This window comes from Agrobacterium vacciniicorymbosi, from assembly GCF_040427045.1.
In the GTDB taxonomy this organism is placed as follows: Bacteria; Pseudomonadota; Alphaproteobacteria; order Rhizobiales; family Rhizobiaceae; genus Agrobacterium.
The window spans coordinates 1-52643 of the sequence record NZ_JBETMF010000001.1 but is presented as its reverse complement, the minus strand read 5'-3'; the positions used below and the strand labels follow the sequence as shown (position 1 = coordinate 52643).

Genomic DNA, 52643 nt, shown 5'->3' with positions numbered 1-52643 from the left:
CTATGATATCGAAGCTGGTACCGATGCGGAGAAGTTCGCGGAACCGCTGAAGGCCATGGGTTTCGAGGTGAAGCCAGGCGAGATGAATTCCGGTCTGCATGCCATCGAAATCACCGGCACCGGCCTCGTCGGCAGCGCCGATCCGCGCCGCGAAGGTGTGGCCGTCGGCGAATAGAATCGCTTCCGTGCCAAGGAGGTTTGCGTTAGAGATCGGGCATGAAAAACGTGCCAGATTTCCTCCGCATCGATGCCCAAAAACGTGTCGTCTCGCTCGACGCCCGCAACCCTGCTTTCTACAGCGACCCTAACGCCGTCTATGCGGCGCTGCATGCGCATTGTCCCACCTTTTACTGGGAGGAGCAGAAGCAATGGTTCTTCACCGGCTATGACCACGTCAACGCGCTGCTGCGCGACCGCCGTTTCGGGCGGCAAATCCTGCATGTTGCGACCCGCGAGGAGTTGGGCCTGCCGCAGCCGCTTGAGCATGTCAGGCACTTCGATGCGGCAGAACGCCACTCCCTGCTGGAAATCGAACCGCCGGAGCATACGCGTCTCAGAACACTGGTGAACCGCGCCTTCGTTTCGCGCCATGTCGAAAAGATGAAGCCGGAGATCGAGGTACTCGCCCACGGGTTGATCGACCGCTTCGAAAAGGACGGCAAAACGGAGCTGCTGTCGTCCTTTGCGGACATCATTCCCGTGACGATGATTGCGCGGATGATCGGCATTCCCGAAGAGATGGGCCCGCAACTGCTGAAATGGTCACATGCCTATGTCGGCATGTATATGTTCAAGCGCACCCACGACGACGAACGGGCCGCCGACCAGGCCGCGAAGGAATTTGCCGATTACGTGCGCAGCGTGATTGCCCAGCGCCGTGCGGAACCGAACGACGATCTGCTCAGCCACATGATCCATACGGAGCATAAGGGTCAGTATCTCACCGACGACGAGCTGATTTCGACCACCATCGTCCTGCTGAATGCTGGCCACGAAGCGACCGTACACCAGATCGGCAATTCCGTGCGCGTCATTCTCGAAAGCGGCAGCGACCCTGCTCTGCTGTTTCAGGATGAAAAATCGACCGAATGCACGGTGGAGGAAACGCTACGCATCGGTGCGCCGGTGCACATCTTCCAACGCTGGGCGCTGGAGCCAGTCGAAATCGACGGCGTCACTTTCCAGCGCGGCGATAAGGTCAGCCTCATCCTCGCCGCCGCCAATCTCGACCCACAAAAATTCACTGATCCCCTCACCTTCAAGCCCGACCGCGCCGAAGCCCCCAACCTATCCTTCGGCGCCGGCATCCACTTCTGCATCGGCGCACCACTGGCACGGCTGGAGCTGAACATCGTGTTGCCACTGCTGTTCAAGCGCCTGCCGGGATTACGAATTGCGGAGCCGCCGATGGTAAAGGACGTGTATCATTTCCATGGTCTGGAGCGGCTGGATTTGGCGTGGTAGTTTAACCCCTACAACCGCACCACATAATCCTTGCGCGTCGTCTCCACCACTTCCCATGTTCCCTTGAAGCCCGGACGGATGATCTGGCGGTGGCCCGCTTTGAGGTGGATAGGCTCGCCGCCTTCTTCGGTTAGAATCGAGTGGCCTTCGAGGATGTTGAAATACTCCCACTCGTCATATTCGACCCGCCATTTGCCGGGAGTCGACTGCCATATTCCGGCGTAAATGCCGCCGGTGGCTTCTTCGAGATTCCATGTGGTGAATTTCGGGGTGCCGGAGATCAGCCTGTCTGGCGCGGGGGCGCCCTCTTCCGGCTGAACAGTGGCGAGGTCGCCCTCTGACTTGAAATTGAGACTATGTGTCATGGGCGACCTTTCCTTTTGATCAGACCTTGGCGAGCGATTGCTCGAGGTCTGCAATGATATCCTTCACATCCTCGATGCCGATAGACAGGCGTACGACATCCGGACCTGCACCGGCAGCGGTCTGCTGTTCAGGCGTCAACTGCGCATGGGTGGTCGATGCCGGATGGATGACGAGGGAGCGGGTGTCGCCGATATTGGCGAGATGAGAGAACAACTGCAACCCTTCCACCAGCGCCTTGCCCGCGGCATAGCCACCATTCACGCCGAAGGTGAAGACGGAGCCTGCGCCCTTGGGCGAATAACGCTGTTGCAGAGCGTGGTTATCGCTGTCTTCGAGGCCTGCATAATGAACCCAGCCGACTTTCGGATGCGCCTTCAGCCATTTTGCCACGGCAAGCGCATTGTCCGAATGGCGCTGGACGCGCAGCGGCAGCGTCTCGATGCCGGTAAGGATGAGGAAAGCGTTGAACGGCGCGATGGATGGGCCGAGATCACGCAGGCCAAGAACGCGTGCGGCAATGGCGAAGGCGAAATTGCCGAAGGTCTGGTGCAGAACGACGCCTGAATATTCCGGGCGCGGTTGGGAGAGCGCCGGATATTTGTCATTTGCAGACCAGTCGAACGTGCCACCATCCACGATGATACCGCCCATGGAATTGCCATGACCGCCGAGGAATTTCGTCAGCGAATGCACGACGATATCGGCACCATGTTCGATGGGTCTCAGCAGATAGGGGCTTGCCATGGTATTATCGACAATCAGCGGCAGGCCGTGCTTGTGAGCGACCTCCGCAATCGCAGTGATATCTACGAAGGTGCCGCCGGGATTGGCAAGGCTTTCGATGAAGATCGCTTTGGTGCGATCATCGATCTGGCTTTCGAAACTCGCTGGATCTGCGGCATCTGCCCAGCGCACCTGCCAATCGAAATTCTTGAACGAGTGGCCGAACTGGTTGATCGAGCCACCATAAAGCTGGCGGGCTGCGATGAAGTTATCGCCTGAGGTGAGCAGGGTGTGGAACACCAGCATCTGTGCCGCATGGCCGGATGCAACGGCCAAAGCCGCCGTTCCACCTTCAAGCGCAGCGACACGCTCTTCCAGCACCGCCTGCGTGGGGTTCATGATGCGGGTGTAGATGTTGCCGAATTCTTTTAGGCCGAACAGGGCTGCCGCATGATCCGAATCGCGAAACGCATAGGCCGTGGTCTGGTAAATCGGCGTTGCGCGCGCGCCGGTGGTCGGGTCAGGCTCGGCACCGGCGTGAATGGCCAAGGTGGAAAAACCCGGATTACTCTCTGACATGTGTCCCTCCAATATTCTTTCTATGCCCTCTTGGGGCTTTGAAGGAGCATAAGGTCTCACCGGCAAATGGTAAGTGCGGCTTATGCTAACTATCGCCTTATATTGAGACGCGGATACTCAATTGCAGGGCAGCGGTCCATAACCACTTCTATGCCATAGGCTTCCGCCTTTGCCGCCGCATCATCATGCCGTACGGAAAGCTGTCCCCAGATAAACTTCGGGCGCGGTGACAAGAGAATGACCTCCTCGACAATAGCAGGCAGATTTTCCGCCGCGCGAAACACATCGACCATATCGATGGGTTCTGGAATGTCTGCCAGCTTGGCATAGACCTGCTGCCCCAGTATCTCTTTGCCTTCCTGACCGGGATTGACCGGAAACACCGTATATCCCCTGGAAAGAAGAAACTGCATGACACCGTGGCTTGGCCGTGCCGGGTTGGGAGAAGCACCCAGCAAGGCAATGGTCTTAACCTCCGTCAAAACCCGGCGAATATAGTCTTCCTCATAGGCATCATGGTTCACGGTCATCCTCCCTTGTGGCATTCCAACAGAAATTATTGGGCCTCAGTCATGGCGCATAAAAGTGTTTTCTGAAAGTCGGATGACTTTACGAAAATCAGCACAACTATAATGTTTGCGCTAACTTAATCAGCAATCCGCAATCGTACTTTTTTTGTACCACATCTGTTCACCAGCATTTTAGAAACTACTCATAGTTACATTAGAAAAATATGTTTCATGTTGAAACTGTTTAAACTGAAATGATTGTTTTTGGGAAATACGCTATCGCGAACTTGAAATCATCTGAAACCCGATGATTTTTTCTTCGCGTTTTGATTTCAATCGATTCATTTTCGTACATCTTGCGAAAATATCTTAAAAGCTCTGCCGTTTAGCAGACTCTAAAAAACAATTACTGGTTGTTCCCGATGGCACGTCATAGCACCATCATGCCAACCAAAAGGCATCCTCACGCGGAATATCTTCATCAAACAAGTGCAACCGACGTCCGAAAAGAATAAGCAAGACATCATCGAGATCATTTGCGAGTCGCCCGTGCCAATCGACGTGCTTTTACTGGTTTTGCTGGGCGCTCTTTTGCATGCCAGCTGGAATGCTCTTGTCAAATCCGGCAAGGATAAAGCGCTGGACGCGACCTTGATCGCAGCCGGGGCTGCGGCCTGCTCCATACCCTTTCTGCCCTTCCTGCCACTGCCTGGCGCAGTCGCCCTGCCCTTTCTCATCGTTTCGGCCATCTTGCAGTTCGCCTATTTCCGGCTGGTCGCAGCGGCTTATACGGTTGGCGATATCGGCCTTGTCTATCCCATCATGCGCGGCGTGGCCCCGCTGATCGTTGCCGCCAGCAGCAATATGTTTCTGGGGGAAAGCCTGAGCCCCGCCGCACTGGCTGGCATCGCCGTCATCTCCGCTGGCATCCTGACGCTGGCCTTTGAAGCACGCCATGGCCGCAAACATGCCATCCTGCTGGCTCTTGCCAATGCCGTGGTCATTTCGGGCTACACCTTTGTCGACGGTGTTGGCGCGCGCCTTTCCACGAGCGCCATTTCCTATACGCTTTGGATGTCGCTGTTGCCGCCGGTGCTTCTGTTCTCCTGGGCGCTCTATCAGCGCGGATGGACGCCCGTCGCCAATCATGTGCGCATCAACTGGTGGCGCGGCCTGGCGGGCGGTGGCGGGTCGATCCTGTCCTATGGGCTGGCGCTGTGGGCAATGACGAAAGCACCCGTGGCCGTGGTTGCCGCCCTGCGCGAAACATCCATTCTTTTCGCCATCGTCATCTCCGTCCTCATCCTCAAGGAAAAGGCCAGTATCTGGCGTTATGTGGCAGGGGCAATCATCGCTTTGGGCGTGCTGATCATGCGTCTGGGCTGATTTCGGCACCAGTTTTATGTGGTAACATAAAACCACACAATTAAACCATTGTTTTAAAACACTATTTTTTACGCATGTTATTTTCGCTGCCGTTGACGGGCTTTCCATCACGGATTATAAGCGCGCCAGACAGAATTTCCCCGGAAATGCGGTCCTATGGCTGTTCCAGCGCGAACAGCTTCAAGCAACAAGAAACGCCTGCATGCTTTTCGAAGTGTGACAGGTCCTAGAGAAAGTTAAAAGAATGTCTACTTTCGTTCAGAAGCCTGCTGAGGTGGAGAAGAAGTGGATCATCATCGACGCCGAAGGCCTCGTTGTTGGTCGCCTTGCCACCATCGTTGCAACCCGCCTGCGCGGCAAGCACAAAGCAACTTACACACCTCACGTTGACGACGGCGACAACGTCATCATCATCAACGCTGAAAAGTGCGTTTTCACCGGCAAGAAGTACTCCGACAAGAAGTACTACTGGCACACCGGTTATCCGGGCGGCATCAAGGAACGTACGGTTCGCCAGATCATCGAAGGCCGCTTCCCGGAGCGCGTTCTTGAAAAGGCCGTCGAGCGTATGATTCCTCGTGGTCCTCTTGGCCGTCGCCAGATGAAGAACCTTCGCGTTTACGCCGGTTCCAACCATCCGCATGAAGCACAGCAGCCAGTCGTTCTCGAAGTGGCACAGCTGAACAGCAAGAACGTAAGGAGCGCCTGATAATGGCCGATCTTTCCTCCCTGAAAGACCTCGCCCCGGCATCGGAAGCTTCGGCTCCCGTGCACGTCCGCAAGGTTGATACTCTCGGCCGCTCCTACGCGACCGGCAAGCGCAAGAACGCCGTAGCCCGCGTATGGGTCAAGGCTGGTTCCGGCAAGATCATCATCAACGGCCGTGACTTCTCTGCGTATTTCGCACGTCCGGTTCTGCAGATGATCCTGCAGCAGCCGCTCGTTGCAGCTGCTCGCTCTGGTCAGTTCGACATCATCGCAACGGTTGCTGGCGGTGGTCTCTCCGGCCAGGCTGGTGCAGTTCGCCACGGCCTGTCCAAGGCCCTCACCTACTTCGAACCAGGCCTTCGTGGCGTGTTGAAGAAGGGTGGCTTCCTGACCCGCGACAGCCGTGTTGTTGAACGTAAGAAGTACGGTAAGGCCAAGGCTCGCCGTTCGTTCCAGTTCTCCAAGCGCTAATCGCTTCCGGAATACAGAACTCGAAAAGGCGGAGCTTCGGCTCCGCCTTTTTTCGTTTGTGCTGTGTGATGATAAATGAGCGGTGCCGAGTATCAGTTGGTCTCGACCGCCATAGCAGAAGCCTTCTCAGCCTCTCCCATCTCGCTCATAAGCTGATCGACAACCATCGTCGCGCCAGCCTTGGTGTAATGGCCCCGGTCTGCGATATAGGCGACGCCATTGCGACCAAAGAAGCACATTTGGGCTGCCTGCTGTCCGCAAAACACCATTTCCGGCAGGACTTTCGCGACATCACTTGGCACTGCGGCATCCAGTATCGAATATGACCTGGCGGTAACCGTTTTGAAATCCGCGGTGGAATACTCAAAGCTTGGTACTGCCTCGCCTTTTATTATTTGAGCTGCCATGACGTCCTTTATGGACTTGTCAAAAAGAGGACTTGGATAAATAACCAGAACACGCTTGCCACCGGCTTTCAGCGTCTCAATGGTCTCCCTGAAATGTCTTTCTATGTCAGGGATAACGGTATCGCGGGTCGGATATTCGGCGTTGTCTATCCGGACATAGGGTGCATTGAAAAAATTCACCCAGAATGCCGTCAGCACAACTGTATCCACATTGCTTTGCAACAGATAGGCCATCGCACGCCGGTTGAAGTCGTCGCAGTTGACTGCCCCCTCCGCGCGGCCGGTGGACACACCGATGATGGGGGCACAATAGCCATGTGTCAGCTGTACCAGGCCGGCACCGCGCTTCAGCAACGCATCCTGCAAGGCTGGCGCTAGAGATGCCCCGATCGAATCGCCCCAGATTGCATAGGTTTCGGCTGTGCCAGCATTGAATATGCATTCTTTATCCGGCACATCGGGAGAATCGTCCTTAACCTGAAAAAGGCATTTTTCGCTCCATGACGTGTTTTCTACGAAGGTTCTGACGTCGGGAGCAAGCCGAAACGGCAGGCCTTCTTTGAAAACACCCCAACTTGCAAAACCTGTGAGCCCGGCAACACAGGCCACGACAACACCAGCAACGCGGGGCAGACTGGCTTTGCCATGGCGAAAAGGTTGTTCAATAAACCGCCAACTTAACGCAGCAAGAATAAAGACGACGAGGATCAGTCCAGCCATGGTCCATTGAGACGGCGGTTCGAGACTTCTTATCCGCCAAAAGGCAAAAACAGGCTGATGCCAGAGATAAGCACTGAAACTGATCTTGCCGATCCAGACCAGCGGGCTGAGCGATAGAACCTGTCCTGCAATTGTGTCGCGGGACGCAAACAGCAGAAACAAGCAGGCCCCTGCAACCGGCAGCAACGCCGCTAAAGATGGAACCCGTGTTGTGGGGTCAAAAAGGAAAACGGCCACCAACACCATGCCAAGCCCGGCAAGCGACAATGTACCATTTACGGGGCGCGTTCGCCCATGTGCGAAAAAGGCGCAAAGCGACCCGCAGAGAATTTGCCACGCGCGGGTAGGCAGAAGATAGTAATTGGCGGAAGGATAGTAGCGGGCACCGAACTCGCTGGCGATGAGGCTGGCAACTGCCACGACCAGCACGATCCTGAAAATCGTTTTGGTTTTCAACCGAAACAAAAAGAGCAATGGAAACAGCACATAGAATTGCTCCTCTACGCCAAGGCTCCAGGTGTGAAGCAGCGGCACCTCGGCGGCTTCGGGCGCAAAATAATCTGCCTTTCTCAGGAAATAAATGTTCGAGACCGAAAGCGTCGCCATGATGAAGCTTTTGGAAAATGACTGATACGCATCAGGCAAGAGCCACATCCAGGCGAATGGGATCGTACACAGCAGAACGAAAAACAAGGCGGGCAGAATTCGGCGCGCCCGACGCTGATAGAAGCTGGCAAGCGAAAAGTTACCTTGCGCATACTCTCCCAGGATAATGGTGGTGATCAGATATCCGCTGATGACAAAGAAGACATCGACGCCGATGAAGCCGCCCCCAAAGGTCGCAAAATTGGCATGTGCAAAGATGACGCTCAGAACAGCGATGGCACGCAGTCCGTCAATTTCAGATCTGTACTTCATAAGTGTCCATGGATCATACGAGTGCAAATATACGTTCTGGGCACCGCCTGATGCCGCAAATAATATGCAATGAACTTACCGGGAACAACTTAATGCGGTATTGAGAGAGGCGCGGTCTACCGCAATTGGAGTTGTCCATGCCATCAAAATCAATCGATCACGCATTCACCGGCTCCTCGCTGACATCAGCCGCAACAGACCCCACCCATGCCGGAGCGCTTTCTTTCATGCGCCGGAGATACACCAAGAATCTGGAGGGTGCTTCCACCGCGATCTGGGGCATCCCCTTCGATGCGGCTACCTCCAACCGGCCCGGCGCCCGCTTCGGGCCGCAGGCGATACGGCGCGCATCGGCTATTTTCGACAATGATCCACAGTACCCTTTCGGACACGATCTGTTCGAGGCAATGCCGACAATAGATTACGGCGATTGCCTGCTGGACTACGGCAACCACTGGCAAACGCCTGAAACCATAGAGACCGAGGCGAGCGCGATACTGGCGAAGGTGGATTATCTGCTGACATTGGGCGGTGATCATTTCATCACATGGCCGCTGCTGAAAGCGCATGTTGCCAAGCACGGGCCGCTGGCGCTGGTGCAGTTCGATGCGCATCAGGACACATGGTTCGATGATGGCAAGCGCATCGACCACGGCTCTTTCGTGGCACGGGCGGCGCGTGAGGGGTTGATCGACCCGGATCGCTCGATCCAGATCGGCATTCGCACCCACGCGCCTGAAGATTGCGGCATCAGGATCGTTTACGGATATGAGGTTGAGGATATGCGCGCGGGTGACATTTCCTCGCTCATCATCAAGCATACCGGCGGCCTGCCCGCCTATCTGACCTTCGATATCGATTGCCTCGACCCGGCCTTCGCGCCCGGCACCGGCACGCCCGTCGCCGGTGGGCCGACGAGTGCCAAAGTGCTGTCGATCCTGCGCGGCCTTGGTCAGCTGGATATTCGAGGCTCCGACGTGGTGGAGGTAGCGCCAGCTTACGACCATGCGGATATTACCGCCATTGCCGGGGCAACGGTTGCAATGTATATGCTTGGCCTGCGCGCTGAGCGGCTTGCGAAAGCGGGCCGTCACATTGAATCAGGCGCTTAGCAAAATGATTCCGCATATTCCCGTAAACACTTGAAAATTCAGGACAAGGACATGACAGCGAAAATCTTCATCGACGGCGAACACGGCACCACAGGCTTGCAGATCCGCACCCGCCTTGCCGACCGCCGCGATATCGAACTGCTGTCCATTCCCGAGGCAGAGCGCCGCAATGCGGCCATGCGGGAAGATATGCTCAACAATGCAGACATCTCCATTCTGTGCCTGCCGGATGATGCCTCCAAGGAAGCCGTGACCATGGTGTCCGGCAACAACAAGGTGCGCATCATCGATACCTCGACGGCATACCGCATCCATCAGGACTGGGCCTATGGCTTTGCCGAAATGGACAAGGCGCAGGCTGAAAAGGTGCGTTCCGCCCGTTTCGTCGCCAATCCCGGATGCTACCCCACAGGCGCCATCGGCCTCATCCGCCCGTTGCGCGTCGCTGGCATTCTGCCGGACGGTTATCCGGTCAGCGTAAACGCGGTGTCGGGCTATACGGGCGGCGGCAAGCAGATGATTGCGCAGATGGAAGACCAGACCCGCGACGACGCGATCAGCGCCAATAATTTTCTCTATGGCCTGACGCTGAAGCACAAGCATGTGCCGGAAATGAAAATCCACGGCCAGCTCGACCGCTCGCCGCTGTTTTCCCCCTCCGTCGGACGCTTCCCGCAGGGCATGATCGTCCAGGTGCCGCTGTTCCTCGCCGACCTCAAGGAAGGCACGACCATCGAGACGATTCACGCTGCACTGATCGAGCATTATGCAGGACAGGACATCGTGCAGGTCGTGTCGCTTGAAGACAGCAAGGCTCTCTCGCGCATCGACGCCGAGGAGCTGGCCAATCAGGACACGATGAAGCTCTTCGTCTTCGGCAGCGGCGAACACATCAATCTCGTCGCCGTGCTGGATAATCTCGGCAAGGGCGCATCCGGCGCTGCCGTCCAGAACATGGAACTCATGCTTTCGGCATGAGCGGAAATCTGGCCGAGAACAACCATTTCAGATGAACTTGTAAGGCGGTGGAGCATATCCTCCGCCTTTCTCATTGCCGATACAGCCAGCAGCCTCGTTTATCGCGTGAGGCTGGAGAGTGGTGCTGCCGCGATCCTGAAATGGCTCAAACCGCGCGGCATAGGCGAACTGCTTGGTATGGTGTTTCTGGAATGGCGAAACGGCACTAGAGTCGTGCGCATGCTGGAGCGTGAAGGCCCGATCTGCTTGGTCGAAGACGCGGGCGACCTCACGCTCCGGGACTACCGCCTCACGCATGGCGAAGCGGCATCGAACGCAATCGTCGCCGATATCTCATACAAAGGCTGCAGTCGCCGCGGCCAGACATGCCTCGAGGCCCGCGCATGCAGGCCTTTCTATCTGCTGGTCTCTGGAAGATGTAGTTCAACTTGAAGATAGCGAGAACGCTGGTGAGCGCCTTGCTTTCATCAATGTCGCTAGATCACTGCGTTAGGTCTCTGGACGCGATGTTTATCGCTTGAAGTCTCAGCCCTTCGCGCTTGCTTCGACGGACAGAGGATACTCCCCCACAAACCCGCGCCAATTCGCAATCGCAAATGCCAGCACCAGCAGTGCCATACCTTGGTGCGCCAAAGCGACATGGATATCGACGTGCATCAGCAGCGTGGTAATGCCGAGCCCGGCCTGAATGCAGACCAGCACGAAGAACAGCACGGAGCGGCGTGCGTGGGGAGTGTTGGGCAGGGTGCGGGAAAGGTTGACCATGTTCCACAGCGTTGCGGCAAACAATACGTAAGCGCCGAGGCGGTGGATGAACTGGACGGTTTTCGGGTTTTCGAAAATGTTGATCCACCAGGGGTTCTGGATGAAAAGGTCGCCCGGCACGAGCGAACCGTCCATCAGCGGCCAAGTGTTGTAGGAAAGACCGGCATTGAGGCCCGCCACTAGCGCGCCGAGATAAATCTGGAAAAGACAGAGGCAGGCCAGCAGGGCGGCAAAGCCCCTGCCCCGTTGCTCGTTCGCAGCTTGCGGTGAATGGAGCGACAGGCCGCGCAATATCCACATGCAGCCCGCAAAGATCAGGCAGGCGATGGTCAGGTGGGTGGCGAGGCGGTATTGCGAGACATCCGTGCGGTTGACGAGGCCGGACGACACCATCCACCAGCCGACGAAGCCCTGAAAGCCGCCGAGCGCGAGCAGGCCGACCAGCGGCAGTTTCAGCCGTTTTTCGATACGTCCCGTCAGCCAGAAATAGGCAAGCGGCAGCGCGAAGATCAGGCCGATGGCGCGTGCCAGCAGGCGGTGCGCCCATTCCCACCAGAAGATGGTCTTGAACTCATCGAGCGACATGCCCTTGTTGATTTCCTGATATTGCGGAATGCGCTTGTAGAGCTGGAATTCCTCTTCCCATTCGGCAACGGAAAGCGGCGGAATGGCACCGTGGATCGGCTTCCATTCGGTGATGGACAGGCCGGACTCGGTAAGGCGCGTTGCGCCACCCACCAGCACCAGACAGAAAAGCGTAAACAGCACGACGCGCAGCCAGATGCGCAGCAGACGGCGGTTCTTTTCCTGTGCTCTCAACGCCGCCACGCGGCGCTGCTCGACAGAGGTTTCAGCCGTAGCCACCGTGTTCGCCTGCATTCTTGACACTCCACAAGTCTTTTAGATGGTTTGCAACAACGCATCGTGCAAAACAAGCCCTCAGACCCCTTCCCTTCGGCATAAAGCTTTGCGGCATTGGGTCGCGCCTGTATAGTGCGCCGACAGATTCAGCAGACGGAACACGGCATGCCCACGCGCCTCAAATCATTCATCGGCACCATCATCATCATATGTCTGGTGGTTGTTTATGCGGTGCTGGCTACAAGCTTCGCCTCTGCCACGCTGGCCACGCAGCCATGGTGGGTGCATCTGGCCTATTTCGTGTTTTCCGGTCTGCTGTGGATTTTGCCAGCCATGCTCATCATCAAATGGATGGCAGGGCCGAAGCGCCAGAAATAATCGTCAGGCAGCGCTGCGGTCGCCCGGCAGCGGCTCGCTCATCGTCATGACAGCCGGATACCCCAACGCGCGCAGTTGGGCGAGCGCGTGGTCAGCCAGCGCATCATCCGCATCCGGCAAGGATAGAACGATCTCGGCATCGAGATATTTCAGCAAGCGCGTAACGCCTTCTATGTCTGCCGCGCCGAATTCCAGAAGCACCGTATCGTAAGTATCCGCAAGCGCGCTGAGCACCATGGTTAGCCGCTCTATGATTCGAACCGCGTGCAGCGCCTGCGAGGTTCCCTGCGGCACGATGTGGGCATTCGACAGACGGTCGTGATGGATCGTTTCGCCGAAAGCCGTTTCCCCGAACAGAAGATCGGCAACGCCCGGAAGGCCGGGCTCCGGCGACATCAGCCGCGTGGGGCAGCCGGAAACCGTCATGTCCACCAGCACGATGGAACGCCCAAGTTCGGCCATGGAACGCGCCAGCATGACGCTTGCGGTCGATCCATCGTCGCCGCTGGGCGAGAGCAAGGCAATGGTTGGCTTTGCGCCGCGCATGGAGAGAAAATCCGCAACGCCATTCACAGAAAGAACAAAGCGCTCTTCTGTCGCTTCATCGAAATCATCTGCATGAGGTGCGTTTTTGGTCACGTCAGTTCTCGATTTTTCTGGTTCACGGCATATCCGTATTTCACCCGACTGTATGATCTTCCGGTAACGCAAGCGTTAAGCTTAAAGTGCTGCCAGTTCGAAAACGTACGAAAGCGACAGGTAAAATTCTTTTCTTTACTGAGCATTAACCATAAGGGGCCGATAACTGCCTGAAGAAATGTTTTGGAGCATGATTGCGGATGACGTTCGCTGCCCCACGCTTGATATCCGTACTGATCGTTGCACTCGCGGCAACGCTCGCGGGCTGTTCTGCGTATAAGCCGGCACCGCGCGCCTTTAACGAGGCAGCGCTGCAACCTTACCGCCTCGATAGCGGCGACCGCCTGCGCGTCAACGTCTTCGATCAGACGGGGCTAACAAATACCTATACCATCGATCAGGCTGGCTATGTTGCCTTCCCGCTCGTAGGACAGGTGGCAGCACGCGGCAAAACTGTCTCGCAGCTGGAATCGGGCATTGCCCAAAAGCTGCGGCAAGGCTTCCTCAAGAACCCGGATGTCACGATCGAGATCGATCGTTACCGACCCGTCTTCGTCATGGGCGAAGTCGGCAGACCCGGCCAATATTCCTACGTGCCCGGCATGACGGCCCAAAACGCCATCGCCATTGCCGGCGGCTTTACGGCCCGCGCCAACCAGCGCGACGTGGATGTCACCCGAAAAATCAACGCCAATGTGCTGACCGGCAGAATCATCATTTCCGGCCCGATCATCGCAGGCGACACAATCTATGTCCGTGAACGTTTCTTCTAAGCGGCCTCATCCCTTCATGGACATGTCTCATCTAAAAGGATCTGACGTTTAAAGTTTGCAGCCTGGAAATGGCGCCACTGTAAAGGCGCTTTCCATCGGCTCACAGCTGCGGGTAAACTGGTATTGCGTATCCCGCCCCCCTTCTTTCACCGCCGACGTCCGGCGGTGAAAATCAACAAATCCGAATATATAAGAATTCTTGCAAATTAAGGATGTATATTCGCCATATGCTGGTGTAAACTGGCGTGGGAGAGGCTTGGAACCCTAAGCGTTTATTAGCATGTTGTTCGTATTCTCCCACTGCACTAGAGGCTGCGGAAAGACAGAATGAGCAACGCTGGAGGCGACACCAATCCGATCGATCTGAATGCTTTGCGCAAAAAGCTGGCTCGCAACAATGAGGATGGCAGCGCAAAGAAGAACGAGCCGGCAACGCTCAACCCTCTCGCGCTCCAGGTCGCCAACCAGCTTCGTGCAACGAGCCATTCACCCAATATCGTCATCGGACAATTGCGGCTGCTTGAATTCGTGGTGCTGACGGTGGTCGGCATTCTCATCAATGCGCTCGAAGTGCCGGATGCCTTCGGCTCCCGCGTCACCCTCATTGCCATCTGCGTCTGGAATGGCATCTTTTGCTCGATTCTGCTGCAGGCAGCCGATGCCTATCAGTTGCCCAATCTGCGCCGCGCCTTCGATACCATGCCGTGGGTGCAGGGTGCGTTGATTGCGTCTTTCGCACTCACCGTCCTCCTCGCTTTGGCATTCCTGCCGACTGACGATCTCTCGTGGAAAAATCTTGGCCTTTGGTATGCGGGCAGCGTCGTCTTCCTGCTGATCGAGCGCATCATCGTTGGCCTGATGATCCGCCATTGGGGCCGAAACGGCGTCATGGAACGGCGCGCGGTCATCGTTGGCGGTGGACAGGCAGCCAAGGATCTGATCCGCTCGCTCGAACACCACGATAATGACATCCGCATCTGCGGCATTTTCGATGATCGCAAAAGTGCGCGCTCTCCAGAGGTCGTCGCTGGTTATCCCAAGCTTGGCACCTTCGCAGAACTGGTGGAATTCGCACGCCTGACCAAGCTGGACATGTTGATCATCTCCATTCCCATGAGTGCGGAAGCGCGCATACTGGAACTCATCCGCCAGCTATGGGTGCTGCCGGTGGATATCCGTATTGCCGCCCATGCCAACAAGCTGCGCTTCCGCCCCCGCTCCTACTCCCACATCGGCAGCGTGCCCATGCTGGATGTGATGGACAAACCGCTGCGTGACTGGGACTCAGTTGCCAAGCGGGCCTTCGATGTCGTCTTCAGCATCATTTGCATTGCGCTTCTGTGGCCCATCATGCTGGGCGCGGCGATTGCCGTGAAAAGCACGTCCAAAGGCCCCATTCTGTTCAAACAGAAACGGCATGGCTTCAATAACGAGACAATCAATGTGTGGAAGTTCCGCTCCATGTATACGGAGATGAGCGACCCGACGGCCAAGAAAGCCGTGACGAAAAACGATCCGCGCGTAACGCAGGTGGGCCGATTCCTGCGCAAATCCTCCATCGATGAGCTGCCGCAGCTCTTCAACGTTCTGGCTGGCGATCTTTCCCTTGTCGGGCCGCGCCCGCATGCCGTGCATGCGCAGACGGGTGACTTGAAATATACCGAGGTCGTCGAGCATTATTTTGCACGCCATAAGGTCAAACCCGGCGTGACGGGCTGGGCGCAGATCAATGGCTGGCGCGGCGAAATCGACCACGGCGACAAGATCAAGAACCGCACGGCCCACGATCTTTATTATATCGAGAACTGGTCGCTGATGCTGGATCTGAAAATTCTGATTCTGACGCCCATCCGGCTGCTGAAATCTGAAAACGCTTACTGATAAGCACGGAACTTCTTGCGATTTCATGCGTTTGGCTCCCGCAGATTTACCGATCAGGGGAAACACATGACTCAGACCAACAATCTTTACCTCATCATTGGCGCGCTCATGATCGCCGTCGTAGGCCTTGGCGTCTATGTATGGCACGAGGAAAGCAAGCCCAAGGGCATCGAAATGAACATCGGTCCCAACGGCGTTTCCGTCCAGGAAAATTGATCTCTCCAGTTTCGCGCAGGTTGAGAAAACTAGACCGGTTTATGCCAGTTTTTTAACACGACAGAAACCGGTCTTTTCATGAGAAAAGATCAGAAAATGCCCGCTTTCGCGTGAAGCGATGGTTACGGCGCCGATGATTGGCGACGAACCGAAAATCAGGATGTGTTCGGCAATGGTCTCTGGACTTGGTTCGCATGTGCAGCTTCTGTCTACCAAACTCGCGTTGAAAGCTATCGAGGAGCAACAAGCGGTTACGCAAGATCTGCCCGCCCTCGCTCATGCCGACACTATGCCGAGTGACGAATCGTCCGCAAAAGATCTCCCGCAGGCGGAACAGCCTTCCACGAAGCCACAGCCGGCCCTGTCGATCATCGCAACGACAGCAGAACCTGAAGTCGCCTACATCACATCTGCCGCCTTTATGGGACAGTTGAAAGTCTGGCTGACGGAACTCTCGAACGATTCCACCACTGCGGCGCAGGGAAAGGCCATGCTTCAGGCATTGGCATCCCACACCCTCAAAGTATCCGATCCGGTCGAAGGTATCGTCGTGAAAGCCTGGGATATCGACGCTCTCGAAATACAGGACAAGCACTGCGAAAAAATGACCCCCATCGGCTGGAGCCAGTTCCTGAACCAGCACGTTAAGCGCAACGAAGGCGCCTCCTACGCGAAAAACGCAGATGGAAGTTTCATCGACATCACATCCGGTGAAAGCGCGATGTTCGGCCCCGTGGGCAGCAACTATTTCTATTTCACCTGGCGATAAGCCAGGCCAAAAACATGAAGCTTTGAGAAATGGGAGACCCGCCGCTGTCCCACCCAGCATATGGCGGGTCTCAACCGTTTACCCCTCCAGTCAGGGCTGAGACACAGAACCACGTTACATAAAATATGGCAAGATCGTGGCGATGATTTTGGATAATAATTATTCACTTTGCCTTTTAAATCATCAAATTACGAGAAACTGCGCCGATCAATATACTTTTCCGAGTGCAGCCGTGAGTTTGCGGAGAGTTTTTTCCAGCGCCGCAATTTTACACTTGCGCATGAACCGCCATCTATATAAACGCCTGTTCTGTGTCGGAGCGTAGCGCAGCCCGGTAGCGCACTTGACTGGGGGTCAAGGGGTCGTGGGTTCGAATCCCGCCGCTCCGACCATTACTTCAAAGACTTGAGGCCTCCCCACCCTCAAGCAGATTTCACGAAAAGACTCGGTTTACAGTTGGTTTTTGCCAAGGCTCTTTGGCGCGCTTTGCGCACCATTTCCCCTCCATAAAATGATTCTTTGGCAATCGGCTTGACTCATATTAGCGCCGGAACATAATAAGAACATCACTGGCACGGGGGCGCGTGCTTTCTGACATCGTAGTGCGGCATAGGGCTCTGGAAGATGGAGATTGAGAACGTGCGTCCAAATGATGAAACCGCCCCTGTCGATGTGGCGGATTATATTTTACAGTGCCATGAGGGAAACGCCAAAGCTGCGATAGAGGCCATGCAGGAAGAGATCGAGCACCTGCAGCATCAATTGAGCCTGGCGGTCGTGGCAATGGGGCACGGCTACACCAGGGGGTGGGCTCCAAGTGAGGGGCGCGGGCGTGAGAGATGAGACGGGTTATTTCCGTCCCATCGTGTGCGGAGGCCGGTCTATCGGCTTTTTAGGACGGTATCAGATCATCTGATCCGGTATCGTCACCATGCTGGTGATCGTCTTTGCGCGCTCAATGTCTTCCCAGCTTTTGTCCATGGCATAGGTCGATGACAGGAAGGGAATGCCGAGATGGCCGTAGCGGATGGAGAGCTGCTGCTCGGCAGTGTCTTCGTCCATGCCTGCGACGCGGTTGACGTAGATGGCGGAGGCGAGCCCCGTGCGGTCGGCACCGGATTTGCAGTGGATGAGGATGGGCTTGGGCGCATCGCGCATGATCTGGATCAGCTGCGCCACGCGCGTCAGCCCCAGTTGCTTGCGGGCGGACATTCCAAAATCGACATGCTGGACGCCAAGCTTTTCAGCCGTTGCGGTTTCATGCTTGTACCATGCGGATCCGTCGTTTTCGCCGCGCAGGTTGATAATGGTCTTGATGCCATTTTCCTTCACGTAGCGCGCCAGTTGCGCATCGCTCAGCTGGCTTGAGCGATAGAGCTGCCCAGCGATGACCTCATGAAAATTGCCGGAGACGAGAAGAATGCCGAGATAGGCTAGGAAAACCAACGGGACGGAAAGGATCGGCAGAACGCCCCGAAGCAAGATATTACGCATTTTCATTTTTCCTGTTGTTTGACAGGAAAATGAATGCCGTTGCTGACACTAAGCTGAACGAGCCATTTAGCCGACAACCAGATGGCTTATGTGCCGGTTACGGCCAGTCTTTCGATGTCACCGAACGAAGACATAGACAGCGTAAACGGCAATCAGCGCACCTGCAAAGAGCCCGGCAATAAGGCCGAGGCGCTTTTCGATGAAATCGCGGATGGGCTCTCCATAACGCTGCAACAGCCCGGCAAGAATGAAAAACCGCGCGCCGCGGGCAATGATGGCCGACAGGATGAAGAAGCCGAGGCTGATATTCGCGGCACCGGACAGAATCGTCACCACCTTGATCGGCGGCAGGTGGGCGAGACCGGAGGTCACGAGCAGCAGCAACAGGGTCTGGTCGTCGACGGATGCCTTCAGCTGCTCGAAGCTATCCAGCTTGCCGTAAAACTCCAGAATGGGGCGGGCGATGCTCTCAAAGGCATAATGGCCGAGATACCAGCCAGCGATACCGCCCAATACCGAAGCCACGGTCGCCACGCCCGCATAGAACATGGCGCGCTTCGGCTTTGCCAGAACCATGGGTATGAACAGGACATCAGCCGGAACGACGAAAATCGAACTTTCGACGAAAGCGACGATGGCCAGCCACCAGACGGCTGTTTTTCTGGCCGCGAGCGCCATGGTCCAAGCGTATAGTCCTTTGAGCATTCCGCACCTCTCTGAGACGGCTGGTTTAACCGCGGTGATGGCCTATGGCAAATGTTGCGGAGCAATATTGAGGCAGGCGTAGCGATAATATTTTGCAGCGCAGCAAGGCGAGTTCGCAATAAATGCGGCTAATCCACAAAACCTTATGTTGCAACGCAAACATAAAACCATTTTTACTAGTATATTTCCAGTGTCTGATGTATAGTTGCGAGGGGACGAATGGAGGAGGAAATAGTTATGGACTATGTTGGCTTCGTTACTTCGATAAACCCTTTCATCATCGCCATTCTGGTGGCCGTGCTTTTGGCGGGGGCCTATAGTTCGTGGGTATCCCACTGAGCCGCGCCTGAGCGATCATTAACAGTGCTGCTGCGAGACACGCAATTGCGTTACTGGTTGCGTTCGCCATAGGCATGACATTTCTGGAATGTTATCTATCCCGAGACTGAAATAGCTTCGGGATAGAGAATGACGCAGAATTTTACGTTTACGGACACATCCGAAAGCCTCAGCACGGTTTTACAGCGGCTGATTGGCAATCTGAGCGGCAAGACGATTACCTTGCGCGAGTTGATGGAGGCCATTGGCGAACAGGGCCTGCTGTTGATGTGCGCCATCGCCTGCCTGCCTTTTCTCATTCCAGTGTCTATTCCCGGCGTCAGCACCGTTTTCGGCGCGGCCATCGTCATGATCAGCCTTGCGATCACCCTGAACCGCCTGCCCTGGCTTCCAAAACGCATTCTGGACAAGCAGATGGAAACTGCCCGCCTTGCGCCTGCTCTGCAGAAGGGCGTGAACATCGTGTCCAAGCTTGACCGCTATATGCGCCCTCGCCTGCCCGCGCTGACAAGCGGCACCATCATGGCCCGCGTGAATGGCCTTGCCATCATGGCCGCCGGAATTTTGTTGATGATGCCGCTAGGCTTCGTGCCGTTTTCGAATACGCTGCCTGGCGTCGCCATTCTCTTGTTTTCCGCAGGCATGATTCAGCGCGACGGCGCGACCGTTCTTGGCGGCTATCTCTTCCTCATTCTAACGACGATTTATTTCGCGGCTTTGGCCTACGGCGCATTCTGGGCCGGACAGGGCCTCAGCAACTCGCTCACGAGCGCGTAATGCCCCCACGGCGCGCTTCTCTGGCGCGCCGCTTGGTCAGCCACCAGATTGTCAGGCGCCTACGCTGGCGCCTCACATAGGGCAAATCTTGCGACAGCACCAAAAGACCGAGCGGCACCATCCAGAAGCCGAGAATCGGCAGGAAGCCCAGCAGACCGCCAATGACGAGCAAAACGCCGATAATGATGCGTCCGACTCGCGAACGCGGCATCGCCACGCTCCATTTTCCCAAATGTAGACGCCCCGTTTTAGGGTGAAGACCGAAAGTCATTGCAAAACACCCTTGCTCGAGATCGCTGTGTGAATTTTTTTTGAGGCCAACATTCCCAGAAACGTGGGGGCTTCAGTGGATAAAACAAGAGGAATTCATTTTTTTTGAAAAAAGCGCTTGGCAAATCGGAAAAGCATTTGTATTACCCCGCTCACACCGCGCCAAGCAGCGCACGTTCCCTGGTAGCTCAGCGGTAGAGCATTCGACTGTTAATCGACAGGTCGCCGGTTCGAATCCGGCCCGGGGAGCCATTTTTTCTAATTAGATAAAATGGTTATGATGCAGGTAGTAACCTGCAAGATCATCAGCTGCACCTACACATCCATTCCGCAGGCTTCATAGCACCATCGTCACGACAGGATTGTGTCATGCAGATCGACTGGGCTTATATACAGCGAGACTGGGATTGGGCCGGGCACATGCTCGAAGCGGTGATCATGGCCGCTGTGGTGGCCCTCATTTTCGTATTGTCTTGAATTGGCGAGATGCAGGCATCGTTGGCCTAGCATTTGCCATCGGTCATTTCCACGGGCGGGAAAAACGGGATTATGAGGTTTCGGTGCATATGCCACCGCCTCACCTCGATGCCTATTATATGTGGAACTGGTCCTGGGATCAGGCGACGGATTTCTGGCCCACGGCTTTGCTGTGCCTTGGCCTGCTTTTGTGGTGGGTGAGGAAACAATAAAGGCGTCATTCGCGATGAATGACGCCGTTTGTAACTTTCGAGGTGTGCTTAGCGACGCTGGGCAGAGCTCTTATTCTTTCCAGCACCGCCGGAGACGGTCGTGGAGGTGGCAGAGACAGGATCGCTGGCTGGGAAACTGTCTTCCAAGCCTTCTTCCAGGTCCTGATCCTTGCTGCCGTCCTGAGCTTCGGCTCGTTCGTTCCTTACCGATTCTGCAGCTGGCGAATTTTCGTCGCCATCGAAAGCGACTTCCTTTTCCGCTTCTGACCAATGGCGCTCGTGGTCACCCTCGCGGCGGCCTTCGCTTTCCCATTTTTCGTAAGCCTTTTTGCGAATTTCTGCTTCGCGATCAACCATATTGCTTCTCCCTTAGTATGAATGAGAGAGAAACAATTCGGCGCAATGTTTAGTTCCTGCGCGCGCAGAACAAACCTTCACGGAACTTCATCGTGAAGCCGGTCGTTATCTCTCCAAAGCAAGGAGATTGCGACATGACAGAGAAACACACGAAGCCACTCGATATCGATGACAAGGATGTTGCCGACTTTCATACGGAACGCGAACTGAAGGGCACGCCTGACGAACTCGATCCTGATGAAGAGATCAACCTGCGTGCACGTCGCCAGGCTGCGCGTCAGCATGAAGACGCGTTCATCGTGGCGACGGATTTGGAAGATGATGACCAGCGCGATGCTGCCCCCGGCACGAGAGAGCAGCCATAAGGCGCGAAGTGTCCAGTTTTAGCGTCGAACGGAAACGATCGACTTTCGGCTGAAATTCGAGACCTGAACGCGACCCGACTGATTGCCGCCCAGTATCTGGGCGGTATTTTTATTGAGGCTTTTCAGAATACCCGCGTGGTAGCTTTTACCGCTTCTGACCACGACGACGTCACCGGGCTTTGCATTGCCGGTGGGAACGGCATAACCGAACGACGTCCACGATTTCGCAAAACCAGAAGATTTCGGTGGCTGCCTGCCCGACTTTTCGGCGACGACACTGAGGAAGTGCCCACACCATGGAGTCTTGCGTGGATTGACACCCAGAATGGCCTTGAGTGTTTTGTTGTTTTTACCCTCATGAAGTCCGGAATATCGCTCAGCTTGATTGAGCATTCCAGCGGATGCAGGTGCAGTGAAAGCCGTGCAAAGAGCAGCGGCCAGAACGAACGCAGTTACTTTCAAATTCTCGCCCTTTAGAAGCACACAATGACCTCGGTCCTGCCCCGTCAGAAGTCTTGTGCGCATATTCAAAGTATAGTGGTGAAAGCCGATAATTCTCATCAGGCTCACCGCCAGCGAGGGTCGATCTATTCCTGTAATTTAGCGAGAATTTGACGAGATATAGGCGAAAATTAGAACGCTTATTATCGAAAATCTCAAGGTTTTCTAAAGGTTTTCGTGGGCCGATTTTAGCTACTTGCAAAACAATAATCGCCAGAATCAAAGAGCCACCCGGCGGTTTGCGGCGGGTGGCTGGTAACTCTGATATAATGGATAGGGGCGTTTTAAGAAGCGAGTTTTCGCGTCTCCACGAGGCAATGGGCATCCCGGCTTGCTTCTATGAAGGCGATACGGGCGATTTCGCCTGCAACGCTTCCCAGCAGCGAGGCTCTGCACAGCCTCAATGCCTGCTCATAGACTTTGCCGTGACGGCTTGGCCATTCGTGCTGCAAAAAATCAAAAGCCTCGTAAACGCCGTTGAAGGTTCGGGGGGCGCCGTTTTCCAGAGAAATAACCACTGGGGCATCCCACTTGACGTCGTTCAGCATCATTGATTGGACTTCCATACTCAATTAACCCGCCTCTAACGTCGGACCCGACATATGGTTCCGCGATAAGTGGTTTCAAGAGACAATAATTCACCAATTGAAAACCATGTCGTTGAATGGCCTTATTATACGCCCCTTGCGGGAACAAAGCTCTTCAACAATCATTCAATCTGAAGTGAACCGAGTGGCATATGGCTGAGAAAAACACCCCCATTATTGTGTGGTTTCGCAAGGACTTACGCCTTGCCGACAATCGCGCGCTTTCAGCCGCTAAGGACCACGGCGGCCCCATCATTCCCGTCTATATCCGTGAGGAAAACGCACCCGCCAGCGGGGCTCTCGGCGGTGCTCAGGAGTGGTGGCTTCACCACTCTCTGGAGGTTCTGTCGTCGGCGCTGGAGAAGGCTGGTTCACGGCTGATTTTGTGCAGCGGCAAGGCGGAAACGGTACTGAAATCGCTGCTGGAGGAAACCGGAGCTGGCGCGATTTTCTGGAATCGGCGCTATGATCCGCAGGGCATGGCGACCGACAGCCACCTCAAGAAAAAATTCCGGGACGATGGATTTGAGGTGGAAAGCTTCGCGGGCCATCTGCTGCATGAACCATCCAAGTTGAAGACGAAGAGCGGCGGTCCATACCGCGTCTACACGCCATTCTGGCGCGCCTTCGAGGGCGGCCAGGAACCGGATGAGCCCGTCTCTGCCCCTAAGAAACTCCCCTCGCCCTTCCGCTGGCCGAAATCTGAAGAGCTGAAAAGCTGGAAGCTGCTACCGACCAAACCAAATTGGGCCAAGGATTTTTCAGAGGTCTGGACGCCGGGTGAAGACGGCGCAAAGGACAAACTTGAGACCTTCATCGAGGACGCTTTGAAGGGCTACGAAGAAGGGCGAGACTTCCCGGCCAAGCCAGCTACATCCATGTTGTCGCCACATTTGACCATGGGAGAAATTTCTCCGGCTCAGGTCTGGGACGCCACGCGCGGCCTTTCGCGCAGCATCGCGTCTCACGATCTCAGCCGTTTCCGCAAGGAAATTGTCTGGCGGGAGTTTTGCTACCACCTGCTTTTCCATTTCCCTGAACTGGACGAGAAGAACTGGAACGACAGTTTCGACGTGTTCGAATGGCAGACCGATAACGCAGGCTTCAAGGCCTGGACGAAGGGCATGACGGGTTATCCCATCGTGGATGCCGGTATGCGCCAGCTGTGGAAGCATGGCGTGATGCACAATCGCGTGCGGATGATTACCGCCTCCTTCCTCATCAAACATCTGCTGATCGACTGGCGGAAGGGTGAGAAGTGGTTTCGCGATACGCTAGTCGATGCCGATCCCGCTTCCAACGCAGCCAACTGGCAATGGGTGGCCGGGTCCGGGGCGGATGCCTCCCCCTTCTTCCGCATCTTCAATCCCATTCTCCAGGGTGAGAAATTCGATCCCGACGGCGACTATGTGAAAACCTTCGTGCCGGAGCTTGCAAAGTTGGAGAAGAAATTTATCCACAAGCCGTTCGATGCCCCGAAGGACGTGTTGCAGAAGGCTGGCATCGAACTTGGCAAGACCTATCCGAAACCTCTGGTGGACCATAATGCGGCGCGTCAGCGGGCGCTCGCAACCTATTCGGATATCAAGAAAGGTGAATAAAACCTGTTATCGGCAAGATTTTGCGCGCCAACCCTATTCACCGGAAGATATTTTCTTGTCACAACGCGGATAGACAAGGACATAACGGCATCTCATTCGCGACGGACGAAAAGGCCCCACCATGACCATTCATACCTCTGTGCTTACTGCCATTGGCAACACGCCACTCATCCGCCTGAAAGCAGCATCAGAGGCGACGGGATGCGAGATTCTCGGCAAGGCCGAATTCATGAATCCCGGTCAATCGGTCAAGGATCGCGCAGCCCTTTACATCATTCGCGATGCGGAACGACGCGGCCAGTTGCGCCCGGGCGGCGCCATCATTGAGGGTACTGCCGGCAATACCGGCATCGGTCTGTCGCTGGTCGCGAATGCGCTGGGCTACAAGACGGTCATCGTCATTCCTGAAACTCAGAGCCAGGAAAAGAAGGACGCGCTGAAGCTGCTCGGAGCCCAGCTGATCGAGGTGCCAGCCGCGCCCTACTCCAACCCGAACAACTATGTGAAGGTCTCTGGCCGTCTGGCAAAGCAGCTGGCAGCGACGGACCCCAACGGTGCGGTCTGGGCAAACCAGTTCGACAATATCGCCAACCGTCAGGCCCATATCGAAACCACTGCGCCGGAAATCTGGGACCAGACGGACGGCAAGGTGGATGGCTTCGTCTGCGCCGTTGGTTCCGGCGGGACGCTGGCTGGCGTGGCGGATGGTCTTCGCGATTTCAACCCCGATATCAAAATCGGCCTTGCCGACCCGGACGGCGCGGCTCTCTACGAGTTCTACAAGAACGGCACGCTGAAGTCCGAGGGTTCGTCCATCACCGAAGGCATCGGACAGGGCCGTATTACGGCCAATCTGGAAGGTTTCGAGCCGGACTTTTCCTATCGCATCTCCGACGCCGAAGCGCTTCCAGTGGTGTTTGACCTCGTTTCGAAGGAAGGCCTGTGCCTTGGCGGCTCATCTGGAATTAATGTTGCCGGTGCAATTCGACTTGCCCGCGACCTCGGTCCGGGGCATACAATCGTTACCATTCTTTGCGACTACGGCAACCGTTACCAGTCGAAGCTTTTCAACCCGGATTTCCTGCGGTCCAAGGGTCTTCCCCTTCCCGCATGGCTGACGGAAAAGCAGGAGATTTCGGTTCCGTACGAAACCGTCTGAGGTCGATGCCCACATGCCTGTGAATGCCCTGTTTCGTGATGATTTCTATCTTTCCACATGTGAAGCGGTGGTCACGGCAGTGCATGAAGATGGCGGCATAGAGCTGGATCAGACCTGCTTCTATGCCACATCGGGCGGTCAACCCGGCGATACCGGCTTTCTGGAGAGAGCCGATGGCTCCAAGATAGAGCTTGGCCAGACGAAACACGGCGCTGACAAAAGCATCATCATCCATGTCCCCACCGAGGGACAAGCTTCACCCGACATTGGTGAGAAGCTGACGCTGCACGTAGACTGGCCGCGTCGCTACAAGCTCATGCGCATGCACACAGCCTGCCATCTTCTGTCCGTCGTCTGCCCCTGGCCGATCACCGGCGCTGCCGTTGGCGAAGAGGAATCGCGTGTCGATTTCGACATGTCGGAGACCATCGACAAGGACGAGGTGACGGCAAAGCTGATGGCGCTGGTGGAAGAGAACCACCCGGTTTTCCTGACATGGATCACCGACGAAGAACTTGCCGCCAATCCAGACATCGTCAAATCCAAGAATGTCCGTCCACCACTTGGCCTTGGGCGCGTCAGCCTTGTGTGCATTGGCGAAAACTCTGCTGTTGACAGTCAGCCCTGCGGGGGCACTCATGTGTCCAAGACGCAGGAAGTCGGCGAAATCCACATCGCCAAGATCGAAAAGAAGGGCAAGGAGAATCGCCGTTTCCGAATTCGTTTCGGCAAGCCCGGCGCATCCGCCTGATTTCTGGGAGAAATATCGTGAGCACGGATAAAAGCCGTTTCGTCGTTTCGGCGGATTGGGTTGAGCAGCAGCTTGGCACCCCACATTTTCGATTGGTCGATGCCTCCTGGTATTTGCCCGCGCATAAGCGCAACGGGAAGGAAGAATATGCTGCTGGACACATTCCCGGCGCGGTCTTCTTCGATCAGGACAAGATCGCGGACCACGATACAGGCCTGCCCCACTCCCTGCCATCACCGCAGTTCTTTGCCGAACAGGTCGGTGAACTCGGCATCGGCGAGCAGGATACCATCGTCGTTTATGATGGTCCCGGCTTTTTCTCTGCGCCGCGCGTGTGGTGGATGCTGCGCGTAATGGGTGCCGAGACGGTCTATGTGCTGGATGGCGGCCTGGACGGCTGGAAAGCCGCTGGCAAGCCACTGGAAACCGACGCGCCAAGCATCGAGCCTTCAACGTTCGAAGTGCATTTTAACCCGAAGCGCATCACCACCTTCTCCGCCATGCGCTCCATCGTCGATAATGGCGAGGTGCAGGTTGCCGATGCCCGTGGCGCTGGCCGTTTTACCGGAGAAGAAGCCGAGCCCCGCGCTGGCATGCGTTCCGGCCATATGCCCGGCGCGCGCAATCTGCCTGCCACCGCCTTTTCGGAAAACGGCCACTTCAAGGATCTGCCGACGATCCGCAAGATGATATCTGAAGCGGGCATCGATCTGTCGCAGCCGGTCGTGACCAGCTGCGGTTCCGGCGTTACGGCTGCCGTGATCACGCTTGCGCTGGAATCGCTGGGTCATTCGGACAACTCGCTTTACGACGGCTCATGGTCCGAATGGGGCAGCAAGCAAGATACGGCCATCGTGACCGGCCCTGCCGAGCCTGTTCCAACACAACCACATGGCCCGATCAAGGCCCACGTTACCCAGCTGGAAATGACGTCTGCACCCAAGGTCAGCCTGCCGGTACCGGTCAATATCCAGACCGCCATCATGCGCACCACGAATATTCCGCTGCATTTTTATCGCTATCTCTACTGGCGCGTGGGCAAGCGCTGGCACTGGCACAAGCGTATGCGTATGAGCGACGCCGAGCTTTCCGCCACGCTTCGCGATCCGGCCAATTCGGTGACCGTGCTTTATATGAACGGCGCGCCCGCTGGCTTCTTCGAGCTTCACAAGCTCGATTCTGACGTGACGGAACTGTCCTATTTCGGCCTGATGGAAGAGGCGATTGGCGCAGGCGTGGGCAAATGGTTTCTTCTGCAGGCGCTTTATTCCGCATGGCAGGACAACCCGAAAAAGATCACCGTCTCCACCAACACGCTCGACCACCCCCGCGCGCTTCAACTTTACCAGATGATGGGCTTCTCGCCGGTCAGCACCTATGAAGCATGGGTAGAGCCGCTGACGGACAGCGAATATCTGGAAATTTCCCGACGGGGCTGATCGGCGTTAGGACGCGCTGGTCTTTTTGATGATGAGGTGCGTGGCATTTTCGCCGCGCACCGTTTCAGTGCAGCGATAACCAAGGGCAGGAAGATCGAGCCATTCAAACAGGTTCTCGCCCTTCCCCAACAGCACCGGGCTCTGCGCCAGATGCAGCTCATCGATCAGCTGCTTTTGCAAATATTGCCGGATCGAGGAAACGCCTCCGCCCAGCCGCACATCCTTGCCACCTGCCGCAGCTTTCGCTGACTGAAGTGCCTCTTCAATGCCACCAGTGATAAAATGAAAGATGGTGCCACCTTTCATCTCCAAAGGTGGCCGCGCGTGGTGTGTCAGCACGAAGACCGGGACGTGATATGGCGGCTCCTCGCCCCACCAGCCCTTCCACTCGTGGTCCGGCCATGGTCCGCGTATGGGACCGAACATGTTGCGCCCCAAAATCCAGGCACCTAGATTGTCGAAACCGGCAGCCGCAAATTGCTCGTCGATCCCCGTCGAGCCGCCGTCTTGACCGAACATTTTATGGAATGTCTGCGTTGCAAACGCCCAACTATGGAGCGTTTTGCCATCCACGCCGAGCGGGTTCTCCAGGCTTTGATCCACACCTGCGCCGTACCCATCGAGCGATATTGAAAAACTGCGAACAACCAAGCGTGACATCTGCACCTCCCGCGTCTTAGGGGAAAAGTAGCAGAGTTGGCCCGGTTTACAATTCCTGTCCCAGGTTCACCGCCGTCGGCACTTCCTTCGCCGGGCTGCTTTCCTTTTCGCTGCCACCGCCGGAGAGATGCGAGGCGATGAGTTCGCCGTGGAATTTTGCCATTTCGTAGCAGTAAGTGATCTCGCGCTTTTCAGCGGACCAGTACACATCCGGACGGCCGCAGGTGCGGGCCGTCAGCTTGACGTCGCCCTTGAGCGTATAGCCGTTGAAGCTGCGGGCAATCAGATCGAGAACTTTGGATTCCTTGACGATGGTGGCGTAGATATCCAGAAACGGATCGCGCACCGGCTCATAGCGGGCGATGAATTTGGTTGCACCGGCCTTGGCCACATAAGGTTTCAGCACCTCGTTCCAGTGGCTGACGGTTTGCGGGTAAGCCGTTTCACAGGCCTTCCAGTCATCCTTGGGCAGACCCATCATATCGGCCAGATCGCCATAGCCACCGGCATCCTTGCCGACCATCAGGCAGGCCATCTGCCGGTCACGCGCGGGGTTAGGCACCAGCGTCGAATAAAGCGGGGAATTGTGGTCCGGCAAGGCCTGAGCCGAGCGGGCCAGATACCAGCTGTCGGTTGCGTTGACGATGGCCGTGTCCAGCCATTCCTCGTTCGCTTCTAGCATCATCGTCCCGGCCAGCTGATCGGCGGCGTCCTTGCCCGCTCCCGGCTCGGGCAGCGCCAGATCGGAAATCAGCATGCGGGATGCTTCGTGGTAGAGGCTGAAAATTGCGTTACCGATGACGAAATTCACCGTCTGCTGCAATTGCTCGTCCGAAAGATCATCCAGCGCGGGTGCTGTTTGCGCATGGGCGGCAGGTGAGATGAACGAAAAAACGGTGACCAGAGAAGCGGTCATCAACCTGCGCAGCATGGACGTCAACTTTCTAAAACGAGGACGTATGATTGATTGCGAAAGTAAACGGCACAAGCAATGGGCTGGTTGCCTCCAGAGGCAAGAAACGGGTGGATACACGACTCTTTGAAGAGCATAGCGACAAACTAGCAACGCAAAGGAGCCGTTATGACCGAGATCGTTTTTACCGCCATGGCCGCCAGTGAGGCCGAAGCCTTTCGCAATGGAAAGCCGGATGCCAACGGGCAGAATCCCGAACCATCGATTGCCGTCGGCACCTATCCCTGCCGTGTTTGCCTTGGGCAGATAAAGGATGGCGAGGCCATGCTTCTACTGGCCTATCGCCCCTTCCCGCACCTGCAACCCTTTGCGGAAACCGGACCTATTTTCATTCATGCCGAAGCCTGCGAGCCCCCTGCCGCAGACGACATATTGCCGCCGATGCTGGACAGTCCCGACTATATCGTGCGCGGCTACAGCCATATTGATCGAATCGTCTACGGTACGGGTGCCGTGACTGCGACGGGTGAGATTGCAGACCGGGCAAAGGAGCTGCTGGGGCGGGATGACATCGCCTATGTTCACGTCCGCTCCGCCCGCAACAATTGCTACCAATGCCGCATAGATCGCGCCTGAATACGCAGTTGCGCTTAATTTTACCGAATAAGATAAGCGGCCCGCAAATTTTTCGTGCGATTTTGGGACAGTGATAAATCGGGAATTATGAAGATGACCGGCAATCTGACCATGCAGAATCGCGGCGCGGGCCGCAGCAAGACACGCATTTATGGAACAGTGCAGTATTTCAATCAATCGGTGAAAGGCCGTGTGGTCGATCTTTCGGCTACCGGCATGGCGCTGGAACTGGAAGGCGCATTCGCCGCGGCCAAGGGAAGCCGGGTCAAGGTGCAGAGCGAAGACCTCGGCTTCATCGAAGGCACGGTGCAGTGGCAGCACATGAACAGGCTTGGCCTGCAATTGCAGCTTTCCACCAACACGCTGGCCCAGCTTTCCTCCTACTTCCGTTTCTTCCATGCGGATGTGAAGCCGACGCTGGCTGGATGAAATGAAATTTACCGGATGGTTTAAAAATCCGGGACAAGTCACATGGCTGTCATTTTGATGATGGACTCCTCGATTATTCGTTTTACGCTGCCGCCTTCCCATGCAGCCTGAACTCATTCGAGGAGCTTCCATGTCTTCGCTTATCGGCCTTCATCCCATCACGCGACGTTCCCTGCTGGGAGGCATTGCCGCCTCTTCGGCCCTTGTCATGCTTCACCCGTTTGCGGCGCGTGCGCAGGGCAACCAGGCGCATCTGCGCATCATGGAAACGACGGATATTCACGTCCACGTTTTCCCTTATGATTATTACGCCGATAAGCCGAACGACACGCTGGGTCTGGCCCGCACCGCCTCCATCATCGACAGCATTCGTGCCGAAGCCGGCAACTCCATGCTGGTAGACAATGGCGACTTCCTTCAGGGCAACCCGCTGGGCGATTACATTGCCTATGAGCGGGGCATGAAGGCGGGTGACAAGCACCCGGTCATCAATGCCATGAATGTGCTGGGTTATGATTGCGGCACGCTGGGTAACCACGAGTTCAATTATGGGCTCGATTTTATGTTCAACACACTGGGCGGTGCTGGCTTCCCCTACGTTTGTGCCAACCTGACCAAGGGCCAGCTTGCTTCCGACCCCAAGCAGGACGACCTTTTCTTCAAGCCCTATGTGATCCTTGAAAAGCAGATCAAGGACGGCTCCGGCGCGACCAGCCCGGTCAAGGTCGGCATCATCGGCTTCGTACCACCGCAGATCATGATGTGGGATGCCAAGAACCTTGAAGGCAAAGCACAGACCCGCGATATCGTCGATGCCGCCAAGGCCTGGGTGCCCGTGATGAAGGAACAGGGTGCTGATATCATCATCGCGCTGTCGCATTCCGGTATCGAAGGCAAGGGCCAGAGCGACCGCATGGAAAATGCCTCGCTATATCTCGCTGGCGTTCAAGGCATCGATGCCGTCTTCACAGGCCACCAGCATCTCGTCTTCCCCGGCCCTAAGACATGGGATGGCATTGAAGGTGCCGATCCGGTCAAGGGCACGCTGATGGGCAAGCCAGCCGTCATGGCCGGTTTCTGGGGCTCGCATATGGGCCTCATTGACCTGCTGCTGGAAAAGGATGGCAAGAACTGGAAGATCGTGGACTTTACCACCGAAGCCCGCCCGATCTATCACCGCGACGATAACCGCAAGATCGTGGCCGACGTGAAGGACAAGCCGGAAATCATCGCCGCCGCCAAGACCGATCACGAAGCCACCCTCGCCTATGTTCGCCGCCCCGTGGGCAAGACATCTGCGCCGCTCTATTCCTATTTCGCGCTGGTCGCGGATGATCCATCCGTGCAGATCGTGTCCAATGCCCAGACCTGGTACATCAAGGACATGCTGAAGGAAGGCCAGTATAAGGATCTGCCGGTTCTGTCTGCCGCCGCTCCCTTCAAGGCTGGTGGTCGTGGTGGCTCGGATTATTACACCGATGTCCCCGCCGGTGACATCGCCATCAAGAACGTCGCCGACCTCTACCTCTACCCCAACACGGTGCAGGCCGTGCTGATCACAGGCGCGCAGGTCAAGGACTGGCTGGAAATGTCGGCAGGCATGTTCAACACGGTCGAGGCTGGTGCAAAGGACGCGCCGCTGCTGAACAACGATTTCCCGTCCTACAATTACGATGTCATCGACGGCGTGACCTACCAGATCGACATCTCCAAACCGGCCAAGTTCGATAAGGATGGCAAGGCCGTCACGCCGGAAAGCAACCGTATCGTCAACCTTCAGTTCGGCGGTAAACCTATCGATCCGGCACAGAAATTCGTGGTGGCAACGAACAATTACCGCGCCAGCGGTGGAGGCAAGTTCCCCGGTATCGCGTCCGACAAGATCATCTTCGTTGCGCCGGACACAAACCGCGATGTCATCGTGCGCTACATCATCGCGCAGGGCACGATCAATCCGTCTGCCGACGACAACTGGTCCTTTGCACCAGTGGCCAACACGACAGCCGTGTTCGAAACCGGCCCGAAGGCACGCCAATACGCCAAGGACGTCAAGGGCGCAAAGATCGAGGAAGCTGGCGATGGAGCCGAGGGCTTCGCCAAGTTCCGCCTGATCCTCTGAGGCTGATATCATGAGGCGCACATTCAATCGTGCGCCTCATCTTTTTCTGCGAATTTGCATATCGTTCTCGTAAAATTGTTTTCCGCGAATGCTCCATTTCAATTTTTTTCTCGTAATGTGAAACATATCTTACGAGCCAACGTACTGGGTATTGGATAGCAATATCGCTGATTGGCTTCTCAGGAGGTTTCCATGCCCGCCTACCGCCCGCCCCGCATTTCGTCTGCCGAAATCACCCCGCGCGACGTCTACATGTCCCGGCGCAATTTTCTCGGAACCGCAGCGGGCTTTGCCGCCATGGGGCTGACGGCTGAGAGTGCTTTCGCAGCACCGCTCACCGCCCAACCCGGCCCTTACAAGCTGGATGAAAAGCTGACACCGCTCGATGCCGTGACCAGCTACAACAATTTCTACGAATTCGGCACGGACAAGGCCGACCCGAAAGCCAATTCCGGCGACTTCAAACCGACGCCATGGACGGTCAAGGTGGACGGACTGGTCGGCAAGCCGCAGGAATTCGGCATCGAAGACCTGCTGAAATCTCCGCTGGAAGAGCGGACCTACCGCATGCGCTGCGTGGAAGGCTGGTCCATGGTCATCCCGTGGATCGGTTTTTCGCTCTCCACCCTGCTGGATAAGGTGGAGCCGCTGGGCAGTGCGAAATATGTCTCTTTCGAAACCGTAGTTCGCCCGGAAGAAATGCCGGGGCAGAAGGGCTTTTTCCAGCCTCTCGATTGGCCCTATGTCGAAGGCCTGCGTCTTGATGAGGCACGCCACCCGCTGACGATTCTTGCAGTCGGTCTCTATGGTGAAACGCTGCCGAACCAGAACGGCGCGCCGATCCGCCTTGTCGTGCCTTGGAAATATGGCTTCAAGGGCATCAAATCCATCGTGCGTATTTCGCTGGTGGAAAAGCAGCCGGAAACGACGTGGAAAAACTCCAATGCCCGCGAATATGGCTTCTACTCCAACGTCAATCCGAAGGTTGATCATCCGCGCTGGAGCCAGGCCACCGAGCAGCGCATCGGCGAAGGCGGCTTCTTCAGCACTCAGAGACGTCCAACGCTGATGTTCAACGGCTATGATGAGGTCGCAAGCCTTTATAACGGGCTGGATCTGAAGGCGAATTACTGACCATGGCGTTTGCCCTCTCGCTCCCGTCCCTGCCGAAGCGATATCAGCCAGCGGCCATCTGGGCGCTCTACATCATTGGTCTGTGTCCCGGCGTCTGGTACTTTTATCTCGCAGCCACCGGCGGGCTCGGCTTCAATCCGGTCAAGGATTTCGAGCATCTTCTCGGCATCTGGGCGCTGCGTTTCCTCTGTCTCGGCCTCTGCGTCACGCCGCTGCGCGATCTCTTCAACATCAATCTCATCGCCTATCGCCGGGCGTTGGGCCTCATCGCCTTTTATTACGTGCTGGCGCATTTCGCGGTCTATCTGGTTCTGGACCGGGGCATGGTCTTCAGCTCCATCATCGGCGATATTCTCAAGCGGCCCTACATCATGTTCGGCATGGCCGGGCTCGTTATGCTCATTCCTCTGGCGCTGACCTCCAACCGCTGGTCGATCCGTCAACTTGGTTCGCGCTGGAACACGCTGCACCGCCTGAGCTACTTCATCCTCATCGCCGGCATTCTGCATTTCGTGCTGGCGCGCAAATCGCTGACGCTAGAGCCGGTCTTCTACATCTCGGTCATGCTCATTCTGCTCGGCTATCGAACCGTCAGACCCGCGATCATGGCCCGGAAACGGGCGCGCAAGGCAGCTCTTTCGCCTAGAGGCGCTGCGCGATGAGCGTAGCCACTGCTATTCCCAGACCGTAACACGCAATATTCCAGAGCGAAAAAACGCGGCCGAGCAGCAATGCTCCTGATGTCGTAGCCCGAAACGCATCCAGCGCTGGAAAATGCACGAGCCGGATCAATTCGACAGCGATTGCCAGCCCGCAGGCGATTGCGACGGCCAGATGCCATTTGCGCAATGGCATGACGGTCGCCACAAGCAGATAGACCATTGATCCCCACAGCACCGACCCGCCATATTTCACGACGACGAAGGGCAACCCGACCGTATAGCCATATCGTCGCAGCAGCAGACCGGCGGCGATCACTCCACAGGCAGAGATAAAAAGTGCCAAGCGGCTGTCATAAAATTCGTGTGCATGTTTGATCATCATGTCGCTTTATTTCCGGTTTGTTGTAGAGATACAATCCTGCCGAGTAAGAGGACCGATGGCTTTGACAAGCGAAACCACCTACCCCGCCAGTCGCCTCGCCACGCTTGACGCCTTGCTGTGCGATAGACAGCCCTGGGGAGAGTTGAAAGGCGTAAAGCGTTTCATCATCGAGTTTCTCTATTTCGGTATCAAGGAAGCGCGAGCCTGCATGTTTGCCGGGCTGTTTTTCATCTCGATCTTTCTGGTGCCACGCGGCGGCCTGTTCGGCCTGCCCCGCTACGATGTGCTGCTGGTCATCGCCCTTGGCATTCAGTTTTTCATGATCTGGAGCAAGCTGGAAACCTGGGACGAAGCCAAGGCCATTCTGCTCTTTCACGTCGTCGGCTTCGCGCTGGAGGTCTTCAAGACATCCAGCGCCATCCAGTCATGGTCCTATACGGATTTTGCCTATACCAAAGTCCTCGGCGTGCCGCTGTTTTCCGGCTTTATGTATGCCGCCGTCGGCAGCTACATCATTCAGGCCTGGCGCCTCCTGGATGTCCGCATCCGTCATCACCCGCCTTACTGGATGGCGTCGCTGATGGGCATCGCCATCTACGTCAACTTCTTCACCCACCATTTCATCGGCGATTACCGCTGGTACATCGCCGCCTGCGCCATCGGCCTCTATGCCCGCGCCACCGTTATCTACCGCCCCTACGACCGCGACCGCAAAATGCCCCTGCTGCTCTCCTTCATCCTGATCGGCTTCTTCGTCTGGCTCGCAGAAAACATCTCCACCTTCTTCGGCATCTGGAGCTATCCCAACCAGCTGGGCGCTTGGTCGGCGGTGCATATCGGCAAATGGAGTTCATGGTCGCTGCTCGTCATCATGACATTCTCCATCGTCTCTCATTTGAAGCACATCAAAGGCCGGATTTCAGTGCCGGACTGAGCTGGAGCGTCCAATGAAAATTGCTGCAGCGCAGAGCGTCGTCACAAAAGACGTTGCCGAAAATGGCCGGACAATACGCGCGCTTATTCAGCAAGCAGGACAGCAAGGTGCCCGCCTCATCAACTTCTGCGAGGGTGCGCTATCGGGCTATGCGAAAGCACAGATTACCTCTCCGGAAGACTGGCAAAACTTCGATTGGAACGCACATGCCGCCGAACTCCAGGCCATGGCTGAGACATGCAAGGAAAATGGCATCTTTGCCGTTGTAGGGTCGGCATCTCCGCTGCACTCGCCTCACCCACCGCATAACAGCCAATACATCATCAATGATCACGGTCAGATGATTGCGCGATACGACAAGCGATATCTCTCAAATTCCGAACTTGATGGCTGGTTCACGCCGGGAAAACATCCGATCACCTTTGAGGTCGATGGCTACCGCTTTGGTTGCCTGACCTGCATAGAGGTGCAGTTTCCAGAACTTTTCATGGAATATGAACGTCTTGATGTCGATGCCATTCTGTTTTCATCCTACGGAATTGGAAACTTCTTCCAGATCGCGCTACGCGCCCATGCCGGTTTCAATTGCGTCTGGATCAGCGGCGCAACGCCCGCACAAAAGGCACCCCAAGGCCCCGCGGGTGTTTTAGGGCCGGATGGAAAAGTCATCGCAGCCTGTACTGTGGAGCTCAGCAATCAATTGGTCTTTGCAGAAATTGACAGAGAAGACTCCCATTATGACGGCCCCCTCAAAAAAGCACGCCCATGGCGCAGAGCCGCAAGGCAGGGAACGATTTATACGGAAAAGCAGATCGATGCGGATTGATCAGGGCCAGCGCTGATGAGGGAGGCCCAAAAAGTAGCACGAAGGATGAACGGCTGGTGCGTCGTTCTCTCCGTCCTGTTTCATGGGCTTCTCTGTATTTCCATTTTTCTCACGCCCTCGCCTGCACCAAATTTTGTCTTGCAAGATGGCAGCATCAGTGTGGAAATCATCCCGTCAGTCCCTACCCCGCGCCAGCCAGCTCAGCCTACCCCTTCAGCGATTTCTTCTTCACCCGCTAACGAACCCATTACCGATCCAGCGGCAAGCACGATAACACCGCCGCCGAAGGTCCCGGATGAGGACAACGAAACGAAATTTGTGAAGCCATCGCGGATGCTCTCGCAAGATGTTCTTGCCGACCGCCGCAGCAGACAGGCGCGAGAGGCGCTGAAACAGCTGGCGCCAGCAGAGCAGATTGAACAGCTTTGCAATCTGGAGGCCATGGCGCAGGTCGGCGCGTGGAGCAAGGAACTGAAGCCAGACCGGGTCGTGGCCTATGCCATGGCAGATCCTAAATTGTCAGGCAGCAATTTCGTCGCCGAGGGTGCGGCCATCCACAGCGAGCGTGATTGGTATCGTCTTCAATTTAAATGCCAACTGGCAACGGATGAAAGGCAAGTCGTTGCATTTGAATTTCTGCTGGGAGATTCGATTCCAAGAGAAATCTGGACCGACCACAATTTGCCGGATGAAGATGGAGCGTCTGATTGACCCAACCCACGACACCCCGTGATAGCCACCTGACTTACTATACGGACCACCAAAACAAAAAAGCCGGGTGATAGCTCACCCGGCTTTTATTCACCTGACGCTTTTAAGCGCCAAATATTATGCAGCTTCGGCTTCAGCAGCTTCTGCAGCAACGCGAGCCTTGTCGGCCTTGCCCTTGGCGTCTACGTCGCGTTCTACGAACTCGACAACAGCCATGGCAGCGTTGTCGCCCTGACGGTAGCCAGCCTTCATGATACGCAGGTAGCCGCCGTTGCGGGTTGCGTAACGTTCAGCGATGGCTTCGAACAGCTTGCGAACAGCGTCCTGGTCCTTGATCTGCGAGATAGCCTGACGACGAGCGTGCAGGTCGCCGCGCTTGCCGAGGGTTACCAGCTTTTCTACGATCGGGCGAATTTCCTTCGCCTTTGGCAGAGTTGTTACGATCTGCTCATGGGTGATGAGCGAAGCAGCCATGTTGGCAAACATTGCCTTGCGGTGGCTGGCGGTTCTATTGAGCTTGCGGCCTGAATTTCCGTGGCGCATTGCTATTCTCCTTTAATGCAGGTTTCCTGTTCGGCCCTGCCGTTTCCTGGCACATGCAGGCGACGTGCCTGCTGTTTGACGGGGAAAGGCAGTCTTTAAAGGGCCTGCCTTTTTATTGGTTAATACTGGTCTTCGTAACGCTTAGCGAGATCTTCGATGTTCTCTGGTGGCCATGCTGGCACTTCCATGCCGAGATGCAGACCCATGGAAGCGAGAACTTCCTTGATTTCGTTGAGCGACTTGCGACCAAAGTTCGGTGTGCGAAGCATTTCGGCTTCGGTCTTCTGAATGAGGTCGCCAATGTAGACGATGTTGTCGTTCTTCAGGCAGTTTGCCGAACGAACGGACAGTTCCAACTCGTCGACCTTCTTGAGAAGCGCCGGGTTGAATGCCAGTTCGGTGACAGATTCTTCTTCTGCTTCCTTCTGCGGCTCGTCGAAGTTGACGAAGACGCCCAGCTGGTCCTGAAGAATGCGAGCGGCGAAGGCAACGGCGTCTTCGCCGGAAACCGAACCGTTGGTCTCAATCGTCATGATCAGCTTGTCGTAGTCCAGAACCTGACCTTCACGGGTGTTTTCCACCTTGTAGGACACTTTCTTGACCGGAGAATAAAGGCTGTCCACCGGAATAAGACCGATAGGTGCATCTTCCGCGCGGTTACGCTCTGCAGGCACGTAGCCCTTGCCGTTGTTGACGGTGAATTCCATACGGATTTCAGCGCCATCATCAAGCGTGCAGATAACGTGGTCGGGATTGAGGATTTCGATGTCGCCAACCGTCTGGATATCGCCAGCGGTAACGGCACCTGGACCCTGCTTGCGCACGACCATGCGCTTGGAATCGTCACCATCCATCTTGATGGCGATTTCCTTGATGTTCAGCACGATATCAGTCACGTCTTCCCGAACGCCGGGAATAGAGGAGAACTCGTGCAGAACGCCGTCGATCTGTACCGCTGTCACAGCGGCGCCACGCAGAGACGACAAGAGAACGCGACGGAGCGCGTTACCGAGCGTCAGACCGAAACCGCGTTCCAGCGGCTCGGCAACCAGCGTTGCCTTGGTGCGGCTGGAAGACGTGAACTCGACCTTGTTCGGCTTGATCAGTTCCTGCCAATTCTTTTGAATCATCTTTAAACCTTCCGTTCGCCGCCACCATCCAATCGTGGCGGACCGAGCATGATCACCGAGAGGAACCCGAAGGTTCATCGGAGGGTTTGAAAGCGTCGGAAAACCGGACAAGCCGGCAACCACACGCCGATTACGCGAAAATTCCGCCAGACCAAAGGCAAGGCGGAATTCCCAGACAGAAACGCGTTAGACGCGACGCTTCTTGCGCGGGCGGCAACCGTTGTGCGGGATCGGCGTCACGTCGCGGATGGAGGTGATCATGAAACCGGCAGCCTGGAGAGCGCGAAGTGCGGACTCACGACCCGAACCTGGACCGCAAACCTCTACCTCAAGCGACTTCATGCCGTGTTCCTGAGCCTTCTTGGCGCAATCTTCAGCAGCGATCTGAGCAGCAAAAGGAGTCGACTTACGCGAACCCTTGAAGCCCTTTGCACCAGCAGACGACCAGGCAATAGCATTGCCCTGCGCGTCGGTGATGGTGATCATCGTGTTGTTGAAGGTCGAGTTGACGTGCGCAACACCCGACGTGATATTTTTGCGTTCGCGGCGGCGTACGCGTGTGGCTTCCTTGGCCATGATATACCTTTCATTGATCTCTTCACCGCCGTAACACCAGCGGCTACACCGGCGATCAGCTTCCTGAGAAACATCTCGCCAAACTCAGAAAGGCTGGTGCGGCTTGCACCAGCCTCCCCTTTCCGGAGAACCGGAAAATTACTTCTTCTTACCAGCGATCGCCTTCGCCGGACCCTTACGGGTACGAGCGTTGGTGTGCGTGCGCTGACCGCGGACCGGAAGGCCACGACGGTGGCGAAGGCCACGGTAGCAACCGAGGTCCATCAGGCGCTTGATGTTCATCGCGGTTTCGCGACGAAGATCACCCTCGACGCGATAGTCGCGGTCGATGGCTTCGCGGATCTGAAGGATTTCGGCATCCGTCAGCTGATGAACGCGCTTCTCAGCCGGAATACCGACCTTGTCCATGATTTCCTGCGCGAATTTCGGACCAATCCCGTGAATATAGGTCAAAGCGATAACAACGCGCTTAGCCGTCGGGATGTTGACGCCAGCGATACGTGCCACGTCTATTCTCCTTGCGTTCCAGTTGCCATCCGGCAAGTGGTGCTTTCATTTGAGCGGCACGAGTTTGCCGCCAGTTCAAATTCCTGTTCGTCACAAGTCAAAACGACCGAACCCGGACTTTCCTTCCCTAAAGGAAAATCCGCGCCAGTCGCTTGGGTTGTCGCGAGTTGGCGCGGTGTTTAACGGAATCGGTTCAAAAAAGCAACCGGCTCCGCCAAGATTCTTTAGATACGCGCAGCAGAAGCGGCTGCATTTGGTGCTTTTTCAAGAACACCCTCGATAGCGACGGTCACATCATCGACATGCGCCATGCCATCCAGCACCACAAGCTCGCCCTGCCCCTCGTAATAGGCGGACAAAGGTGCCGTCTTTTCGCGGTATTCGGAAAGACGCTTGCGGAACGATTCTGGATTGTCATCCGAACGAACCGTGCCACCTGCGGCAATCGTTTCTGCCACGCGGTTTTCGATTCGGCGAATGAGCGCCTCTTCGTCCACCTTCAGCTCGATAACAGCATCGAGCACGAGATTCTTCTGCCGCATGTTTTCCGCAAGCGCCTTGGCCTGCGGAACAGTGCGCGGGTAACCGTCAAGGATGAACCCCTTGGCACAGTCCGCCTGCTCGATACGTTCGGAAACGATCTGGTTGACGATATCATCCGATACGAGACCGCCAGCATCCATGACTTCCTTGGCGCGCTTGCCGATCTCAGAACCGTCGCTGACGGCCGCCCGGAGCATATCGCCCGTAGACAGCTGCGGAATACCGTACTTATCGGTCAGCCGCTTCGCCTGGGTTCCCTTGCCAGCTCCCGGTGGTCCCAAAAATATCAGTCTCATCGTCCCCTCTTTCCTCCACGCAGTTTCGATTTCTTGATCAGCCCCTCATATTGCTGGGCGATCAGGTGACCCTGAATCTGTGCCACAGTATCAAGAGTTACACTGACTACGATCAAAAGCGAAGTACCACCAAGGGCTAATGGGATACCTGTGCGCGCGATAAGCGTTTCAGGAAGAATACAGACGAAGACGAGGTAGATGGCACCCACAACGGTGATGCGCGTCAACACGTAGTCGATATATTCAGCCGTGCGCTCGCCGGGGCGAATGCCTGGAATAAAGCCGCCATGCTTCTTCAGATTGTCAGCCGTATCCTTCGGATTGAAGACGATAGCCGTGTAGAAGAAAGCAAAGAAGGCGATCAGCAGGCCGTAAAGCAGCATGAACAGCGGCTGTCCGTGCTGAAGAGACGCAATGATGGCCGTCGCCCATGGTGGCAGGTTCGTGCTGTTGGTGAAGCCGGCGGCGGTCGCAGGCAGCAGCAGCAGCGAGGATGCGAAGATCGCAGGAATAACGCCAGCCGTGTTGAGCTTCAAAGGCAGATGCGATGTATCGCCCTGGAACATACGGTTGCCGACTTGCCGCTTCGGATATTGAATCAGAAGACGACGCTGCGCACGCTCCACGAAAACGATCAGCGCGATCACGCCGATAGCAACGACAACGACGGTGAGAATCAGCGTCGTGGACAGAGCACCGGTCCGACCCAGTTCCAGCGTACCAGCCAGAGCCTTCGGCAGACCTGCGGCAATACCTGCAAAGATGATCAGAGAAATACCGTTACCGATACCGCGCGATGTGATCTGCTCACCGAGCCACATCAGGAACATCGTGCCGCCAAGCAAGGTGATGACGGTCGACACGCGGAAGAACCAGCCTGGATCTATGACCAGCCCTGCCCCGCTTTCGAGACCGGCGGCAATACCGTAAGCCTGCAGCGTGCCGAGAAGCACAGTGCCGTAGCGCGTGTACTGGTTGATGATCTTGCGGCCCGCCTCGCCTTCCTTTTTCAAGGCTTCGAGCGAAGGCACGACCGATGTCATCAGCTGTACGATGATCGATGCGGAAATGTAAGGCATGATGCCGAGCGCGAAGATCGCCATGCGCTCAACGGCGCCGCCCGCAAACATGTTGAAGAGACCGAGGATACCGTTGGCCTGACCCTGAAAGGCCCGAGCATAGGCTTCCGGGTTCAGACCAGGAAGCGGAATATGCGTACCAAGACGATAAACGAGAAGTGCGGCAAGGGTAAACCAGAGGCGCTTTTTCAGATCTTCAGCTTTCGCGAAGGTCGAAAAATTCAGGTTTGAGGCCAGTTGTTCCGCTGCTGAAGCCATAAATTTCTCCGCATGACCCTTGTCCAGCGGCACGGAAACCGGCAATTCCGGAAAAGGTCGTAAAGATACTGGTTCAAAAACCGGGCTTCGGACGGATCACGGCTTTTTCGCCGAAATCATGCCTCACCCTTGTTTTCGTTCGTTCGCTCCACATTCACCTGAATGCTTCAGAACTGTGAGGCTCTCCCCGCAACATTTTCACGCTGCTTGAGAGTTTCCGCATAATCCTCGATATAATCGATTAGGATTCAAAGGCTTATGCGACTTTAGAGCGCGAACGCCCGGAGTGAAACACACCGGGCGTTCAGCATCTTATATTACTCTGCGGCTTCCGCTGCAACAACCAGAAGCTTGATAGAGCTACCAGCTTTCTCGATCTTTTCAACAGCAGGCTTGGAAGCGCCAGCAACTTCGAAGGAAACCTTCGTTGTCAGCTCGCCGTCAGCCAGAATGCGAACGCCGTCCTTCGGGCGACGAATAACGCCAGCAGCCTTGAGAGCAGCAGCATCGATCGTTGCCTTGGCATCGAGCTTGCCTGCATCGATAGCAGCCTGAACGCGACCGAGCGAAACGGTGACGAATTCAGATGCGAAGATGTTGGTGAAGCCGCGCTTTGGCAGACGACGGTAGATTGGCATCTGACCGCCTTCGAAGCCGTTGATGGCAACGCCGGAACGAGCCTTCTGACCCTTGACGCCGCGACCACCGGTCTTGCCCTTGCCGGAACCAATACCGCGACCTACGCGGATACGGTCCTTCGTGGAGCCTTCGTTGTCTTTAATTTCATTGAGTTTCATGATGACTTCCTCCGTCTCACTTCTCGTCTACGACGCGAACGAGATGCTGGACAGCACGGATCATGCCGCGAACAGCTGGGGTATCTTCCAGAGTGCGCTGACGGTGCATCTTGTTGAGACCCAGGCCGATCAGCGTCTGGCGCTGAACCGCAGGGCGGCGAATTGGGCTGCCGATCTGTTCGACCGTAACAGTCGTCTTGGCTTCAGTAGTCTTCTTGGCCATGATACTGCTCCTTATTCTTCAGTCGCGTTGCCGGAAGCGGCGCGGCGGGACTGAAGGGTCGCATACTTGAGACCACGCTGTGCAGCGATGTCCTTCGGATGAACCTGGTGCTTCAGAGCGTCGAACGTTGCGCGAACCATGTTGTATGGGTTCGAGGAACCGGTCGACTTTGCGACGACGTCATGAACGCCGAGCGTTTCGAAAACAGCGCGCATCGGGCCACCGGCGATGATACCGGTACCGGCCTTTGCCGAGCGCAGCAGAACCTTGCCAGCGCCGTGACGACCGTTGACGTCGTGGTGCAGCGTGCGACCATCGCGAAGCGGAACGAAAATGAGATCGCGCTTTGCGCTTTCAGTTGCCTTGCGGATTGCTTCAGGAACTTCACGAGCCTTGCCGTGACCGAAGCCAACGCGGCCCTTCTGATCGCCTACAACAACGAGAGCAGCAAAACCGAAACGACGGCCGCCCTTGACGACTTTCGCTACGCGGTTGATCGCGACCAGCTTGTCGACGAATTCGCTATCGCGCTCTTCACGGTTCTGGCGGTCGTCGCGAGAACCTCTTTTTTCTTGTGCCATTGTCCTTTTCCTTTTTCTTTTACGGGTGGAACGGCAAACGAAAAGACCATCGGCTTCATTGCTGAAGCCCGCATGGTCCGGTGAAATCCGCCCGAAACGTTGTCCGGGCGGATAAAGTCATTAGAAGTTCAGACCGCCTTCGCGGGCTGCTTCAGCCAAAGCCTTGATGCGGCCATGGTAAATGAAAGCGCCGCGGTCGAATACGACATCCTTGATACCAGCCTTGCCGGCACGTTCAGCAACCAGCTTGCCAACAACGGCAGCTGCTGCAACGTCTGCACCCGTCTTCAGGGACGAGCGCAGATCAGCCTCGAGCGTGGAGGCAGACGCAAGCGTCTTTCCAGCCACATCATCGATGACCTGAACGTAGATGTTCTTCGACGAGCGATGAACCGACAGGCGCGGGCGACCGTTGGCAACCGCCTTGATCTGGCGGCGCACGCGGTTCGCGCGACGTGCAAGTGCTTCTTTCCTGCTAGCCATTTCGCGTGATCCTTACTTCTTCTTGCCTTCTTTGCGGATGATCCGTTCTTCAGCGTACTTGACGCCTTTGCCCTTGTAGGGCTCGGGACCACGGTATTCGCGGATTTCCGCGGCAACCTGACCGACCTGCTGCTTGTTAATACCCGAAACGATGATTTCCGTTGGCTTGGGAACGGCAATCGTGATGCCTTCCGGAGTCTGGTAAATCACGTCGTGGCTGAAACCGAGTGCCAGCTGCAGGTTCTTGCCCTGCATGGCCGCACGATAACCAACGCCGTTGATTTCGAGCTTGCGTTCGTAGCCGTCCTTGACACCCTTGAAGATGTTCTCGACCATCGTGCGGGACATGCCCCACTTGGAACGAGCTTCCTTGCTGTCATTGGAAGGCGTAACCGAAACCGCGTTATCTTCCAGTTTAACCTGGACTTCGTCATTGGCGACGAAGAACAGTTCACCCTTAGGACCCTTGGCAGTAATCTTCTGGCCGTCGACACTGGCCGTCACACCTGCAGGAACCTGAACGGGCTTTTTACCGATACGAGACATATTTCTATCCTGTCTGTCCGTTAAGGAGATCCCTGCTCAGTCTTAGAAGACCGAGCAAAGAACCTCGCCACCAACGTTCTGTTCGCGAGCCTGGTGATCGGCCATAACACCCTTCGGAGTCGAAAGAATGCTAATGCCGAGGCCGTTCGCGACCTGCGGAATGGACTTGACCGAGACATAAACCCGGCGGCCCGGCTTGGACACGCGGCCGATCTCACGGATCACGGACGCGCCTTCGTAGTATTTCAGTTCGATGGTGAGTTCGGACTTGCCGTTCTCGAAATCGACCTTGGAATAACCGCGAATGTAGCCTTCAGCCTGCAGCACGTCGAGAACGCGTGCGCGGAGGCTGGATGCTGGCGTGTTGACCGAAGACTTGCGACGGGCAGCACCATTGCGGATTCGGGTGAGCATATCACCCAACGGATCAGTCATTGTCATGTGCCCGTCTCCTTACCAGCTCGACTTGACAATACCCGGCACCTTGCCGGAGTTGCCCAACTCGCGAAGCGCAATACGCGACATTCCGAGTTTGCGGTAGAACGCGCGCGGACGGCCCGTTACTTCGCAGCGGTTGCGGATACGCGTCTTCGAGCCGTCACGCGGCAGCGAAGCGAGCTTCAGAGTTGCCTGGAACCGCTCTTCGATCGGAAGGGACTGGTTCATGACAATAGCCTTCAGGGCGGAACGCTTGCCGGCCTGCGAAGCCACTGTCTTGCGGCGGCGCTTGTTCTTTTCAACTGCGCTTGTTTTCGCCATATCGTAGTTCCTTTTCTACGCTCGTCGTTACGGTTATTGACGGAACGGGAAGTTGAACTCTGTCAGAAGAGCCCGCGCTTCGTCGTCCGACGTCGCCGTCGTGCAAACGATGATGTCCATGCCCCACATCTGATCAACCTTATCGTAGTTGATCTCAGGGAACACAATGTGTTCCTTGATGCCCATGGCGAAGTTGCCACGGCCGTCAAAGCTCTTGGGGTTCAGACCCCGGAAGTCGCGAACGCGCGGAAGCGCGATGTTGACCAGACGATCAAGGAATTCGTACATGCGTGCGCCGCGAAGAGTAACCTTCGCACCGATTGGCATATGTTCGCGAACCTTGAAGCCCGCGATCGAATTGCGAGCCTTGGTGATGACAGGCTTCTGACCGGCAATTGCCGCCAGATCGCCAGCAGCAACCGTTGGCTTCTTCGAATCAGCAGTTGCTTCACCAACGCCCATGTTGATGACGATCTTGTCCAGCTTGGGGATCATCATAACGTTAGCGTAGGAGAACTTCTCCTGCATTGCGCCACGAATACGGGAAACGTATTCAGTCTTGAGACGCGGCTCGTACTTGGACTCAGCCATCGATCACTTCTCCCGAACGCTTGGCCACGCGGACCTTCTTGCCGTCAACAACCTTGAAACCAACGCGAGTCGGCTTGCCATCCTTATCGGCGATGGCGAGGTTGGAAAGGTGCAAGGAAGCTTCCTTGTTGATGATGCCGGCTTCCTGGCTCTGGGTCTGGCGCTGGTGACGCTTCACCATGTTTACGCCACTCACGACAGCCCGGTCTTCTTTCGGCAAGACCTGTGTTACTTCGCCGGTACGGCCCTTGTCCTTACCGGTCAATACGACAACCTTGTCGCCTTTGCGGATCTTTTGCATCGCTATCGCTCCTTACAGTACTTCTGGAGCCAGCGAGATGATCTTCATGTGGTTCTTTGCGCGAAGTTCGCGTGGAACCGGTCCGAAGATACGGGTGCCGATCGGCTCTTTCTTGTTATCGATAAGAACGGCTGCGTTGTTATCGAAACGGATGACGCTGCCGTCAGCGCGGCGGATGTCTTTCGCGGTACGAACAACGACCGCCTTCATCACGTCGCCCTTCTTGACGCGGCCGCGCGGAATGGCTTCCTTGATAGAAACGACAATAATGTCGCCAACGGAAGCATACTTACGCTTCGAGCCGCCCAGCACCTTGATGCACATGACACGACGTGCGCCGGAATTATCCGCCACGTCGAGGTTTGTTTGCATCTGAATCATGTCAGGTCGCCTTCTTGTTGTTACCGGACCGGTTGGGCAAGTTTATAGAAACAGCCCCCTGTTCCAGCTTATGAAATGTCTCTGTTTTCGCGCGGAATAATCGTGACAGGGTGGTTTCCTAACGGACCTTCCGTGCGCATCAAAGCAAAAGAACGCCCGTGAACGAGCGTCCTTGCGCTGCTTCATACAGACTTTCGCGCATATAGCAAGAGCTGCGCGAAAATCAGTTGAAATTATGCCTGGGCGGAAACGACCGTCCAGCGCTTGTCCTTGGAAATCGGTGCGCATTCCTCGATGGAAACGACATCGCCGATCTTGTACTGGTTGTTTTCGTCGTGCGCCTTGTACTTCTTCGAACGGCGAACGGTCTTCTGAAGCAGCGGGTGAGCGAATCGGCGCTCGACGCGAACTACGACAGTCTTCTCGTTCTTGTCGGACACAACGACGCCCTGCAGAATGCGTTTAGGCATATTATTCTTCCTTTAGGCCTTGGCTTCTGCCGCCTTCTGGCGGGCAATGGTTTTCACGCGGGCGATGTCCTTGCGGACTTCGTCAATGCGCGAGGACTTTTCCAACTGGCCGGTTGCCTTCTGGAAGCGCAGGTTGAACTGCTCTTTCTTCAGGTCGGCAAGCTTGTCCTTGAGCTGATCGGCGCTGAGGCCGCGAACGTCTTCGGCTTTCATGGTGCCTGCTCCTTACTCTGCGATGCGCTGAACGAAGCGCGTCTTCACCGAGAGCTTGGCAGCGCCGAGACGAAGCGCCTCGCGGGCGATCTCCTCGGAAACACCGTCGATCTCGAACATCATACGACCGGGCTTGACCTTGCATGCCCAGTATTCAACAGAACCCTTGCCCTTACCCATACGGACTTCGGTCGGCTTCGCCGTAACCGGAGTGTCTGGGAATACGCGGATCCACACACGACCAGCGCGCTTCATGTAACGCGTGATCGCGCGGCGGGCCGCCTCGATCTCGCGCGCGTTCACGCGGTTCGGTTCCTGCGACTTCAAGCCGAATTCACCGAATGCCAGGTCAAAGCCGCCCTTGGCCACACCTTTAATGCGACCCTTAAACTGCTTACGGTACTTAGTACGCTTTGGCTGCAACATTTTCTAACTTCTCCGAGCTTATCTTTCGCCAGCGTCAATCAAGCGTTTTCGCGGCGACGGTCGCCACGATCACCGCGCTGCTCACGGCTTGCAGGGCCCTGTGCATCGCCTTCTAGACCACGACGTTCAGAAGCCATCGGATCGTGCTCAAGGATTTCGCCCTTGAAGATCCAGACCTTGATGCCGCAAATACCGAATGCCGTTGTAGCTTCTGCTACACCGTAGTCGATGTCTGCACGCAGCGTGTGCAAAGGAACGCGACCTTCGCGGTACCATTCGGTACGAGCGATTTCAGCGCCGCCGAGACGGCCACCGCAGGTGATCTTGATGCCTTCGGCGCCAAGACGCAGTGCGGACTGAACAGCGCGCTTCATTGCACGGCGGAATGCCACGCGGCGCTCAAGCTGCTGAGCAATCGACTGAGCAACAAGCGTTGCGTCGATTTCAGGCTTGCGCACTTCAACGATGTTGAGGTGCGTTTCAGAAGCGGTCATCTCAGAAATCTTCTTGCGAAGCTTCTCGATGTCTGCACCCTTCTTGCCGATGATCAGACCCGGACGAGCCGAGTGAATGGTCACGCGGCACTTCTTGTGCGGACGCTCGATGATAACCTTGGCGATGCCAGCCTGCTTCAATTCCTTGATCAGGTAAGCGCGGATAGCCAGGTCTTCGTGCAGAAGCTTGCCGTATTCGGCAGTGTCTGCATACCAGCGGCTATCCCACGTACGGTTAATGCCGAGGCGGAAGCCGATTGGATTGATTTTCTGACCCATTATGCGGCCTCCCCTTTTTCTTCCACTTCACGAACAACGATCGTCAAGTGAGAGAACGGCTTTTCGATACGCGATGCACGACCACGGCCACGAGCGTGGAAACGCTTCATGGTGATGGACTTGCCGACATAGGCCTCGGCGACAACGAGAGCGTCGACGTCGAGGTCATGGTTGTTTTCAGCGTTAGCGATTGCCGATTCCAGCGTCTTCTTGACGGTGGAAGCGATACGCTTGCGGGAGAATTCGAGCTCGGCGAGAGCGCGATCAACCTTCTTGCCACGGATAAGAGCGGCAACCAGGTTCAGTTTCTGGGGGCTGACGCGGAGCGTACGGGCAATGGCCTGAGCCTCATTGTCCTTCAGCCGGCGTTCGGTCTTAGCCTTCGCCATGATTACTTCCTCTTTGCCTTCTTGTCCGCACCATGACCGTAATAGGTCCGGGTCGGAGAGAATTCACCGAACTTGTGGCCGACCATGTCTTCGTTGACCGAGACGGGCACATGCTTGCTGCCGTTGTAGACGCCGAATGTCAGACCAACGAACTGCGGCAGGATCGTGGAGCGACGGCTCCAGATCTTGATCACTTCATTGCGTCCGCCTTCACGTACCTTCTCAGCCTTAGTGAGAAGATAGCCGTCAACAAACGGACCTTTCCATACTGAACGAGCCATTTGAGAGTTCCTCTCTTACTTCTTGCGCTGATGGCGCGAACGCATGATGAACTTGTCGGTCGATTTGTTCGAGCGGGTGCGCTTGCCCTTGGTAGGCTTACCCCAAGGGGTAACCGGGTGACGACCACCCGACGTGCGACCTTCACCACCACCGTGTGGGTGGTCGACCGGGTTCATCACGACACCGCGAACGTGAGGCTTCTTGCCGCGCCAGCGTGAACGACCGGCTTTGCCGTCGTTGATGTTGCCATGATCGGCATTCGAGACAGCACCGATGGATGCAAGGCAAGAACCATGCACCAGACGCTGCTCACCGGAGTTCAAGCGAAGGATCGCCATCCCTGCATCGCGACCAACGAGCTGGACATAAGTACCGGCAGAGCGGGCAATCTGACCACCCTTTGCAGGCTTCATCTCGACGTTATGGATGATCGATCCGACTGGAATGTACTGAAGAGGCATTGTGTTGCCTGGCTTCACGTCCACTGCCTTTTCGGAGGCGATCACCTTGTCACCGGCAGCGAGACGCTGTGGCGCGAGAATGTAAGCCTGTTCGCCGTCCGTGTATGTCACGAGCGCGATGAATGCGGTGCGGTTAGGGTCATATTCCAGACGCTCGACCGTACCTTCAACGTCGAATTTACGACGCTTGAAGTCTACCAGACGGTAGGTCCGCTTGTGACCGCCGCCCTGAAAACGAACGGTGATCCGGCCCTGGTTGTTACGGCCACCCTTCGAGCTGAGGCCCTCTGTAAGAGCCTTTACCGGCTTGCCCTTGTAGAGCGAAGAACGGTCCACGATAACCAGCTGACGCTGGCTTGGCGTGGTCGGATTGAAACTTTTCAATGCCATTGTATTTGTTCCCTTTTGGGTCTTTGCCCGCTTGGGCCTAACCTTTAGAGTCCGGTGGACACGTCGATGGATTGACCTTCAGCCAGCGTAACGATGGCTTTCTTGACATCCTTACGCTTACCAGCGAATCCACGGAAACGACGGGTCTTACCCTTGCGGATAAGCGTGTTCACTGCCGTGACCTTGACGCCGAAGAGTGCTTCGATAGCTGCCTTGATCTCAGGCTTCGAAGCGTCCTTGGCGACGTTGAATACGACCTGGTTCTGTTCAGAGACCAGCGTCGACTTTTCTGTGATCGAAGGAGATACGATCACGTCGTAGTGGCGAAGATCCGTCATTTGAACCGCTCCTCGAGGGCTTCTACCGCAGCCTTGGACAGCACGAGCTTACCGCGGCGCAGGATGTCGTAAACATTGATGCCCTGAATCGGCAGAACGTCCACATTCGGAATGTTCTGAGCTGCGAGCTTGAAGTTGCCATCAAGTTCAGCGCCGCCAATTACGAGAGCGTTGGTCAGGCCAAGCGTTGCGAAGTGGCCAAGCAGGCCCTTTGTCTTTGCATCGGTCGCAACGAGCTGATCGACAATGATCAGTTCTTCGGACTTCAGCTTTGCAGACAAAGCGTGACGCAGAGCAAGCGCACGAACCTTCTTGGGAAGATCGTGAGCGTGGCTACGAACGACTGGGCCATGGGCCTTGCCGCCGCCGCGGAACTGCGGTGCGCGAGCCGAATGGTGACGAGCGCGGCCCGTACCCTTCTGCTTGTACATCTTTGCACCCGTACGGGAAACTTCCGAACGGTTCTTGGATTTGTGCGTTCCCTGCTGCTTCTTGGCAAGCTGGTAACGAACCATGCGGGCCAGGATGTCCTGGCGCGGGTCGAGGCCGAAAATTTCGTCCGACAGGGATACCGTGCCGGCGTCTTTTCCCTCGAGGGTTTTGACGTTCAATTCCATGATGAGGCTCCCTTACTTCGCTGCCGACTTAACGGCGTCGCGGACGATGATCCAGGAACCCTTGGAACCGGGAACGGCGCCCTTCACGAGGATCAAACCGCGACCCTCATCGGTCGAAACCACTTCCAGATTCTGGGTGGTGACGCGTGTGCTGCCCATATGACCAGCCATGCGCTTGCCCTTCCAGACCTTGCCCGGATCCTGGTTCGAACCAGTCGAACCATGTGCACGGTGCGAGATGGAGTTACCGTGCGACGCGCGGCCACCACCGAAGTTGTGGCGCTTCATCGAACCGGCAAAACCTTTACCGATCGTCGTGCCGGTAACGTCTACCAGCTGGCCTGTCTGGAAATGATCTGCGGTCAGTGTTGCACCGACGTCGATGAGGTTCTCGGGGGAAACCCGGAACTCAACGAGCTTTGCTTTCGGCTCGACGCTGGCGGCGGCGAAATGACCGCGAAGTGCCTTTGTCGTATTCTTGACCTTGGACTGGCCGGCACCGAGCTGAACTGCGGTGTAGCCATTCTTGTCTTCTGTGCGCTGGGAAACAACTTGTACGTTGTCCAAACGCAGTACCGTTACTGGAATATGCTCACCGGCGTCGTTATAGACCCGGGTCATACCCACTTTCTGTGCAATCACACCTGAACGCATTGGTTCAATCCTCTTGCGAGCCTTCAAGGGAGAACCCTCTGTGGCCTTTGTTAAGGAGTTCCCTTCGACATCTCACGACGTTTCCGGTCTCCGGATTGGAAGTCGTTGGATTGCTCCACGTACCTTCCTTGTTATATCGGCCCTTACTTTCGCAAGGTCAGGCCGAGGTCTTAGAGCTTGATTTCGACGTCAACGCCAGCAGCCAGGTCGAGCTTCATCAAAGCATCGACGGTCTGTGGGGTTGGGTCTACGATGTCGAGAAGACGCTTGTGCGTCCGCATTTCGAACTGCTCACGGCTCTTCTTGTCAACGTGAGGAGAGCGGTTGACGGTAAACTTTTCGATGCGGGTCGGCAGTGGAACCGGGCCGCGAACGCTGGCGCCGGTGCGCTTGGCGGTCGACACGATTTCACGGGTAGAGGCATCGAGGATCCGGTGATCAAACGCCTTGAGGCGGATACGGATATTCTGGCCGTTCATTCGTCTTGTCCTTGTTCTTTGTCTTTGGATTTCCGCACGCGGAAATACATGAACCTGTTGATCGTGGCGCCGCAGATTTTCAAAAATCAAGAGGAATGCAAAGCAACATCCCAATCATTTCGGTAGTCTGTAATGTTGAAATCACCGGGACTCGCAACGGATCGCGAATCCAACTGGTGAGTGTGAGTGCGCGTTTACGCGCTTTCACCGAATTTTTCAAGCCTTAAAAATGCAACGCCGCAACGCTTTTTATAAAACGTCCTATGGCGGTGTCTTTCACACCGCCATCGGCCACTAACACACAGCAGGAATTGCCCCCTGCTCTATTCGCGACGATGCCATGGCACCGTCAGCCTTTATTACTCGACGATCGAAGCGACGATGCCGGCGCCGACGGTACGGCCGCCTTCGCGGATAGCGAAGCGCAGCTTTTCTTCCATCGCGATTGGAACGATCAGCTCAACAGCAACGGTAACGTTGTCGCCTGGCATAAC

At 56.1% G+C, this 52643-nt stretch carries 71 protein-coding genes, 2 tRNA genes and 1 pseudogene (1 of these 74 running past the window's edge); 31 read left to right on the top strand and 43 right to left on the bottom strand.

Features of this window, described 5'->3' with window-relative positions; translation table 11 throughout:
* Positions 1–175: the 3' portion of a gamma-glutamyltransferase gene (gene ggt / locus ABUK73_RS00370; protein WP_353575585.1), read on the top strand. 1583 nt of this gene lie to the left of the window's left edge; the window shows 175 of its 1758 coding nt (coding positions 1584–1758); the start codon falls outside the window, past its left edge; it ends in the stop codon at positions 173–175.
* A gap of 41 nt (positions 176–216) precedes the next feature.
* Positions 217–1464, top strand: coding sequence for a cytochrome P450 (locus tag ABUK73_RS00365; protein WP_353575584.1), 1248 nt, complete (start codon positions 217–219; stop codon positions 1462–1464).
* Positions 1465–1472: 8 nt separating this feature from the next.
* Here the strand turns inward: ABUK73_RS00365 and ABUK73_RS00360 are convergent, their stop codons facing one another.
* The 3 genes from ABUK73_RS00360 to ABUK73_RS00350 form a co-directional block, all read right to left on the bottom strand.
* Positions 1473–1829 (bottom strand): cupin domain-containing protein, encoded by a 357-nt coding sequence (locus tag ABUK73_RS00360; RefSeq protein ID WP_353575583.1) that lies wholly within the window; start codon positions 1827–1829, stop codon positions 1473–1475.
* A 19-nt stretch (positions 1830–1848) separates the two neighbouring features.
* Positions 1849–3132, bottom strand: a complete 1284-nt coding sequence (locus ABUK73_RS00355; protein WP_353575582.1) for an O-acetylhomoserine aminocarboxypropyltransferase — start codon at positions 3130–3132, stop codon at positions 1849–1851.
* 89 nt (positions 3133–3221) lie between these two features.
* Entirely contained in the window at positions 3222–3656 is a 435-nt protein-coding gene (locus ABUK73_RS00350) for a CoA-binding protein (protein ID WP_353575581.1), read from the bottom strand.
* Between the two features lie 534 nt (positions 3657–4190).
* Here ABUK73_RS00350 and ABUK73_RS00345 point away from each other — a divergent pair.
* The 3 genes from ABUK73_RS00345 (at position 4191) to rpsI (ending at position 6206) form a co-directional block, all read left to right on the top strand.
* Positions 4191–5027: a DMT family transporter gene (locus tag ABUK73_RS00345; RefSeq protein WP_353575580.1), complete on the top strand. Its 837-nt coding sequence runs from the start codon at positions 4191–4193 to the stop codon at positions 5025–5027.
* Positions 5028–5271: 244 nt separating this feature from the next.
* A complete protein-coding gene (gene rplM / locus ABUK73_RS00340; RefSeq protein ID WP_113089478.1) occupies positions 5272–5736 on the top strand; it encodes a 50S ribosomal protein L13 in 465 nt (154 codons plus the stop codon).
* Positions 5737–5738: 2 nt separating this feature from the next.
* Positions 5739–6206 carry a 30S ribosomal protein S9 gene (gene rpsI / locus ABUK73_RS00335; RefSeq protein ID WP_062451361.1) on the top strand — a complete coding sequence of 156 codons (468 nt, stop codon included), beginning with the start codon at positions 5739–5741 and terminating at the stop codon, positions 6204–6206.
* 92 nt (positions 6207–6298) lie between these two features.
* Here rpsI and ABUK73_RS00330 read toward each other — a convergent pair whose 3' ends face one another.
* The gene (locus ABUK73_RS00330) at positions 6299–8251 is read right to left on the bottom strand and encodes an acyltransferase family protein (RefSeq protein WP_353575579.1); all 1953 of its coding nucleotides are present in this window, start codon (positions 8249–8251) and stop codon (positions 6299–6301) included.
* Positions 8252–8388: 137 nt separating this feature from the next.
* Here ABUK73_RS00330 and speB point away from each other — a divergent pair, with 137 nt between their 5' ends.
* The 3 genes from speB to ABUK73_RS00315 all read left to right on the top strand — a co-directional run bounded on the left by speB (position 8389) and on the right by ABUK73_RS00315 (position 10773).
* Positions 8389–9363: an agmatinase gene (gene speB / locus ABUK73_RS00325; protein ID WP_353575578.1), complete on the top strand. Its 975-nt coding sequence runs from the start codon at positions 8389–8391 to the stop codon at positions 9361–9363.
* Positions 9364–9414: 51 nt separating this feature from the next.
* A complete protein-coding gene (argC, locus tag ABUK73_RS00320; RefSeq protein WP_353575577.1) occupies positions 9415–10341 on the top strand; it encodes an N-acetyl-gamma-glutamyl-phosphate reductase in 927 nt (308 codons plus the stop codon).
* A 105-nt stretch (positions 10342–10446) separates the two neighbouring features.
* A complete protein-coding gene (locus tag ABUK73_RS00315; RefSeq protein WP_353575576.1) occupies positions 10447–10773 on the top strand; it encodes an aminoglycoside phosphotransferase family protein in 327 nt (108 codons plus the stop codon).
* 93 nt (positions 10774–10866) lie between these two features.
* Here ABUK73_RS00315 and ABUK73_RS00310 read toward each other — a convergent pair whose 3' ends face one another.
* Entirely contained in the window at positions 10867–11985 is a 1119-nt protein-coding gene (locus tag ABUK73_RS00310) for a COX15/CtaA family protein (RefSeq protein WP_353575575.1), read from the bottom strand.
* Positions 11986–12132: 147 nt separating this feature from the next.
* Between ABUK73_RS00310 and ABUK73_RS00305 the strand changes: the two genes are divergently transcribed.
* Positions 12133–12345, top strand: a complete 213-nt coding sequence (locus ABUK73_RS00305; protein ID WP_113089485.1) for a DUF2842 domain-containing protein — start codon at positions 12133–12135, stop codon at positions 12343–12345.
* Positions 12346–12348: 3 nt separating this feature from the next.
* On the opposite strand, the gene ABUK73_RS00300 is transcribed toward ABUK73_RS00305, so the two are convergent.
* The gene (locus ABUK73_RS00300) at positions 12349–12984 is read right to left on the bottom strand and encodes a tyrosine-protein kinase family protein (RefSeq protein ID WP_353575574.1); all 636 of its coding nucleotides are present in this window, start codon (positions 12982–12984) and stop codon (positions 12349–12351) included.
* Positions 12985–13184: 200 nt separating this feature from the next.
* On the opposite strand from ABUK73_RS00300, the gene ABUK73_RS00295 reads away from it, so the two are divergent.
* The 6 genes from ABUK73_RS00295 (at position 13185) to ABUK73_RS00270 (ending at position 17466) form a co-directional block, all read left to right on the top strand.
* A complete protein-coding gene (locus ABUK73_RS00295) occupies positions 13185–13757 on the top strand; it encodes a polysaccharide biosynthesis/export family protein (RefSeq protein ID WP_113089487.1) in 573 nt (190 codons plus the stop codon).
* Between the two features lie 327 nt (positions 13758–14084).
* Positions 14085–15638, top strand: coding sequence for an undecaprenyl-phosphate glucose phosphotransferase (locus tag ABUK73_RS00290; protein WP_353575573.1), 1554 nt, complete (start codon positions 14085–14087; stop codon positions 15636–15638).
* A 66-nt stretch (positions 15639–15704) separates the two neighbouring features.
* Positions 15705–15854, top strand: coding sequence for a hypothetical protein (locus ABUK73_RS00285; protein WP_113089489.1), 150 nt, complete (start codon positions 15705–15707; stop codon positions 15852–15854).
* A gap of 172 nt (positions 15855–16026) precedes the next feature.
* Positions 16027–16623: a hypothetical protein gene (locus ABUK73_RS00280; RefSeq protein ID WP_353575572.1), complete on the top strand. Its 597-nt coding sequence runs from the start codon at positions 16027–16029 to the stop codon at positions 16621–16623.
* Positions 16624–16938: 315 nt separating this feature from the next.
* Positions 16939–17015 (top strand) — tRNA-Pro (locus ABUK73_RS00275).
* A gap of 232 nt (positions 17016–17247) precedes the next feature.
* A complete protein-coding gene (locus ABUK73_RS00270) occupies positions 17248–17466 on the top strand; it encodes a hypothetical protein (RefSeq protein ID WP_353575571.1) in 219 nt (72 codons plus the stop codon).
* Positions 17467–17526: 60 nt separating this feature from the next.
* Here ABUK73_RS00270 and ABUK73_RS00265 read toward each other — a convergent pair whose 3' ends face one another.
* Both ABUK73_RS00265 and ABUK73_RS00260 read right to left on the bottom strand, forming a co-directional pair.
* Positions 17527–18117: a dual specificity protein phosphatase family protein gene (locus ABUK73_RS00265; protein WP_113089492.1), complete on the bottom strand. Its 591-nt coding sequence runs from the start codon at positions 18115–18117 to the stop codon at positions 17527–17529.
* A 117-nt stretch (positions 18118–18234) separates the two neighbouring features.
* Positions 18235–18822 carry a YqaA family protein gene (locus tag ABUK73_RS00260; RefSeq protein WP_353575570.1) on the bottom strand — a complete coding sequence of 196 codons (588 nt, stop codon included), beginning with the start codon at positions 18820–18822 and terminating at the stop codon, positions 18235–18237.
* A 468-nt stretch (positions 18823–19290) separates the two neighbouring features.
* Here ABUK73_RS00260 and ABUK73_RS00255 point away from each other — a divergent pair, with 468 nt between their 5' ends.
* Positions 19291–19938, top strand: a complete 648-nt coding sequence (locus ABUK73_RS00255; protein WP_113089494.1) for an exopolysaccharide biosynthesis protein — start codon at positions 19291–19293, stop codon at positions 19936–19938.
* Here ABUK73_RS00255 and ABUK73_RS00250 read toward each other — a convergent pair.
* Positions 19925–20209, bottom strand: a complete 285-nt coding sequence (locus ABUK73_RS00250; protein ID WP_113089495.1) for a hypothetical protein — start codon at positions 20207–20209, stop codon at positions 19925–19927. The two genes, ABUK73_RS00255 and ABUK73_RS00250, sit on opposite strands and share 14 nt — an antisense overlap.
* 176 nt (positions 20210–20385) lie before the next feature.
* On the opposite strand from ABUK73_RS00250, the gene ABUK73_RS00245 reads away from it, so the two are divergent.
* Positions 20386–20460: transfer RNA gene (locus tag ABUK73_RS00245), tRNA-Asn, on the top strand.
* 117 nt (positions 20461–20577) lie between these two features.
* Positions 20578–20897, top strand: a pseudogene (locus ABUK73_RS00240) (hypothetical protein).
* 48 nt (positions 20898–20945) lie between these two features.
* On the opposite strand, the gene ABUK73_RS00235 reads toward ABUK73_RS00240, so the two are convergent.
* Positions 20946–21254, bottom strand: a complete 309-nt coding sequence (locus ABUK73_RS00235; RefSeq protein WP_353575569.1) for a DUF2934 domain-containing protein — start codon at positions 21252–21254, stop codon at positions 20946–20948.
* 134 nt (positions 21255–21388) lie between these two features.
* Between ABUK73_RS00235 and ABUK73_RS00230 the strand changes: the two genes are divergently transcribed.
* Positions 21389–21619 carry a hypothetical protein gene (locus tag ABUK73_RS00230; RefSeq protein ID WP_113089525.1) on the top strand — a complete coding sequence of 77 codons (231 nt, stop codon included), beginning with the start codon at positions 21389–21391 and terminating at the stop codon, positions 21617–21619.
* Positions 21620–21637: 18 nt separating this feature from the next.
* Here ABUK73_RS00230 and ABUK73_RS00225 read toward each other — a convergent pair whose 3' ends face one another.
* Together ABUK73_RS00225 and ABUK73_RS00220 are read right to left on the bottom strand one after the other, a co-directional pair.
* Complete coding sequence (locus ABUK73_RS00225; RefSeq protein ID WP_113089526.1) at positions 21638–22012, bottom strand: TIGR02594 family protein; 375 nt, start codon at positions 22010–22012, stop codon at positions 21638–21640.
* A 392-nt stretch (positions 22013–22404) separates the two neighbouring features.
* Positions 22405–22671: a DUF982 domain-containing protein gene (locus ABUK73_RS00220; protein WP_162727877.1), complete on the bottom strand. Its 267-nt coding sequence runs from the start codon at positions 22669–22671 to the stop codon at positions 22405–22407.
* A 188-nt stretch (positions 22672–22859) separates the two neighbouring features.
* On the opposite strand from ABUK73_RS00220, the gene ABUK73_RS00215 reads away from it, so the two are divergent.
* The 4 genes from ABUK73_RS00215 (at position 22860) to sseA (ending at position 27657) form a co-directional block, all read left to right on the top strand.
* On the top strand, positions 22860–24308 hold the full coding sequence (locus tag ABUK73_RS00215) for a cryptochrome/photolyase family protein (protein WP_353575568.1): 1449 nt from the start codon (positions 22860–22862) through the stop codon (positions 24306–24308).
* A gap of 121 nt (positions 24309–24429) precedes the next feature.
* Positions 24430–25467 (top strand): cysteine synthase A, encoded by a 1038-nt coding sequence (locus ABUK73_RS00210; RefSeq protein ID WP_353575567.1) that lies wholly within the window; start codon positions 24430–24432, stop codon positions 25465–25467.
* A 13-nt stretch (positions 25468–25480) separates the two neighbouring features.
* Entirely contained in the window at positions 25481–26218 is a 738-nt protein-coding gene (locus tag ABUK73_RS00205) for an alanyl-tRNA editing protein (protein WP_113089501.1), read from the top strand.
* Between the two features lie 17 nt (positions 26219–26235).
* Complete coding sequence (gene sseA, locus ABUK73_RS00200; protein ID WP_353575566.1) at positions 26236–27657, top strand: 3-mercaptopyruvate sulfurtransferase; 1422 nt, start codon at positions 26236–26238, stop codon at positions 27655–27657.
* 6 nt (positions 27658–27663) lie between these two features.
* Here sseA and ABUK73_RS00195 read toward each other — a convergent pair whose 3' ends face one another.
* Both ABUK73_RS00195 and ABUK73_RS00190 read right to left on the bottom strand, forming a co-directional pair.
* Positions 27664–28317 carry a dihydrofolate reductase family protein gene (locus ABUK73_RS00195; protein ID WP_353575565.1) on the bottom strand — a complete coding sequence of 218 codons (654 nt, stop codon included), beginning with the start codon at positions 28315–28317 and terminating at the stop codon, positions 27664–27666.
* A gap of 46 nt (positions 28318–28363) precedes the next feature.
* Positions 28364–29248 carry a DUF4344 domain-containing metallopeptidase gene (locus tag ABUK73_RS00190; RefSeq protein WP_353575564.1) on the bottom strand — a complete coding sequence of 295 codons (885 nt, stop codon included), beginning with the start codon at positions 29246–29248 and terminating at the stop codon, positions 28364–28366.
* Between the two features lie 150 nt (positions 29249–29398).
* Between ABUK73_RS00190 and ABUK73_RS00185 the strand changes: the two genes are divergently transcribed.
* The 5 genes from ABUK73_RS00185 to msrQ all read left to right on the top strand — a co-directional run bounded on the left by ABUK73_RS00185 (position 29399) and on the right by msrQ (position 34210).
* A complete protein-coding gene (locus tag ABUK73_RS00185) occupies positions 29399–29866 on the top strand; it encodes a DUF1203 domain-containing protein (RefSeq protein ID WP_353575563.1) in 468 nt (155 codons plus the stop codon).
* 93 nt (positions 29867–29959) lie between these two features.
* Positions 29960–30295 (top strand): PilZ domain-containing protein, encoded by a 336-nt coding sequence (locus tag ABUK73_RS00180; protein ID WP_113089527.1) that lies wholly within the window; start codon positions 29960–29962, stop codon positions 30293–30295.
* Positions 30296–30425: 130 nt separating this feature from the next.
* The gene (locus ABUK73_RS00175; protein ID WP_353575562.1) at positions 30426–32414 is read left to right on the top strand and encodes a bifunctional 2',3'-cyclic-nucleotide 2'-phosphodiesterase/3'-nucleotidase; all 1989 of its coding nucleotides are present in this window, start codon (positions 30426–30428) and stop codon (positions 32412–32414) included.
* A gap of 192 nt (positions 32415–32606) precedes the next feature.
* Positions 32607–33548, top strand: coding sequence for a protein-methionine-sulfoxide reductase catalytic subunit MsrP (gene msrP, locus ABUK73_RS00170; protein ID WP_353575561.1), 942 nt, complete (start codon positions 32607–32609; stop codon positions 33546–33548).
* A 2-nt stretch (positions 33549–33550) separates the two neighbouring features.
* Entirely contained in the window at positions 33551–34210 is a 660-nt protein-coding gene (msrQ, locus tag ABUK73_RS00165) for a protein-methionine-sulfoxide reductase heme-binding subunit MsrQ (RefSeq protein ID WP_113089508.1), read from the top strand.
* Here msrQ and ABUK73_RS00160 read toward each other — a convergent pair.
* Positions 34191–34592 carry a ribosomal maturation YjgA family protein gene (locus ABUK73_RS00160; RefSeq protein ID WP_353575560.1) on the bottom strand — a complete coding sequence of 134 codons (402 nt, stop codon included), beginning with the start codon at positions 34590–34592 and terminating at the stop codon, positions 34191–34193. The two genes, msrQ and ABUK73_RS00160, sit on opposite strands and share 20 nt — an antisense overlap.
* A gap of 55 nt (positions 34593–34647) precedes the next feature.
* Between ABUK73_RS00160 and ABUK73_RS00155 the strand changes: the two genes are divergently transcribed.
* Genes ABUK73_RS00155 through ABUK73_RS00145 form a run of 3 tightly spaced genes read left to right on the top strand, consistent with a single transcriptional unit; the run spans position 34648 to position 37063 of the window.
* On the top strand, positions 34648–35526 hold the full coding sequence (locus tag ABUK73_RS00155) for a DUF817 domain-containing protein (protein WP_454892300.1): 879 nt from the start codon (positions 34648–34650) through the stop codon (positions 35524–35526).
* Between the two features lie 13 nt (positions 35527–35539).
* The gene (locus ABUK73_RS00150) at positions 35540–36352 is read left to right on the top strand and encodes a carbon-nitrogen hydrolase family protein (protein ID WP_353575559.1); all 813 of its coding nucleotides are present in this window, start codon (positions 35540–35542) and stop codon (positions 36350–36352) included.
* Between the two features lie 15 nt (positions 36353–36367).
* On the top strand, positions 36368–37063 hold the full coding sequence (locus ABUK73_RS00145; RefSeq protein ID WP_353575558.1) for a DUF930 domain-containing protein: 696 nt from the start codon (positions 36368–36370) through the stop codon (positions 37061–37063).
* Between the two features lie 117 nt (positions 37064–37180).
* Here the strand turns inward: ABUK73_RS00145 and rplQ are convergent, their stop codons facing one another.
* The 28 genes from rplQ to ABUK73_RS00005 form a co-directional block, all read right to left on the bottom strand.
* Positions 37181–37606 (bottom strand): 50S ribosomal protein L17, encoded by a 426-nt coding sequence (gene rplQ, locus ABUK73_RS00140; protein ID WP_062451336.1) that lies wholly within the window; start codon positions 37604–37606, stop codon positions 37181–37183.
* A gap of 119 nt (positions 37607–37725) precedes the next feature.
* On the bottom strand, positions 37726–38736 hold the full coding sequence (locus ABUK73_RS00135; protein ID WP_003495228.1) for a DNA-directed RNA polymerase subunit alpha: 1011 nt from the start codon (positions 38734–38736) through the stop codon (positions 37726–37728).
* A 186-nt stretch (positions 38737–38922) separates the two neighbouring features.
* Positions 38923–39312 (bottom strand): 30S ribosomal protein S11, encoded by a 390-nt coding sequence (gene rpsK / locus ABUK73_RS00130; protein WP_007766864.1) that lies wholly within the window; start codon positions 39310–39312, stop codon positions 38923–38925.
* Between the two features lie 138 nt (positions 39313–39450).
* Positions 39451–39819: a 30S ribosomal protein S13 gene (rpsM, locus tag ABUK73_RS00125; RefSeq protein ID WP_353575557.1), complete on the bottom strand. Its 369-nt coding sequence runs from the start codon at positions 39817–39819 to the stop codon at positions 39451–39453.
* A gap of 224 nt (positions 39820–40043) precedes the next feature.
* The gene (locus ABUK73_RS00120; protein ID WP_353575556.1) at positions 40044–40658 is read right to left on the bottom strand and encodes an adenylate kinase; all 615 of its coding nucleotides are present in this window, start codon (positions 40656–40658) and stop codon (positions 40044–40046) included.
* The gene (gene secY, locus ABUK73_RS00115) at positions 40655–41995 is read right to left on the bottom strand and encodes a preprotein translocase subunit SecY (RefSeq protein ID WP_113089513.1); all 1341 of its coding nucleotides are present in this window, start codon (positions 41993–41995) and stop codon (positions 40655–40657) included. Before secY ends, ABUK73_RS00120 begins: the two co-directional genes overlap by 4 nt.
* 317 nt (positions 41996–42312) lie before the next feature.
* Entirely contained in the window at positions 42313–42792 is a 480-nt protein-coding gene (gene rplO, locus ABUK73_RS00110) for a 50S ribosomal protein L15 (protein WP_353575555.1), read from the bottom strand.
* A gap of 16 nt (positions 42793–42808) precedes the next feature.
* Positions 42809–43015 carry a 50S ribosomal protein L30 gene (gene rpmD, locus ABUK73_RS00105; protein WP_045230765.1) on the bottom strand — a complete coding sequence of 69 codons (207 nt, stop codon included), beginning with the start codon at positions 43013–43015 and terminating at the stop codon, positions 42809–42811.
* A gap of 11 nt (positions 43016–43026) precedes the next feature.
* Complete coding sequence (gene rpsE / locus ABUK73_RS00100) at positions 43027–43596, bottom strand: 30S ribosomal protein S5 (RefSeq protein ID WP_062589340.1); 570 nt, start codon at positions 43594–43596, stop codon at positions 43027–43029.
* 120 nt (positions 43597–43716) lie between these two features.
* On the bottom strand, positions 43717–44079 hold the full coding sequence (rplR, locus tag ABUK73_RS00095) for a 50S ribosomal protein L18 (protein WP_353575554.1): 363 nt from the start codon (positions 44077–44079) through the stop codon (positions 43717–43719).
* Between the two features lie 12 nt (positions 44080–44091).
* Positions 44092–44625, bottom strand: coding sequence for a 50S ribosomal protein L6 (rplF, locus tag ABUK73_RS00090; RefSeq protein ID WP_113089515.1), 534 nt, complete (start codon positions 44623–44625; stop codon positions 44092–44094).
* Between the two features lie 42 nt (positions 44626–44667).
* Positions 44668–45066, bottom strand: coding sequence for a 30S ribosomal protein S8 (rpsH, locus tag ABUK73_RS00085; protein ID WP_062589337.1), 399 nt, complete (start codon positions 45064–45066; stop codon positions 44668–44670).
* A gap of 12 nt (positions 45067–45078) precedes the next feature.
* A complete protein-coding gene (gene rpsN, locus ABUK73_RS00080; RefSeq protein WP_353575553.1) occupies positions 45079–45384 on the bottom strand; it encodes a 30S ribosomal protein S14 in 306 nt (101 codons plus the stop codon).
* Positions 45385–45417: 33 nt separating this feature from the next.
* Positions 45418–45975 (bottom strand): 50S ribosomal protein L5, encoded by a 558-nt coding sequence (gene rplE / locus ABUK73_RS00075; protein WP_113089516.1) that lies wholly within the window; start codon positions 45973–45975, stop codon positions 45418–45420.
* The gene (gene rplX / locus ABUK73_RS00070) at positions 45968–46276 is read right to left on the bottom strand and encodes a 50S ribosomal protein L24 (protein WP_353575552.1); all 309 of its coding nucleotides are present in this window, start codon (positions 46274–46276) and stop codon (positions 45968–45970) included. Before rplX ends, rplE begins: the two co-directional genes overlap by 8 nt.
* A 12-nt stretch (positions 46277–46288) precedes the next feature.
* Positions 46289–46657: a 50S ribosomal protein L14 gene (gene rplN, locus ABUK73_RS00065; RefSeq protein ID WP_003495199.1), complete on the bottom strand. Its 369-nt coding sequence runs from the start codon at positions 46655–46657 to the stop codon at positions 46289–46291.
* Between the two features lie 233 nt (positions 46658–46890).
* Positions 46891–47127, bottom strand: a complete 237-nt coding sequence (gene rpsQ / locus ABUK73_RS00060) for a 30S ribosomal protein S17 (protein ID WP_062451325.1) — start codon at positions 47125–47127, stop codon at positions 46891–46893.
* Positions 47128–47139: 12 nt separating this feature from the next.
* Positions 47140–47340, bottom strand: coding sequence for a 50S ribosomal protein L29 (gene rpmC, locus ABUK73_RS00055; RefSeq protein WP_042618527.1), 201 nt, complete (start codon positions 47338–47340; stop codon positions 47140–47142).
* Between the two features lie 12 nt (positions 47341–47352).
* The gene (gene rplP, locus ABUK73_RS00050; protein WP_042618528.1) at positions 47353–47766 is read right to left on the bottom strand and encodes a 50S ribosomal protein L16; all 414 of its coding nucleotides are present in this window, start codon (positions 47764–47766) and stop codon (positions 47353–47355) included.
* A 38-nt stretch (positions 47767–47804) separates the two neighbouring features.
* A complete protein-coding gene (gene rpsC, locus ABUK73_RS00045; protein WP_113089518.1) occupies positions 47805–48539 on the bottom strand; it encodes a 30S ribosomal protein S3 in 735 nt (244 codons plus the stop codon).
* The gene (gene rplV / locus ABUK73_RS00040) at positions 48539–48928 is read right to left on the bottom strand and encodes a 50S ribosomal protein L22 (RefSeq protein WP_037172087.1); all 390 of its coding nucleotides are present in this window, start codon (positions 48926–48928) and stop codon (positions 48539–48541) included. The genes rpsC and rplV overlap by 1 nt, the downstream gene beginning before the upstream one ends.
* A 2-nt stretch (positions 48929–48930) precedes the next feature.
* Entirely contained in the window at positions 48931–49209 is a 279-nt protein-coding gene (rpsS, locus tag ABUK73_RS00035) for a 30S ribosomal protein S19 (protein WP_045230774.1), read from the bottom strand.
* A gap of 15 nt (positions 49210–49224) precedes the next feature.
* Complete coding sequence (gene rplB / locus ABUK73_RS00030; protein WP_111838908.1) at positions 49225–50061, bottom strand: 50S ribosomal protein L2; 837 nt, start codon at positions 50059–50061, stop codon at positions 49225–49227.
* Positions 50062–50105: 44 nt separating this feature from the next.
* Positions 50106–50399, bottom strand: coding sequence for a 50S ribosomal protein L23 (locus ABUK73_RS00025; RefSeq protein ID WP_062451321.1), 294 nt, complete (start codon positions 50397–50399; stop codon positions 50106–50108).
* Positions 50396–51016 (bottom strand): 50S ribosomal protein L4, encoded by a 621-nt coding sequence (gene rplD, locus ABUK73_RS00020; protein WP_077123217.1) that lies wholly within the window; start codon positions 51014–51016, stop codon positions 50396–50398. Before rplD ends, ABUK73_RS00025 begins: the two co-directional genes overlap by 4 nt.
* Before the next feature lie 12 nt (positions 51017–51028).
* Complete coding sequence (rplC, locus tag ABUK73_RS00015; protein ID WP_113089519.1) at positions 51029–51670, bottom strand: 50S ribosomal protein L3; 642 nt, start codon at positions 51668–51670, stop codon at positions 51029–51031.
* A gap of 170 nt (positions 51671–51840) precedes the next feature.
* Positions 51841–52149, bottom strand: a complete 309-nt coding sequence (gene rpsJ / locus ABUK73_RS00010) for a 30S ribosomal protein S10 (protein WP_003507767.1) — start codon at positions 52147–52149, stop codon at positions 51841–51843.
* Between the two features lie 359 nt (positions 52150–52508).
* Positions 52509–52643: EF-Tu C-terminal domain-related protein (locus ABUK73_RS00005; protein WP_454892314.1), on the bottom strand; the 135-nt coding region annotated here is incomplete at its 5' end.

Coding starts and splice junctions, on each gene's coding strand:
- rplB (WP_111838908.1), bottom strand. CDS start 50,061: ATGGCATTGAAAAGTTTCAATCCGACCACGCCAAGCCAGCGTCAGCTG.
- rplM (WP_113089478.1), top strand. CDS start 5,272: ATGTCTACTTTCGTTCAGAAGCCTGCTGAGGTGGAGAAGAAGTGGATC.
- ABUK73_RS00310 (WP_353575575.1), bottom strand. CDS start 11,985: ATGCAGGCGAACACGGTGGCTACGGCTGAAACCTCTGTCGAGCAGCGC.
- ABUK73_RS00190 (WP_353575564.1), bottom strand. CDS start 29,248: ATGCTGCGCAGGTTGATGACCGCTTCTCTGGTCACCGTTTTTTCGTTC.
- ABUK73_RS00185 (WP_353575563.1), top strand. CDS start 29,399: ATGACCGAGATCGTTTTTACCGCCATGGCCGCCAGTGAGGCCGAAGCC.
- ABUK73_RS00205 (WP_113089501.1), top strand. CDS start 25,481: ATGCCTGTGAATGCCCTGTTTCGTGATGATTTCTATCTTTCCACATGT.
- ABUK73_RS00160 (WP_353575560.1), bottom strand. CDS start 34,592: ATGATGATCAAACATGCACACGAATTTTATGACAGCCGCTTGGCACTT.
- ABUK73_RS00025 (WP_062451321.1), bottom strand. CDS start 50,399: ATGACGGATCTTCGCCACTACGACGTGATCGTATCTCCTTCGATCACA.
- ABUK73_RS00195 (WP_353575565.1), bottom strand. CDS start 28,317: ATGTCACGCTTGGTTGTTCGCAGTTTTTCAATATCGCTCGATGGGTAC.
- rplO (WP_353575555.1), bottom strand. CDS start 42,792: ATGAAACTCAATGAAATTAAAGACAACGAAGGCTCCACGAAGGACCGT.
- rplD (WP_077123217.1), bottom strand. CDS start 51,016: ATGGAATTGAACGTCAAAACCCTCGAGGGAAAAGACGCCGGCACGGTA.
- speB (WP_353575578.1), top strand. CDS start 8,389: ATGCCATCAAAATCAATCGATCACGCATTCACCGGCTCCTCGCTGACA.
- rplR (WP_353575554.1), bottom strand. CDS start 44,079: ATGGCTAGCAGGAAAGAAGCACTTGCACGTCGCGCGAACCGCGTGCGC.
- rplQ (WP_062451336.1), bottom strand. CDS start 37,606: ATGCGCCACGGAAATTCAGGCCGCAAGCTCAATAGAACCGCCAGCCAC.
- ABUK73_RS00145 (WP_353575558.1), top strand. CDS start 36,368: ATGAGGGAGGCCCAAAAAGTAGCACGAAGGATGAACGGCTGGTGCGTC.
- rpsE (WP_062589340.1), bottom strand. CDS start 43,596: ATGGCACAAGAAAAAAGAGGTTCTCGCGACGACCGCCAGAACCGTGAA.
- rpsJ (WP_003507767.1), bottom strand. CDS start 52,149: ATGAACGGCCAGAATATCCGTATCCGCCTCAAGGCGTTTGATCACCGG.
- ABUK73_RS00280 (WP_353575572.1), top strand. CDS start 16,027: ATGGTCTCTGGACTTGGTTCGCATGTGCAGCTTCTGTCTACCAAACTC.
- rplN (WP_003495199.1), bottom strand. CDS start 46,657: ATGATTCAGATGCAAACAAACCTCGACGTGGCGGATAATTCCGGCGCA.
- ABUK73_RS00285 (WP_113089489.1), top strand. CDS start 15,705: ATGACTCAGACCAACAATCTTTACCTCATCATTGGCGCGCTCATGATC.
- ABUK73_RS00225 (WP_113089526.1), bottom strand. CDS start 22,012: ATGCTCAATCAAGCTGAGCGATATTCCGGACTTCATGAGGGTAAAAAC.
- rpmD (WP_045230765.1), bottom strand. CDS start 43,015: ATGGCCAAGAAGACTACTGAAGCCAAGACGACTGTTACGGTCGAACAG.
- msrP (WP_353575561.1), top strand. CDS start 32,607: ATGCCCGCCTACCGCCCGCCCCGCATTTCGTCTGCCGAAATCACCCCG.
- ABUK73_RS00355 (WP_353575582.1), bottom strand. CDS start 3,132: ATGTCAGAGAGTAATCCGGGTTTTTCCACCTTGGCCATTCACGCCGGT.
- ABUK73_RS00290 (WP_353575573.1), top strand. CDS start 14,085: ATGAGCAACGCTGGAGGCGACACCAATCCGATCGATCTGAATGCTTTG.
- ABUK73_RS00150 (WP_353575559.1), top strand. CDS start 35,540: ATGAAAATTGCTGCAGCGCAGAGCGTCGTCACAAAAGACGTTGCCGAA.
- ABUK73_RS00330 (WP_353575579.1), bottom strand. CDS start 8,251: ATGAAGTACAGATCTGAAATTGACGGACTGCGTGCCATCGCTGTTCTG.
- rpsI (WP_062451361.1), top strand. CDS start 5,739: ATGGCCGATCTTTCCTCCCTGAAAGACCTCGCCCCGGCATCGGAAGCT.
- ABUK73_RS00235 (WP_353575569.1), bottom strand. CDS start 21,254: ATGGTTGATCGCGAAGCAGAAATTCGCAAAAAGGCTTACGAAAAATGG.
- rplF (WP_113089515.1), bottom strand. CDS start 44,625: ATGTCTCGTATCGGTAAAAAGCCCGTTCAGGTTCCTGCAGGTGTGACG.
- ABUK73_RS00260 (WP_353575570.1), bottom strand. CDS start 18,822: ATGCTCAAAGGACTATACGCTTGGACCATGGCGCTCGCGGCCAGAAAA.
- secY (WP_113089513.1), bottom strand. CDS start 41,995: ATGGCTTCAGCAGCGGAACAACTGGCCTCAAACCTGAATTTTTCGACC.
- ABUK73_RS00210 (WP_353575567.1), top strand. CDS start 24,430: ATGACCATTCATACCTCTGTGCTTACTGCCATTGGCAACACGCCACTC.
- rplC (WP_113089519.1), bottom strand. CDS start 51,670: ATGCGTTCAGGTGTGATTGCACAGAAAGTGGGTATGACCCGGGTCTAT.
- ABUK73_RS00230 (WP_113089525.1), top strand. CDS start 21,389: ATGACAGAGAAACACACGAAGCCACTCGATATCGATGACAAGGATGTT.
- ABUK73_RS00305 (WP_113089485.1), top strand. CDS start 12,133: ATGCCCACGCGCCTCAAATCATTCATCGGCACCATCATCATCATATGT.
- ABUK73_RS00135 (WP_003495228.1), bottom strand. CDS start 38,736: ATGATTCAAAAGAATTGGCAGGAACTGATCAAGCCGAACAAGGTCGAG.
- rpmC (WP_042618527.1), bottom strand. CDS start 47,340: ATGAAAGCCGAAGACGTTCGCGGCCTCAGCGCCGATCAGCTCAAGGAC.
- argC (WP_353575577.1), top strand. CDS start 9,415: ATGACAGCGAAAATCTTCATCGACGGCGAACACGGCACCACAGGCTTG.
- rplV (WP_037172087.1), bottom strand. CDS start 48,928: ATGGCGAAGGCTAAGACCGAACGCCGGCTGAAGGACAATGAGGCTCAG.
- rplE (WP_113089516.1), bottom strand. CDS start 45,975: ATGGCTGAGTCCAAGTACGAGCCGCGTCTCAAGACTGAATACGTTTCC.
- rpsC (WP_113089518.1), bottom strand. CDS start 48,539: ATGGGTCAGAAAATCAATCCAATCGGCTTCCGCCTCGGCATTAACCGT.
- ABUK73_RS00120 (WP_353575556.1), bottom strand. CDS start 40,658: ATGAGACTGATATTTTTGGGACCACCGGGAGCTGGCAAGGGAACCCAG.
- ABUK73_RS00255 (WP_113089494.1), top strand. CDS start 19,291: ATGACGCAGAATTTTACGTTTACGGACACATCCGAAAGCCTCAGCACG.
- rplX (WP_353575552.1), bottom strand. CDS start 46,276: ATGCAAAAGATCCGCAAAGGCGACAAGGTTGTCGTATTGACCGGTAAG.
- ABUK73_RS00180 (WP_113089527.1), top strand. CDS start 29,960: ATGACCGGCAATCTGACCATGCAGAATCGCGGCGCGGGCCGCAGCAAG.
- rpsN (WP_353575553.1), bottom strand. CDS start 45,384: ATGGCGAAAACAAGCGCAGTTGAAAAGAACAAGCGCCGCCGCAAGACA.
- ABUK73_RS00155 (WP_454892300.1), top strand. CDS start 34,648: ATGGCTTTGACAAGCGAAACCACCTACCCCGCCAGTCGCCTCGCCACG.
- ABUK73_RS00295 (WP_113089487.1), top strand. CDS start 13,185: ATGACGTTCGCTGCCCCACGCTTGATATCCGTACTGATCGTTGCACTC.
- msrQ (WP_113089508.1), top strand. CDS start 33,551: ATGGCGTTTGCCCTCTCGCTCCCGTCCCTGCCGAAGCGATATCAGCCA.
- ABUK73_RS00270 (WP_353575571.1), top strand. CDS start 17,248: ATGGAGATTGAGAACGTGCGTCCAAATGATGAAACCGCCCCTGTCGAT.
- ABUK73_RS00265 (WP_113089492.1), bottom strand. CDS start 18,117: ATGCGTAATATCTTGCTTCGGGGCGTTCTGCCGATCCTTTCCGTCCCG.
- rpsQ (WP_062451325.1), bottom strand. CDS start 47,127: ATGCCTAAACGCATTCTGCAGGGCGTCGTTGTGTCCGACAAGAACGAG.
- ABUK73_RS00220 (WP_162727877.1), bottom strand. CDS start 22,671: ATGATGCTGAACGACGTCAAGTGGGATGCCCCAGTGGTTATTTCTCTG.
- ABUK73_RS00175 (WP_353575562.1), top strand. CDS start 30,426: ATGTCTTCGCTTATCGGCCTTCATCCCATCACGCGACGTTCCCTGCTG.
- ABUK73_RS00215 (WP_353575568.1), top strand. CDS start 22,860: ATGGCTGAGAAAAACACCCCCATTATTGTGTGGTTTCGCAAGGACTTA.
- rpsK (WP_007766864.1), bottom strand. CDS start 39,312: ATGGCCAAGGAAGCCACACGCGTACGCCGCCGCGAACGCAAAAATATC.
- ABUK73_RS00250 (WP_113089495.1), bottom strand. CDS start 20,209: ATGACTTTCGGTCTTCACCCTAAAACGGGGCGTCTACATTTGGGAAAA.
- rpsH (WP_062589337.1), bottom strand. CDS start 45,066: ATGACAATGACTGATCCGTTGGGTGATATGCTCACCCGAATCCGCAAT.
- rplP (WP_042618528.1), bottom strand. CDS start 47,766: ATGTTGCAGCCAAAGCGTACTAAGTACCGTAAGCAGTTTAAGGGTCGC.
- rpsS (WP_045230774.1), bottom strand. CDS start 49,209: ATGGCTCGTTCAGTATGGAAAGGTCCGTTTGTTGACGGCTATCTTCTC.
- ABUK73_RS00365 (WP_353575584.1), top strand. CDS start 217: ATGAAAAACGTGCCAGATTTCCTCCGCATCGATGCCCAAAAACGTGTC.
- ABUK73_RS00360 (WP_353575583.1), bottom strand. CDS start 1,829: ATGACACATAGTCTCAATTTCAAGTCAGAGGGCGACCTCGCCACTGTT.